Origin of the sequence: Blautia sp. MSJ-36 (assembly GCF_018917985.1) — a bacterium.
Taxonomy (GTDB): Bacteria; Bacillota; Clostridia; order Lachnospirales; family Lachnospiraceae; genus Blautia_A.
In genome coordinates, this window is the sequence record NZ_JAHLPQ010000013.1 from 1 (window position 1) to 55289 (window position 55289).

Consider the following 55289-nt stretch of genomic DNA (forward strand, 5'->3'; position numbering starts at 1 on the left):
CCTGTGATTTAATATTTGTGGTTTGCAGACCTACATTTATTTTAACACAGGAGATTACTTATATCTAAAGATCTTCCCTCCCCCTGCATAGCAGGGGGTTTATTTTTACTGTCACACAAAAATTAGTCACTATGCAGCTTTTATGCTAACATAGTGACTGTATTCTTGTTAATTGAATATTATACATTCCGAAAAAAATGTCGTTTTTTTTCAGTTATCTGCTTCCAGCTGTTTTGTCAGATATCGTCCTACGATCTTGGAAAAATTTCCGATATCCCGGATATAGGCAAAATCCTTTCCAAAGATCTTCTTTTCCGCTGCAAGATCCTTCTCTTCTCCCGCAAATACTCCCAGAACACTGACCCCCTGGCTGCGGAGGCGGCGCACTTCTGTTGCAGTGTCTGCGATGGCATATTTTCCCTGATAAGGTGCCGGATTTTTTGCATTGGGACGGTTTATGATCACATCATAAGGACGGCCGTCACTTAAGATGATCAGGATCTTTTTCTCCTCTTCTCTCTGTAAAAGGCCGTATCCCACTGCTTTTATGGCAAGCCCGTCGCGGTTGTTAGATGAAGTCACATAATTGAAAATATCATCATCTGCCGCGACCGGATCCTCATACTCCCGAAACCTGTGCAGGATGGTATGATCCCAGAATGTACAGTAACTCATAACCCGGTGGGGGATGTCCACATTACTTAAGGCAGAACTGATCATATAGGCCTGCAACGCCACATCTCCCTGTCGGCTCATCTGGGAACCGCTGGCATCGATCAGCACATCTACCACAAAATCTGTATTATCCCCACGGAGGATCCGTTTAAAAAGATTCGCCTCGCTGCTTCTTCCTACACGCCACAGCCTGGAAGGAACGATGGTTCCCCGGTCTGAGAGGACTTCCTGGTTTTCACTTCGGATCACCAGTGCTTTTTTCAGAAGTTCCGTCAGCATGGAAATATTCCGTTTCGCAATCCTGTGCTTGTCATGATAGACCCATATGTTCTTATTACGCAGACGCTTTGCATACTGATACTGATAATTATCACGAACCGGATCTTTCAGGATCCCTTCTGTAAAATACAGGCTGCAGTCTCCGTGTATTCCCCGGCACATAAGATGGTTCATTCTTTTTTCTTCCGCAGGTGTGAGATAGGTTTTTCCAAAATTCAGTTCCACATAGGTATGGGCTTTCTGAAGAGCTTCCTCTGAAACCACCGTGATCTTGTTTTTCACCTTACGTTTTTCTTCCATATCCTGTGTCAGCGAGGAATCTTCAATATCCGTCATCCGGTCTGTGAGCTTCTCCACATAATTTTCCAGCGCTTCCTCATACATCTCTTCATTAAGATAGTCTTCCCATCCAAATTCCGTCAGTTCTTCCAGCGTCACCGCCATCACACGGTCCAGGGAACCGTTTTTCTTCTCAAAGTCCGGATCGATCACCGTATTATAGAGGCTGTCGATGATCCGAATCAGTTCCATGGTATCTCCGCTTTCTGCACAGGCATAGATCTGATCCCGAAATGCAGACAGTTTTTTCTCCAAGGGCTGCACACTTCCTGCAAGTATATCACGGAATACCGCAATTTTCAGCCTGTCCAACAGCTTATCGTAGGAAGGCAAAGTTTCATATTCCTGATCCAGGATATCTTCCAGAGCTTTTTTTCTCATGCTGCGGACTCCCGGGCGTTCTTCGCAGATCCGCTCTCCCACCGCCGCTTCGATGCAGAGCTGTGTCAGACCGGTCAGCTCTGTCTCAGAGGCATCCAGATAGATTTTTTTTACAAGATAAAGGCCAAGAAGATTTTTGTCAAAAAATCTAGCAAAAGCCCCCTGTTTGATCCCATCGTAAAGAGCGATCTCTTTTGAGCGGAGAAACAGCGATACATCCGGCTTCACATCCAGGGTATAATCGCCGCTTACCGTCCAGAGGAGATTACGGATCCGGTTTTCCAGCTCCATCTTGTAATCTTCTATAGAAAGTTCTTCTGTCAGATCTTTATGCATAGACATCGTCCTTTGTCCACTCTTCCGGGATCCTTGTACGGACTACATCGTCCACGATCTCCTTTTCAAAAATATCGAATGTCTTGTTTACCACTCCCATCTGCACTGCAGCCAGTGGAGAAAGTCCCGCGCGGACGATCTTCATGGCAGCCAGAAGGCCGCGGAGATCCAGGGATTTTGTGGATATCTCACTGTTTACAGATTTTTTCTGAAGATCCATAAAAACACCGATAAACTGTTCCACTGCTTTTTCTTTTGCTTCCGGGAACATTTTATTAAAAATGAACCCTAAAGTTTCCTCTGTCTGGGCCGGCATATCGATCACCAGAAAACGGGATACAAGTGCTTCGTTCAGCTCTTTTGTTCCTGCATATCCATAGTTCATGGTTCCGATAAAACGTGCCGCCGGATGGAGATCAATCCTGTCATATCCGGGAACATCAATGGAACGGCGGTAGTCCAGAGTCGCGTGAAGGACGGAGACCGCATCGTTCTTTGCCATGTTGATCTCATCCAGGATACCGAAACCACCGTACTCGGCACACTGGTAGATGCTGCCCTTCCTGAGGCAGACTTCATTGTTTACAAAGGTATCCGTTCCAATAAGGTCCCCACTGTTTGTGTTGACATGAAACGATACATTATAGATCGGACGGCCAAAAGCATAAGCCAGATTTTCGGCCAGGATATTTTTTCCGGTGGCTTTCGGGCCTGCAAGGAGGAGATTTTCCCCTTCCAGAAGTCCTGCAATAGCCATTTCCAGGATTTCTTTTCCATAGAACGGAATGGAAGGTCTGGTGACTCTGGCTGCGGCCGCTTCATCAACGCCATAATTTTTTCGGAATTCCTCGACGCCATGGATCAGGTCTTCGGAAACGTTTTGTTCTTTTAAAAATTCTAATTCTTTCATATATATATTTACTCCTGAATCTGATTCAAGCGGATAAAAACCTAACAGTTTCTTTCTCCGCCAGGTAAAAAACGGGACAGATCTTACATCCGTCCCGTCATTTGCTTTCAAAGATGCCTCTGCATTCAGGGAACATCTCTTATTTCTTATATTTTATTCAGCCGATCATACCTCAAAGATCAAATCGCCGTAAGATGGCATCGGCCACATATCTTTGTCCACAATCATCTCAAGCTCATCTACCGGTTTTCTTAATGCTTTCATTGCCGGTACAACGCTCTCTCTGAAGAATACGGCACGGTCACGTCCCTCTTCATGAGCTTCCGCCTCTGCGATCAGTCCGGAAAGTTTGTCCATGGCTGCCTTGGTCTCTGCGAGAAGCGTGGAGGATTTTTCCAGAAGGCTTGTCTGCACACTGACATCAAGCGCTGCACTTACTGCTTTTACAGAATTGATGGACTCTGCAAGAACGGTTGTGTAACGGATGACTGCAGGGATGATCTGCTTGGTTGCAATATCCACCATGGTCTTGGCCTCGATGTTGATGGCTTTTGCATAACCTTCGTACTGAATCTCTGCTCTGGACTCAAGCTCTGCTCTTGTGAATACATTGAAGGATTCAAACAGCTTCACTGCCTTGTCTGTAGTCAGTGCAGGAATAGCATCTACCATGGACGGAAGGATCGGAAGTCCACGTCTCTTTGCCTCAGTCTCCCACTCCGGTGCATATCCGTTTCCGTTGAATACAATACGCTGATGCTCCGTTGCGTACTCTTTGATCAGGTCATGTACTGCGGTGTCAAAATCTTCTGCTGCTTCCAGACGGTCGCATGCCTCGCGGAATACTTCTGCCGCAATGGTGTTCAGTACAACGTTGCACTCGGAAATAGAATCACGGGAACCTACCATACGGAACTCGAATTTGTTTCCTGTGAATGCAAACGGTGAGGTTCTGTTTCGGTCTGTTGCATCTTTCATGAAATCCGGAAGTGTCTTAACACCGGTATCCAGGATCTCGCCGGTCTTGCTGTGTGTGGCAGTACCTGTGCTGATCAGCTGCTCCAGCACGTCCTGAAGCTGCTCGCCAAGGAATACGGAAATAACTGCAGGTGGTGCCTCATTTCCGCCAAGACGCTCGTCGTTTCCAACGTCTGCCGCTGATTCTCTTAAAAGATCTGCATGTTCATCAACCGCTTTCAGGATACAGGTCAGTACAAGAAGGAACTGGATATTCTCATGAGGAGTTTTACCTGGCTCAAGAAGGTTGATTCCGTCATCGGTTGTCAGGGACCAGTTGTTGTGTTTACCGGAACCGTTCACTCCTGCGAAAGGTTTCTCATGAAGCAGGCAGCGCATACCGTGGCGGCTGGCAACTTTTTTAAGGATACGCATCATGATCTGGTTGTGATCTGCAGCGATATTTACCGGTGCGTAGATCGGAGCCAGCTCATGCTGTGCAGGTGCAACCTCGTTATGCTGTGTCTTGGCTGTTACGCCCAGTTTCCAGCACTCCTCGTTGACTTCTTTCATGTATGCGGAGATTCTCTGACGGATGGTTCCGAAATAATGGTCATCCATCTCCTGTCCTTTCGGAGGCATGGCACCGAAAAGTGTTCTTCCTGTGTAGATCAGGTCTTTTCTCTGGAGCCATTTCTGTTTGTCAACCAGGAAATATTCCTGTTCGGCTCCAACGGAAGGAGTTACTTTTTTGGAAGTTGTATTTCCGAAAAGGCGGAGAAGACGAAGTGCCTGTGTGTTGATCGCTTCCATGGAACGAAGAAGCGGTGTTTTCTGGTCAAGTGCCTCTCCTGTATAGGAACAGAATGCGGTAGGGATGCATAAGATTCCGCCTGCTGCATCATGACGCACAAAAGCTGGTGAGGTACAATCCCATGTTGTATAACCTCTTGCCTCAAATGTTGCACGAAGTCCTCCGGACGGGAATGAAGATGCATCCGGCTCACCTTTAATGAGTTCCTTGCCGGAAAAGCTTAAGAGTACCTTGCCGTCCTCTCTTGGCGCTGTGACAAATGCGTCATGCTTCTCAGCAGTAACACCTGTCAGCGGCTGGAACCAGTGACAATAATGAGTGGCACCTTTCTCGATAGCCCATTCTTTCATCTCATGTGCAACCACATCAGCGATCTCCATGGACAGCTCCTTGCCCTCTTCTATTGTCTTTTTCAGTTCGCGGTATACCTTCTTCGGCAGACGGTCCTGCATAACAGAATCGTTAAATACATCGCAGCCAAAGATTTCCTTTACGTTGATATAATCTCCCATTTCTTCCTCCTTTTCGTTCCTGTATATCCAGTCTTTCTTATGAGGAAAGACGTTTTCACCTCTGTATGATCACCTTGTCCTCGGATGCCCGGATCATTCTTCGCTGTTCTGGGTGATCTCCTTGAGCTCCTGCATTTTCTGGTTCAGCCGGCTTTTTTTCTGTTTCTTACTGCTGGTGAGATAAAGGTTCATGGCCTCATGAAGATTATCGATCTCCACACGGGTCTGGTCTCCTCCGAATTCTCCGTCCAGCGTCCACGGAACAGCCTCCTCCGACTCGATCACAACATGCGCAGACTTAAAAGAATAGATCAGATCTGTATTATCCTCTGCAGTAAGAAGTGCAGTCATGATCTCCTGAAGCTCCAGTGGATTCTTCGGATTGGTGATCAGTGTCACCTCAAACAGTCCGTCATTCATATCCACGTTTTTTCCGGTAAGATTCTTAAATCCGCCTACAGATCTGGAATTGCTGATCATACCGTAGATAAAATCATTCTCCACAGTCAGCTCATCGGAGGTTACCTTCAGATGATAGGATTTCACCTCAAAAAGCTGTTTCATCCCTTCCAGCACATAGGCAACATGTCCCAGGATATTTTTCAGATCCTGGTCTGTCTCATAGGAAACATTGGTAAACAGTCCAAACGCAGCCACATAGGCAAATGTCTGGTTATTAAATTTACCGATGTCACAGTGATAGATCTGCTCCTCCATGATCATGGATGCAGCTGCAGTCATACTCTTCGGCATAAACAGACTGTTGGCAAAATCATTGGTGCTTCCTGCCGGGATATAGCCGATCGGTGTCTGGCTGCCCACTTCCACGATTCCGGTAACCACTTCATCCAGTGTACCATCACCACCACTGCAGGCGATCAGATCCACCTGATCCGCATATTCCTTCACCTGTTCATAAGCATCCTTCGGTCCCTGTGTGGCACGGATGATCACTTCGTACCCACCTTTGTTAAAGATATCCACAATGTCCAGCAGATGCGTCTTGATTCTTCCTTTTCCTGCTTTGGGGTTGAAAACAAAAAGCATTCTTTTTTTCATTATCCAATCCTCATTTCCCGAAATGATTCGTTATGTCTATTCTTTTACTATGATAAAAAAAACGATGTAAAATGTCAATCTTAAGTTTTTACATCTGGTCTTACCACAGACATTCGGAAATTTATAACAAAAAAAGTCCGAAAACCCAATAAAATTGAATCTTCAGACCTTTTGTTAAGTAGCGAGAGGGGGATTCGAACCCTCGACACCACGGGTATGAACCGTGTGCTCTAGCCAACTGAGCTATCTCGCCATATTCTTTTGTAACATGGGACCTATAGGGCTCGAACCTATGACCCTCTGCTTGTAAGGCAGATGCTCTCCCAGCTGAGCTAAGATCCCACATAAGTAGCGAGAGGGGGATTCGAACCCTCGACACCACGGGTATGAACCGTGTGCTCTAGCCAACTGAGCTATCTCGCCATATCTTTTTGTAACATGGGACCTATAGGGCTCGAACCTATGACCCTCTGCTTGTAAGGCAGATGCTCTCCCAGCTGAGCTAAGATCCCATAACAGTTGCTCGTCTTAAGAACTCTTCTGTTCCGCAACTCGCTTTGCTATTATATAATGGTTTCTGACTTGTGTCAACAGTTTTTTTCACTTTTTTTAAATTTTTTAAAAAATATATGTTTTTTTGTATTTTTACAGTGGCAGGGAGGTCTGAAATCCCCTGCCACTGCAAGCTTACGGATATTACTTGAAGTATTCTACACCAGATTCGAAAATCTTGATATCCTGCTCTCCATAGATATTTACAGCCACACCTGCGTCACGACGCTCGCTGTGCGCCATCTTTCCGAGAACACGTCCATCCGGGCTTGTGATACCTTCGATGTTCATATAAGAACCGTTTACATTGAACTCGCCCTCATAGCCTGTTTCATCTACCGGTACATACTCCGTTGCGATCTGTCCGTTTTCTTTGAGTTTCTTCAGCCACTCATCGTTTGCGACAAAACGTCCCTCTCCATGGGAAGCCGGGTTGCAGTATACACCGCCAAGCTGTGCTTTCTGAAGCCATGGTGACTTGTTGCTGACAACCTTGGTGTAAACCATCTTGGATACGTGACGGCCGATGGTGTTGTAGGTCAGTGTCGGAGAATCCTCTTTCTGACCACAGATCTCGCCGTACGGTACCAGTCCCAGTTTGATCAGGGCCTGGAATCCGTTGCAGATACCAAGTGCCAGACCATCGCGCTCATTGAGAAGCTTCATAACTGCCTCTTTGATCTTCTCATTCTGGAATGCAGTTGCAAAGAATTTCGCAGATCCATCCGGCTCATCACCTGCTGAGAATCCACCCGGGAACATGATCATCTGTGCCTGGCTGATAGCTTTCTCAAAGATCTCCACAGAATCATGGATATCTTCTGCTGTCAGGTTTTTGAATACTTTTACATCTACTTCAGCGCCTGCTCTCTCAAATGCACGGGTGCTGTCGTACTCGCAGTTTGTTCCAGGGAATACCGGAATAAATACCCGTGGTTTTGCCACTTTATGTTTGCATACATAGATGCTGTCTGCTTTGTAAAGGGAACCGTCATCTGCTTTGACATCCTCGGTTCCTGCTGCTGTCTTGAATACGTTCTCCAGAGTGCCCTCCCATGTGGAAAGTGCCTCTTTCAGAGTGATCTCAGTATCGCCGTAGGAGAATTTCGCATCGTCTGTAGCCTCACCGATTACTGTGTAAGTGATAGCAAGCTCGCCGACTTTTCCATCCGGAACTTCGCAGATGATATCTCCGAATGCCGGGGCAAAGAAATCTCTTGGATCAAGGCTATGCTCGATCTTCACGCCCATGCCGTTACCAAATGCCATCTTGCTGACTGCTGCGGCGATTCCATGACGGTCAAGTGCATATGCGGAGATCACACGGCCAGCCTGGATATCCTGATGTAATTTGTCATACTGCTCCATAAGAGCCGGATAATCCGGAAGGTCATAAGCGTCCTTCGGTGCACGGAGCCATACCAGTTTGCTTCCTGCTTTTTTGAGCTCCGGTGTGATCACGTCTTTTACTTTTGCAACATCCACTGCGAAAGATACCAGTGTCGGAGGAACATCAATGTCATTGAAGGTTCCGGACATACTGTCCTTACCGCCGATGGAAGGAAGGCCGAATCCGATCTGTGCCGCATAAGCGCCAAGCAGTGCGGAGAACGGCTGGCTCCATCTCTTCGGATCTTCGGTCATACGACGGAAGTATTCCTGGAATGTGAAGCGGATCTTCTTATAGTCACCACCGGTTGCAACGATCTTGGCAACAGACTCTGTTACTGCGTAAGATGCTCCATGATACGGGCTCCAGGAGGAAAGGTATGGATCGAAGCCGTAGCTCATCATGGTAACTGTCTCTGTTTTTCCGTTCTGTACCGGAACTTTTGCAACCATGGACTGTGTCTCTGTCAGCTGATATTTACCACCGTGAGGCATAAATACGCTGCCTGCGCCGATGGAGCCGTCAAACATCTCCACAAGACCTTTCTGTGAGCATACATTCAGGTCAGCGAGAGTATCCAGCCATTTTTTCTTTACGTCTGTGACATCCGGACGTTTTTCAAAAAGGTTTCCGTCTTTGGACGGGATCTCAACCTCAACGGAAGTCTCCTGATGTGCACCGTTGGTATCCAGGAATGCACGGGAAATATTTACGATCTCTTTTCCTCTCCAGTTGAGGACAAGGCGTGGCTCCTTAGTTACAACTGCAACAGGAACTGCCTCAAGATTCTCTTCATTTGCGTATTTCAGGAAAGTATCCACATCTTTCGGGTCAACCACAACAGCCATACGCTCCTGAGACTCGGAGATGGCGATCTCAGTTCCGTCAAGACCTGCATACTTCTTCGGAACTTTGTCAAGGTCGATCTGAAGTCCTGGTGCCAGCTCGCCGATGGCAACAGAAACACCGCCCGCACCGAAGTCATTACATTTCTTGATGATATGGCTGACTTCTTCTCTGCGGAACATTCTCTGGATCTTACGCTCTGTCGGTGCATTACCTTTCTGCACCTCTGCGCCGCAGACCTCAATGGAAGCCTCTGTGTGAACCTTGGAAGAACCGGTAGCACCACCGATACCGTCACGGCCGGTACGTCCTCCAAGAAGGATGATGATATCTCCCGGATCGGAATTCTCACGGATAACCGCACGTCTCGGAGCAGCACCCATAACCGCACCGATCTCCATACGTTTTGCAACGTAGTCCGGATGATAGATTTCTTTTACAGCACCGGTTGCAAGACCGATCTGGTTTCCGTAGGAGCTGTAACCGTGAGCTGCGCTGCGGACAAGTTTCTTCTGCGGAAGTTTACCCTTCAGAGTTTCTTTTACGGATACAGTCGGATCAGCCGCACCGGTTACACGCATTGCCTGATATACATAGGTACGTCCGGAAAGCGGGTCACGGATGGCACCGCCAAGGCAGGTAGCCGCACCACCAAAAGGCTCGATCTCGGTCGGATGGTTGTGGGTCTCATTCTTGAAGTTGATCAGCCACTCTTCTTCTTTTCCGTCCACATCCACCGGTACCACGATACTGCAGGCATTGATCTCATCGGACTCTTCCTGGTCTGCAAGTTTGCCTTCTGCTTTCAGTTTCTTCATTGCCATAAGAGCCAGATCCATCAGGCAGACAAATTTGTCATCACGGCCTTTGTACATGTTCTTATGGGCATCCAGATATTCTTCGTATGTTTTTTCGATTGGAGCTTTATAGTCGCCTTCATCAAACTTCACGCTGGTAAGCTCTGTGGAGAAAGTGGTATGTCGGCAGTGATCAGACCAGTAAGTATCCAGAACACGGATTTCTGTCATGGACGGATCACGTTTCTCTTCATTTTTAAAATATTTCTGGATATGCTGGAAATCCTTGAATGTCATGGCAAGGTTCAAAGAAGCGTACAGCTCTTTCAGATCAGCCTCTGCCATATCCTTGAATCCGTCAAAGATCTTCACATCCTCAGGGTCCGGGAATACGGTTACCAGTGTCTCCGGTTTCTCAAGTCCTGTCTCACGGGAATCCACCGGGTTAATGCAGTGATGTTTGATTGCCTCAAACTCTGCGTCTGTAACGGTTCCCTCAATTACATAAGTAGTTGCGGAGCGGATGATCGGTGCCGCATTCTCATCCAGGAACTGTACACACTGTACAGCGGAGTCTGCTCTCTGGTCAAACTGTCCAGGGAGGAATTCTACGGAAAATACACGTGCGCCCTCTGCCACATCAAATTTCTCAAGATACAGATCATCTACCGGCGGCTCTGCAAATACGGTCTTGCAGGCTTTCTCAAATACTTCATCGGAGATATTCTCCACGTCATAACGGATCAGCTCACGGACTGCTGTCACAGTGCTGATGCCAAGATAATGTTTGATCTCATGTTTCAGTTCCTTTGCTTTTACTGCAAAGGCAGGTTTCTTTTCTACATACACACGTCTTACGTTGCTCATAGAAGGCTCCTTTCTCTATATCCGATAATAAGGATGGTAAACGTGCAGAAAGCATTTCTGTCTTTCTTTTCTGCTGAAAATATAGTATCATAGGAAATATCATTAGTAAAATTAATATATCTTATATCATTTATAAGCGGAGGATTTTTACATATGGATATCAATCTTGAACTCTACAAAGTGTTTTACTACGTGGCCACAACCCTAAGTTTTTCGGAGGCTTCCAGACAGCTTTTTATCTCCCAGTCTGCAGTCAGCCAGGCGGTCAAAAACCTGGAGAAAAAACTGGGCCACACCCTGTTCGTTCGAAGCACCAAACGGGTGATCCTGACTCCTGAGGGAGAGCTTCTTCTCCAGCACGTAAAACCGGCCCTTTCCATGCTTAACGAAGGCGAGGCAGCCCTTTCCGGCGAGGGAAATCTTACCGGTCAGCTGCGGATCGGTGCCAGCGATACTCTGTGCCGCTATTTCCTCATCCCTTATCTCCGCCGGTTCCACAAGGATCACCCGGAAGTGCGGATCAAGATCATCAACAGCACTTCCATCGGATGTGCGGAGCTTCTGGAAAACGGCCAGGCAGAACTGATCGTCACCAATTACCCCAACTCCCGGCTTTCTTCCCACACAAAACTTCAGACTGTGCTGGAATTCCGTGATATCTTCGTAGCAAACCCGGATTATTTTACCATGGGAAAAACGCCTCTTTCCCTGGAAAACCTTCTGGATTATCCCATCCTGATGCTTGCTCCGAAAAGCACTACCAGTGAATACCTTCATCAGGTGTTTGCGGCCCAGGGACTGAAGCTGCTGCCTGAGGTGGAACTGAACAGCAACGATATTTTGATCGACCTTGCGGAGATCGGACTTGGTATTGCCTGTATCCCGGACTATATGCTCCGCAACCGCCCGGGCCTGGAACCGGTCCACCTGAAAACACCGCTGCCTGCAAGAAGCGCCGTGATCGCACACCATGAAGCGCTGCAGCTTTCTCAGGCCGCCCAGTGCTTCCTGAAATATTTTTCCCAGATCTAAAAAGAGACCATCGGAATCCTTATTGTATCGGATTCCGATGGTCTTTTCTGTTATTGCCTTTTTATTCCTTACGCTTCATCTTTCGGCATTACATCTGCTGCCGCAGTGATATACTCGTTCTCGATCTTGCTGAACAGGCCGCTGTCTGCAAGCTCTGCAAGTTTCACATCGATCGGCATCTTGCCAAGTACCGGAACTTTAAGTTCTGCGGCGATCTCATCGATATGGCTCTCGCCAAAGACCTTGATCTCTTTTCCGCAGTCCGGACATTTCACGTAGCTGTAGTTCTCCACGATTCCAAGTACCGGAACTTTCATCATATCAGCCATATTGTAGGCTTTCTTGACGATCATGCGAACCAGATCCTGCGGGGAAGTAACGATCACAACACCGTCAATCGGCAGGGACTGGAATACAGTTAACGGAACATCTCCGGTTCCTGGCGGCATATCTACGAAGAGATAATCCAGCTCGCCCCAGATTACATCACTCCAGAACTGTTTTACCATATTTGCAAGGACCGGGCCTCTCCAGATTACCGGTGTCTCCTCATCCGGAAGCAGAAGGTTTACAGACATAACCTCAATTCCGTTTGCAGTTGGCATCGGATAGATTCCGTTGTCACTGCCCTGTGCATTACCCTTGATGCCATACATCTTCGGGATGGACGGACCTGTGATATCCGCATCCATAATGCCCACTTTATATCCCTTGGAAGCCATCAGATTGGCCAGGGAGCCTGTTACGAAGGATTTACCAACGCCACCCTTTCCGCTGACAACTCCGATCACATGTTTTACGTCAGAAAAAACATTTGGTTCTGCCATGAGGCTCTGGGGCTGTTTCTGGCCGCAGCCTTCACAGCTTGATTTGTTGCAGGATGAATTGCTGCACTCTTTTGCCATAATAGGTTCCTCTCATTCTTTGTATTTACACAGGCAGAACTGGCTCTCTGTCCGTGCATTTTCCTCATTCACGATTTGCTCATGAACTCCTTACCTTATTTCATAAATCTGTCGATCGCTTTTTCCAGTTCCTTGATAGCATCCCGGTCTCCATGCTCCACTGCATCCACGATACAGTGCTCTATATGATCCTGCAGGATGATCTTGCCTGTATTATTGATCGCAGATTTCACGGCTGACAGCTGGATCAGCACCTCGCTGCAGTCACGTCCGTCCTCCACCATGCGCTTGATGGATTCCATATGACCGATGGCCCTGGAAAGTCTGTTGAGCACAGCCTTGGTCTGTGCGTGGCTGTGATGATGAGGATGTGTGCCATTATGAGTATGCACATGTTCCTGCTCCCCATGGGTATGTTCAAGAACAGTTCCATCCTCGAGAACGTGCACATGCGTTTCGTTTTTATCACTCATGTGTAATTCCTCCTTCAGATTTCCGTGAAAGAACAGCGCTGCCGGATCATGGATGTCTGAATGTCAAAAATGATGGTTCCGTCTTCCAGTACTGTCTTCTCGTAGGAGACATCCTTTCCCTGAAATTTCTGTTTCACATACGCTTCCGGATCTGTGATCTCCACTTCTTCCACAAATACATCACGCATCTGATTTCTCGGGCATTTGTTAAAAATTTCCCAGATTACTTCGTACTCTTTCATCCGTGTCTGTTCCTTTCTTTGTCATCTTATCTATTATAATAATTTTATGTTTTTTTGTCAAAAATAATTGCACTCACGCAAATATTGTCGTATGATACATATTAAAAATATTACTGCTCTGTCCGTGAGCAGTAAACATACATTAATGTGATAAATCAAAGGAGATAAATTTCATGCAGCTTTTAAAAGACAGAATTCTGACAGACGGCGTAGTAAAAGAAGGAAATATTTTAAAAGTGGACAGCTTCCTGAATCATCAGATGGATATTGACCTGATCAATGAGATCGGTAAAGAATTCAAGAAACGTTTTGACCACTGTCCAATCACCAAGATCCTTACCATCGAGGCTTCCGGTATCGGTATTGCCTGCATTGCGGCACAGTATTTCCACGTACCGGTTGTATTTGCAAAGAAAGCACAGAGTGTAAACCTTGACGGTGAGATGTACACAACCAAGGTAGAATCTTTTACTCATAAAAAAGTTTACGATGTGATCCTTTCCAAGAAATTCCTCGGACCGGAAGATCACGTACTCCTGATTGATGATTTTCTTGCCAACGGCTGTGCACTTCTTGGCCTGATCGACATCGTCAAGAAATCCGGTGCAACTCTGGAAGGTGCCGGAATCGTTATCGAAAAAGGCTTCCAGTCCGGCGGACAGACCATCCGTGATATGGGTATCCATCTGGAATCCCTTGCCATCATTGATTCCATTGAAGGTGGCAAGCTTACTTTCCGCGAATAAGATTTATCATAAAAAATACTCCTGGAAACTTACGTATGTCGGTTTCCAGGAGTATTTTTATTTTGCCATATTTATTTTGTTTTATGCATCTGCACCTTTGGAAGGTTTCTCTGTAGGTGTCGGAGTTGCCGTTTCATCTGCTTCCGGTGTCGGAGTCACAGAAGCACCAGCCTCTTCTGACGGTGTCGGAGTGGTTTTGTCATCTTCTCCGTCAGCTTTCTCAGACGGTGTAGGAGTTACATCTTTATCCGGTTCTTCTGTTACCGTAACTTCCGGTGTTGCTGTCGGAATCGGTGTCGGAGTTGCTTCCGGTACAATCTCATTTTCATCATAATATCCGTCATCCACAAGCATCTGGTAATTATCCGCATCGATCAGCTGGATATCGCTTGTTACAGTTCCCACGATCTTGGTTCCGTTGTCATACTGCTCGTAATCAGAAATCTCCGGTTTCTCCCCTTTCAGAAAAGTGTCCACCATAGTCACACAGTCATTTGCCAGCACGCGGTTGTCAAAGAACAGACTGTCTGCAAGTTTTCCCTCAATCACAGCAGTTACTGCTTCTGCCTCACAGCCACAGCCAGTGATCATTGGCCATCCCTCTTCACCTGACACATGACCAGCATCCTCCAGGGCATCAACGGCACCAAGAGCAAGGTCATCGGCACCTGTGCAGATAATGTCCGGTGTGCCTTCTGTATAATTCTGGGAAAGAATCTCTGCCATATCGTTCTTCGCGGTATTTCTTCCGGAACGCATCACTGCAGTATCATCAAGCGTCTGCTTTCCTGAAGTGCACACCAGTGTTCCGTCATCGAAATATTCCTGAAGTTTTTCCATCACGCCATTATAAAAGAACAGTGCATCACGGTCATCCGGAGAACCCATCAGGAACTCGATGGTCAGCGTGCGTTTTTCTTCTCTGGCTTTCTCCAGATCCATTTTTTTGATGATGGAATCTCCCACCATTTTTCCTGCTTTTCTCGTATCAAAAGTAACATAATAGTTGATCTTATCCGTATCCATGATCAGCTGATCATAGGAAATTACAGGAATGGATTTCTCATAGACCTGCTCCAGCACATCATTCAGACCGTAGGCATCTACCGGTGCAATCACAAGGGCAGATGTTTTTTCATCGTCCAGAATGGACTGGATCTGTGACACCTGTGTATCACTGTCCTCATCTGCAAAAAAGATCTCCGCATCATAGCCGTCTCCTTCCAGTGCAGTCTGAAGACTTTCTCCATCCAGGGTCCAGCGGGAATCATCCGCAGCTGAAGGCAGAAATACTCCTACTTTCTTATCGGCAGCTGCTGTTTCTTTTTCTTCCTCTTTTTCTTCTTCCTCTGCATCATCGCTGTTTTTGGCTTTTCCTTCCGGATCTTCGGACTCTACACTTTCATTGGCAGCCTCTGTTGCCTCTTTGTTTTTGCCGCAGCCGGAAAGAACTGCTGTAAGAGCCAAAGCTCCCACAAGCAGGATCGCTGTTTTTTTCTTCATGGTCAAATCCTCTCCTATAAGCCTTTATATTCCTTTGCCAGTGATTTCAGATAATCTCTGTATGCCAGTGCGGATTTCTTTGGTTTCAGGATGCGGACATCTCCGCCCATACCTGTCAGCCAGCCGTAAAACTTGGAATTTTCCGGAAGCTGAACCGTTACCATCAGATCTCCGTTTTCCTTTATTTTATACTCTGCGTCTTCGCCAAAAAAATCACGGATTTCAGCCTGTGCAACGCCTGTACAGAGAAGGCGCATTTCTTTTTTTATGGTTCCCGCAGAATTCTTAAGAAGCGCCTGGTACCCACTTATATCAACGCTCTTTGTTTCTGCCTTTTCCTGAACTCTTTCCAGAGTGGAAACATTTGCATTTTCCTCCTGAACGGATGGCTGCTCTACTCCCTGCTGTCCAGCCAGATAGTAGCCGCCTGGTCTCTCCCTTGTATAGCGGATATCCATTCCAAAAGCCCGCAGAACCTCCACATCGTCATAAATGCTCTTTCGCTCCGCACGGATCCCATGTTCCATAAGATTTGCAAGAATCGCCTGCATGGATATTGCATGATGCTCCCCTGTCTCCCGCAGCATTTTTTCAAGATACAGGATCTTCGCTTTCTGATTGTTTGATTTTGCCATACTGACCTCTTATCCTTCGTTCTTTACAAAGCGGTGGAAAATATAGGAGTTTGCCTCCTGCTCCTCGCTGTCATCCAGTTTCTCAAGTTCGATCTTTTTTCCGTATTTCTTTTCCAGCGCGCGGCTGATCAGAAGATCAGCAAGCTGTGGATTCTTCGGAAGAAGGGGACCGTGAAGATAGGTTCCGATCACATTTTTGTATACAACGCCTTCCTCGCCGGACTGTCCGTCATTGCCATATCCGGACAGAACTTTTCCCAGGGGTTTGTTGTTTCCGATGGTGGTGCGTCCGCCATGGTTCTCAAATCCTACGATGGGCATGTCAAAAAGATCGCTCTGCATCACAATATTTCCAATAAGGCGGCCTTTTCCCTGCTCTGTGCTCATATCCACCAGTTTCAGGCCCTCGATCATTCCCTGATCGGTCTTATAATAGTTTCCAAGAAGCTGATATCCACCGCAGATTGCGATCACAACCCCGTTATCTTCCACATAAGCCTTGAAATCCTTCTGAATTTCTTTCAGCTTTTCACATACCAGCATCTGCTCACGGTCAGAACCGCCTCCCAGAAGAACGATATCCAGTTTGGAAAAGTCGATCTTGTCTCCCAGTTCAAACGCAATGGTTTCTGCCTCAATGCCTCTCCAGAGACAGCGTTTCATAAGGCACTGGATATTTCCTCTGTCACCGTAAAGGTTCAGAAGATCCGGATATAAATGTCCAATCGTTATCTTCATTTTTCCCCCTCCAGTTTCTTCAGAATATTTCTGGTGCCAAACAGCGCCGTGTAGTTTACAAGTACATAAAGATTGCCACATCCGTCCTCGATCCGCTTGCGGATGGCTGTCTCCACATCATTTTCCAGCATGGACGGGATATCCACATATTTCAGTCTGAGGCGCATATCCTGACAGCGAATGCCGCTGACTGTGATGGAATTGATATTATCTCCTCCGAAAAGGTCAAAATCCACGTCCCAGAGCCAGGAGATATCTTTTCCATCCTGTGCGTTATCGTTGATCACAATGATGATATCCTTGGGAGATTCATCCTGCATCACAGCTGAAATGTTCTGGTTAAAACCAGCCGGATTCTTGGCAAGGTTCAGGACAACGCTGGTGCCTTTGATCCGGAACTGCTCATTACGTCCGTTCTCAGGATTGAATTTCTTCAGCATCTCATTGAAATGTTCTGCCTTAAATCCTGCAGTACGGATTCCAGCATAAGCAGCCAGAATGTTATATACATTGTAAAAGCCTTTATAATTGGCCACGATCCGTTTATCTTCCACAGTAAATGCGATCTGGTCATCCACCTTCACATCTGTGGCATCAAAATTGATCTCCGGACGTTTAAATCCGCATTTCGGGCATCTGTAGTCACCAAGCTGGCTGTAATGATAAAAACTGTAGACCAGTCTCTCCCCGCAGCATTTACAGAAGCGGCCCTCACGGATCTCGTTCGTCTTGTTTTTGATCACCGGTTTACTGATTCCGTAGGTTACAAAAGGATTTCCGCAGTCCATGGCAAGATATGCGGACAGTGCATCGTCACCATTGACAATAACTTTCATATCCGGAACTTTTTTCATCATCTCTTCCAGGATGTTCATGGTGATATCGATCTCACCATAACGGTCCAGCTGATCACGGAACAGATTGGTCATAACCATATAATCCGGTTTGATCTTTGTGAACACGTGCCTTGTGGAAGCCTCGTCCACCTCAATACAGGCATAATCTGCATCCAGTTTTCCGCTGAATTTTGCACCCAGCACGAAAGCTGCCACAACTCCGTTCAGCATGTTGGAACCGGTATGGTTGCAGATGACTTTTTTGCCCTCTGCCTCCAGGCCTGCACAGAGCATGTTGTTGGTGGTTGTCTTTCCGTTGGTGCCACATACTACAAATATTTTTTCTCTTACCTGGGAGGAAAGCTCTTCCAGGATATCCGGGCATATCTTCAGTGCGATCTTACCGGCCCAGGTTACACCCTGGCGTCCCATAAGCTTACAGACATGTCCTGTAATTTTTGCTGCCATCACAGCAATGGTTGTTCTTATTTTCATAATCCTCTGATTCCTTTGTTTTTATTTCTCCTACCACAGATCATCTGCTGTCAGAAAATCGGTGCAGATTCCCTCCGCCCCCTGTGCAATATACTTTCTGGCCTGATTCCGGTCATTTACCGTGTATACATACAGTCGGATTCCCTTTTTTTCAAAAATTTCTTCTGTTTCTTCAGACCAGTATTTCCAGTAAATGGTTGCCGCAGGGATTCCCTTTTCTTCACAGAAAGATGCAATATGCTCCAGATCCTCCGCAGAATATTCCTGCCACAGCGAATATACATAGGAAGGAAAAGAATAGATCATGGCAGTTCCGGGAAACATCGCCTCACTGTAGATTTCCGGAATGATCTGATCCAGTACACTCTCTGCTCCAGCTGCTCTTGCAATTTCCACGTAATCACAGTAATCCTCCAGTGTTCTCTGATAATTACGCAGAGAATACTGCTTGGAATCGATCATCACATAGGCATCCGGATGCTCTTTCAGAAGCAGGAAAAAATCTTCCAGTGTCATCGGTGTGTATGTTCCATATATCTTACTGTTCTTAAACTGTTTCTCTGTAAGAACTTTTTTCCCGCTGCCTTTCCACTGCCCCATGGACTCCTTCCAGTTGTGCCGGCATACCCACACTCCGTCTGATGTTCTGGAAAGATCCAGCTCAAAAAGCCGTACGCCTTGTTGGTACATGGCAAGAAATCCCTCTCTGGAATTCAGATAGTCTCTTCCGTCCAGCCCGCCCAATGCATGGGCTATGGTTCGGTGATCCGACCATGAAAACTTCGTTGTGCCGGCAGTGGCGGTTCCTGTCATTGCAAAACTTCCTCCTATAAGAAAGAAGGAAACAATCAGAATTTCTATTGTCAGTATAAAACGCCGCATCATCTTTTCACATCCGTGTACTCATATTTTGTACATTACCGATTGTACGCTAAAAAGGAATAATAATCAAGCCAGGATTTTCATATACATTTATTGGGAAATACAAAAAAGGACATCTGCATTTCTGCAAATGTCCTTTAAAATGGTCAGAAGTAAATTATACAAGCTCGATAAGAACTTCCATAGCTGCATCGCCTTTACGCTGACCGATCTTAACGATTCTTGTGTAACCACCGTTACGATCTGCGTATTTCGGAGCGATCTCGCTGAACATCTTGTCAACCATGTCAACTTCTTTTGTGTTTTTCTTTCTGCCAGCGCCCTTAGTAGGAACCTCTGTTACAGGATAGAAAACTTTCATCATCTCACGACGTGCATGAAGTCTGGAAGGAGCATCTTTTTTGATCTCTTTCTGAACTTCATCGTAAACTGTTTTCTTCTTGCCGTCTACGACTTCTTTTACACGTTTTCCGTCAGCATCTTTACGAGCAACTTTAGCTGTTACTGTAACAGTTTCGAAATTGTCTTTCTCACGTACAGCCATAGCGATAAGTCCCTCAGCGATCTTGCGGATCTCTTTAGCCTTAGCCTCTGTTGTCACGATTTTTCCGTGATGAAGAAGGTTTGTAACCTGATTTCTCAGGAGTGCTTTTCTCTGGTTAGATGTTCTGCTTAATTTTCTATATTTTGCCATTTTATTATCCTCCATCTGTGGGACACCAGGACATGCTTGTTCGGTCTTACTGCCCTGCTGCTGACACCCCACTCATTATTCTGTTTCCGGCGGTGTGCATGTCTTAAACGCATGCTGGTACCGGAACCTGTTATCCAGTTACGGTTCGCGACATTCACCGCGAACCGTCAACATTATTATTCCTCTGTAGGCTGGAGCTGAAGTCCCAGCTCTTTGAGTTTCGCAAGTACTTCCTCTAATGATTTGCGGCCCAGATTACGAACCTTCATCATATCGTCAGAAGTCTTGTTGCATAATTCTTCAACCGTATTGATACCGGCTCTCTTAAGGCAGTTGTAGGAACGAACAGAGAGCTCAAGCTCATCAATGCTCATCTCCAGAACCTTTTCCTTCTCATTGTCTTCTTTCTCGATCATAACCTCTGCGGTCTTAGCATTCTCGGAAAGATCAATGAACAGGCTTAAATGCTCGCTGAGAACCTTCGCTGCAAGGCTGACTGCCTCGTCCGGATCAAGTGTTCCATTGGTATATACATCCAGTGTAAGCTTGTCGAAGTCAGTTACCTGACCAACTCGTGTATTCTCGACGATCATGTTGACTCTGTCAACCGGAGTATAGATTGCATCAACTGCGATCACACCGATCGGCATGTCATCGGTTTTGCCTTTGTCTGCACTGATATAACCACGTCCCTTGGTAATAGTAAGTTCCATGGCCAGTCTGCAGTCTTTTCCGCCGTTCAGGGTTGCAATTACCTGATCCGGGTTCATGATCTCAATATCCTGATCTGCCTGGATATCAGCGGCTGTAACAACACCTTTGCCCTCACACTCGATGTATGCGGTCTTCGGCTCATTGTCACTGCTGTGATTCTTGATGGCAAGAGATTTCAGATTCATGATGATCTCGGTTACATCTTCCTTCACGCCCGGAATGGAGCTGAATTCATGAAGTACACCATCGATCTTCACCTGGCTTACTGCAGCTCCCGGAAGGGAGGACAGCATAATTCTTCTTAAAGAATTGCCAAGGGTAGTACCGTAACCTCTTTCAAGAGGCTCTACAACGAATCTTCCAAACTTCTTATCTTCGGATATTTCGGTAATTTCGATTTTTGGTTTATTGAAATCAAACACTATAAGGTTCCCTCCTTCTGGGTTAATCAACATTCGAGGGTATTACCAATTTTTATAACTGTAGACACAGTAAACAGTTACTAATTATTTAGAATACAGCTCGACGATAAGCATCTCGTTTACAGGAACATCGATCTGCTCTCTTGTAGGAAGCTCTTTAATTACACCCTTCAGGTTCTCCTGATCAGCGTCGATCCACTCCGGAACAAGTCTTCCACCTGTAACCTCAAGGATTCCTTTATATCTCTCAGAACCTTTGCTCTTCTCTCTGATCTCGATTGTATCGCCTGCTTTGCAGAGATAGGACGGAATGTTTACGCATTTTCCGTTAACAAGTACGTGCTTGTGATCTACGATCTGACGAGCCTCTCTTCTTGTTCTAGCGAATCCCATACGGAAAACGATGTTGTCAAGTCTGCTCTCAAGCATAACCATAAGGTTCTCACCTGTCTGGCCCTGCATTCTGTCGGCTTTCTTGTAGTAGTTACGGAAAGGTTTCTCAAGAACTCCGTAGATGAATTTTGCTTTCTGTTTCTCTTTTAACTGAAGTCCGTACTCAGATACTTTACGGTTTGCACGTTTTAACTGTCTTGTGGACTTTTTATCAATTCCTAAGTAGATCGGATCCAGGCCAAGGGATCTGCATCTTTTCAGAACAGGTACTCTATTTACTGCCATTTCAACTACCTCCTAATTAGACTCTTCTGCGTTTTGGTGGACGGCATCCGTTGTGAGGAACCGGAGTTACGTCACGAATGCTGGTTACTTCAAGTCCGCATGCCTGAAGCGCACGGATTGCTGCTTCACGGCCTGAGCCCGGGCCTTTTACCATAACGTCTACTGTTTTTAATCCATGAATTAAAGCAGCTTTTGTTGCAGTCTCTGCTGCCATCTGTGCTGCATAAGGGGTAGATTTCCTTGAACCTTTAAATCCAAGACCACCGGCACTTGCCCATGAAAGAGCGTTTCCTTCGTTATCTGTCAGTGTAACGATTGTATTGTTGAAGGAAGACTGAATGTGTGCCTGTCCGTGTTCAACGTTTTTCTTGACACGACGTTTTGTCGTTTTCTTTGTAACTTTTGCCATTTTAAAACTAACCTACACTTTCCTTTTTTTGAAATTTAGATTTATAGGAAGCTCGATTCACTAAATTCGAGTCATCGCCTGCGGCTCGCTCTCATTAAGTTCCTTCGAGCAAAACTCGCACTAAGTTCAAGCTGCGCCTGGCAGCTTGCTTTCACTAAGTGCTCTGTTTTTATTTCTTCTTGTTTGCAACTGTTCTCTTCGGTCCCTTGCGAGTTCTCGCATTTGTCTTAGTCTTCTGACCACGAACCGGGAGTCCTTTACGATGACGGATACCTCTGTAGCATCCGATCTCCTGCAGTCTCTTGATGTTAAGGGCGATTTCCCTTCTCAGATCACCTTCTACTGTCATTGTCTCATCAATAACAGCGCTCAGTCTCTTAACCTCGTCATCAGTCAGATCTCTGACACGTGTGTCAGGATTAACCTCTGCTTTAGCAAGAATTTTGTCTGCGCTTGGTCTACCAATTCCATAAATGTAGGTAAGACCGATTTCAATACGTTTCTCTCTTGGTAAGTCTACACCAGCTATACGAGCCATGTACTGTTTCCTCCATTTTCTGTTTCTGAAAGTCCTGCATATCGTATGTCACTTGCTCCCGCAAGGTGAAATGGGACATATCAACCTGCCGCTTTCTTTTCTAGTTTCCTAATTGGGGTGCCTCGGTAAAACACCCAGCTGTAATTGGCGAATCACAGCCTTTCCGAAATTGCGGTTCTTAACCGCTGTTGCCTCTCGGTATTAGGCAATACATGCTTATTATTCACTCAGTAGAACAACCCTTCCGGGTGTTTCATACTGCAGCCGCACGTTTCACAAACATTCCAAAGAAGTTCCGATATGGAAATCAACCCTGACGCTGTTTGTGCTTCGGGTTCTCACAGATGATTCTGATGGATCCCTTTCTTTTAATGACCTTGCACTTCTCGCAGATCGGCTTTACAGATGATCTTACTTTCACTGGAAATCCTCCTTCCGTAAATTAGTCTCATATCTGCAGTTTCACAGGCGCACTCATACACAGTATTTGCGCGCTTAAAATATATACTAACACCTGTTTTCCTGAAATGCAAGCAGAATTTTAAAAAATTTTTGATTTTTTTTGTTTTATTTCATCGGATTTGACTATTCTATTCTTTTTGCTGTCGTATTATAATGGAAGGCAGAGTTCGGACGAGTTTTTACATATTAATGAAGGAGTTTTATTTTATGAACAAAGAGAGATACCGTTTTCTGATCCACTATACCCTGTCTTTTATCGGAGGATATCTTGGTCTTTATGCTATTGTCTCCAGGGCAGATCTTTTTGGCAACGCACAGACGGCCAACCTTCTCGGTGTTGTGAGGGATCTTATAGGCAGGGATTTCCCGGATATGCTGCTGCGGGTGGGCGCACTTCTCATATATATGACTGCCGTGATCCTTACGGTGTGGATACCAGAGCATGTTTCCACGGATCTTCGTTTTATCAGTATCGGCATCGACATCTTTGCCATTCTGCTCCTTGGATTCCTTCCTTCCGGAATGTCTCCGGTTGTTGCCCTTTATCCGGTATTCTTTGCAATGCCTTTTCAGTGGTGTACTTTCAAGGCTCCAGGCGGATATAACAGTTCCACCATCTTTTCCACCAACAATCTGCGCCAGTTCACCACTGCTGTCACACAGTTCCTTATGAACAAAGATACCGCACAGAGGGATAAGGCGAAATTCTACGGAATGACACTACTGTCTTTCCATGCAGGTGCGGCTCTTTCTCTGATCCTTTATATGTACCGCGGACTGTCCGGTGTGTGGATCTGTCTGATCCCGGCTCTTTACGCTGTGTGGCTGATCAGCGCAGACCGAAATACTGCCGTGGATGCCCCAGCTGTTTCCCGAAGCACAGCTTCTTCCGGCAGCAGCCTCAGGAATCTTTCCTATAAGAAAAAAGAGGCCTGACTTTATTTTAGCTTTGATAAAATAAGAGGAAATGTGATCTGTTTTTACACTGTCACATTTCCTTTTTTGTTTACGCATAAGCCCCTCTGGCGCTTACAGCTTATATGCGTTCGAAATCCAGTATCATGATTTTGAATGGCCGCAAATTGATTTCATCTATATTTCTCATACTATCCTCATAACATATCAATATGCCCCGTAACTTGTTTAAACATTCCACGGTATTTGCATTGCGCTTACCGGGAAAATCTTTTATAATTATTCCAGAAATCATAAATCCTGCTATATATTTTTGACCGAACATGAATGGAGAATTGAAATGCCCAAAAGTATTTACGAAGATATCTATAAAGATCTGAAAATGAAAATAGAGGACAACACCTTTGCCTATCAGGAACTTCTGCCTTCCGAAAACACTCTGATCCAGACTTACGGCTGCTCCCGCAATACCCTGCGACGTGCGGTCAGTCTTCTTGTCAGTGACGGCTATGTACAGACCATGCAGGGAAAAGGTGTCCGCAATATCTACCGTCCAAACGAGAAGACTGCTTTCACCATCGGAGAGATCGAAACCTTCAAGGAATCTGCTGCAAGGAACGGTCAGAATGCCCATACGGAGGTAGCTCTTTTTACAGAACTCTCTATCAGTGAAAAACAGGCTGCTTATACCGGATTTCCTGTTGGTGCTGAAGTTTATTACATTCAGCGTATCCATTATCTGGAAGATGTCCCGCTGATCATCAACCACAATTATTTTCTGAAGGAATCTGTCCCCGGCCTTACTGCCGAAATTGCCAGGCATTCCATCTATGAATATCTGGAGCAGGAACTTCATATGACCATTGTCAACAGCAAACGTGTCATGACTGTGGAAAAAGTTACGGAGATCGATGAAAAATATCTTCATCTGAATGTGAAGGATTATAACTGCGTGGCTGTTGTATCCAGCCAGACTTACAACAGTGACGGGATTATGTTTGAATATACCCAGTCCCGGCACAGACCGGATCACTTCCGTTTTTATGACAATGCCCTTCGCCGGTGATCCATAGTTCCTTCTTTCCGGGAACTGTGTTATACTGAAATAATCAAATGGAGAGGAAATTTTATTCTTATGAAAAAGCGAGAATCTTTTAACAGCCGCTGGGGGTTCATCCTTGCCTGTATCGGGTCTGCGGTTGGAATGGGGAATATCTGGATGTTTCCTACCAGAGTTTCCCTGTATGGAGGGGGATCGTTCCTGATCCCGTATTTTATTTTTGTGGCACTGATCGGATTTACGGGGGTGATCGGTGAGATGAGTTTCGGGCGTGGGACACGTTCCGGCCCTATTGATGCCTTTGGCCTTGCCTGCGAGACAAACGGCAGACGGAAACTGGGGGAAACTCTTGGATGGATCCCGGTTGCCGGTGCCCTTGCCATGGCTATCGGTTACACGGTTGTCATGGGCTGGATCTTCCGGTACATGATCGGAACGTTTTCAGGCTCCACCCTGGCACCTGCAGATATTGAATCCTTTGGTGCTAAATTCGGAGGCATGGCTTCTGCCTGGGGAAATAATCTCTGGCAGCTGGCTGCTCTTGTGATCTGCATGTTTATTCTGATGTACGGAGTAGGAAGCGGAATCGAAAAAGCAAACAAGATCATGATGCCGATCTTTTTCGTACTGTTTGTGATCCTTTGCATCTATGTTGCTTTTCAGCCTGGCTCTGCTGCCGGATACCGCTACATCTTCCGTGTGGAGCCAGAAGTGCTGGCAAAACCTTCCACCTGGATCTTTGCACTTGGACAGGCATTTTTCTCCCTGTCTGTTGCAGGTAACGGAACTTTGATCTATGGTTCCTACCTTCCGGACAGTGAAGATATCCCGGCTTCTGCCGCCAGAGTTGCACTTTTTGATACGCTGGCCGCCATGCTTGCTGCTCTTGTGATCATCCCGGCTATGGCAACTACCGGCGCCAAGCTTGACCAGGGAGGTCCCGGACTTCTTTTCATCTACCTTCCTCACCTGATCAAAACCATGCCCGGCGGACGGATCATCGCCATTATCTTCTTCGTAGCCGTTTTCCTTGCAGGCATGACTTCCCTTATGAACCTTTATGAGGCCCCCATCGCCACGGTTCAGGAAAAAACAGGCCTTGGCCGTATCCCTTCCTGTATGGTGATCGCAGCTATCGGAGTGGTGGTTTCTCTTCTGATTCAGGGCATCGTCTCTGACTGGATGGATGTGCTTTCCATCTATATCTGTCCTCTTGGGGCAGGACTTGCAGGGATCATGTTCTTCTGGGTATTTGGCAAAAAATATGTGGAGAACCAGATCAACAAAGGCCGCGAAAAACCATTTACGAAATATTTTTACCCGGTGTGTAAATATCTTTATATTCCGGTATGCTTCCTGGTGCTGATCCTTGGTATCGTGCTTGGCGGTATCGGATGATAAAACGCTGAAATTTACAGAATGGACTACATAAAAGAATCCCGCAGAAACGGTTTTAAACGTTTCCACGGGATTCTTTTCATTTATATTTTTTGCAAAAGGGATGTTCTTTTTTAGAGGGTATCTGGTTTCTCCACTTCATAATCAGACCAGGAGGCAACGGTATCGCTGCCTGAAGTATCTGCGGTGCAGTATACTGCCGGTGATCCTACACCGTTGGATGCGTAAGTTCCGCCGTCTACTACCATGGTTCCGCCGCCACGGTCACTTCGGATGGCTGCTGCAGATTCTCCGTCTGTCTCCACATTCAGATCCCAGGCGTATAATTTACCGCCACCAGCTGCATGGATTCCACCGGAAGTATCCTGTATTGTCTTGATGGTGGTATCTGCCGCATAAACAGTTCCGTCGCCGTAGGCAAAAAGTCCTGCTCCACCGGCTGCGTCAGTGGTTACAGTTCCGCCTTTTACATAGGCATTTCCGTCTGTTGCAAGAAGTGCTGCTCCTACGCCGTAAAAACTGGAGTTGTCGCCGCCTGTGCTGTCGGACGAATTTCTTGTGATATTTACATTATCGAAAGTTACATTGGCTCCTGAGGAAACAAGTGCCGCATTCTCGTCTGTTCCTGTAGATTCCAGGGATGTATCGGATACCTCTGTATCAGAATCGTACGTATTGGCTGCATCATAGCTGTCTACTCCCTGGGACTGTCCACCAGGTGCTCCACCAGGACCTCCCTGACCGCCGCCCATGTCTGAGCTCTGTACTTTAATAGTAAGGGCGTTTCCATCATCGTCTGTGGTGATGGCTACGATGTCACCTTCCTGGATGTCGGAGAGTTCGATGTTTTCACTCTGGGAATTATTGCCGTCCGGCGCACCGCCCTGGTCACCGCCTGGGGCTCCACCATTTCCGCCCATTTCTTTCATCGTTCCAACTGCGATGGTGATCTTTCCGTCTTCCACAGATTTCACTTCACCGTAGGTCACATCTTCCTCATCAGAATCCTCTTTATCCACATCTGCACTGCTGTCACTATCATCTGTGCTTTCTGCACTCTCTACTGTTGTATCTTCTGTTTCTTTATTCTCTGAACTTTCCGCTGTATTCGTTGTTGTCTCTGTTGTCGCTGCCCCGCATGCAGTAACAGATGTAGCTGCCATCATAACTCCCAAGATCGCTGCAAGATATTTTTTCTTCATATGAACACCTCTCTTTTTTGTATGCTCATACTATATCAGCAAAATCTGTTCATTTTATGTTTAAAGCGTGAAAAAAATGTGAGTGATAAACTCCACTTCAGATTCTTTTTCTGCAGAAAAGGCCTAAAAAAGACCTGGCAGCTTAACGCCACCAGGTCATCTTTTACAATATTTCTTATTTATCTCTCCAGATGATTCTTCCCTTGGAAAGATCATACGGAGAAAGTTCGATCGTTACTTTATCTCCCGGGAGAATACGGATGAAGTTCATACGGAGCTTACCGCTGATATGGGCAAGTACCACATGTTTGTTTTCCAGTTCTACTTTAAACATCGCGTTAGGCAGTTTCTCCAGAACAGTGCCTTCTACTTCGATCACATCTGCTTTTGACATTTTTTACCTCCTATGTCATGACAACAATTGCTGCTTACAGATTCGTAAGCGTCAGAATCTCTGGTTCCCCATCGGTGATGAGGATCGTATTTTCATAATGTGCGGAAAGTGAACCATCCATGGTTACTACTGTCCACTCATCGTCCAGCCATGCCACGTCCGCACGACCAAGGTTGATCATGGGCTCGACGGCCAGGGTCATTCCCGGAAGGAGCTTGATGCCCCTGCGCTTCTGCGGGAAGTTTGGAATCTGTGGATCCTCATGAAGATGAGTTCCGATTCCATGTCCTACAAGGTCACGTACAATACCGTAACGGTATTTCGCTGCGTGGGCTCCAATGGCTTTGGAAATATCATTTAAATGATTTCCGGCTTTTGCCATTTTCAGTCCTTCAAAAAAGCACTCTCTTGTAACTTTAATGAGCTGCTGTGCTTCTTTGGATACTTCACCTACCGCATAGGTACGTGCTGCGTCAGAATGGTAGCCCTTGTAAATCAGGCCGGCGTCGATCTTAACCAGATCCCCGTCCTGGATAATCTTCTCTTCGGATGGAATTCCATGCACAACCTCGTCATTCAGGCTGATACAGAAAGAAGCCGGAAAACCTCCGTAATTCAGAAAGTTCGGAATACAGCCCATAGACCGGATCATTTCTTCACCGATCTTATCAATCTCCTTGGTGCTGACACCTGGTTTGATGTAAGGGATCAAACCATCGTGCACCTTCTCAAGAAGATGGCCGGATTCTCTCATAAGTTCTATTTCATGCTGTGTCTTAATTGTTACGGACATTCTTATTCTCCTAAGATGTCAACGATCTCCTGGAATACCTCATTCAGGTCCCTGGTTCCGTCTACCGTCTTCAAAACACCCTGTGTGGTGTAATAGTCAATCAATGGCTGTGTCTGCTCATGATAAACATTCAGACGTTTCTGGACTGTCTCCGGCTTGTCATCGTCACGGAGTACAAGCTTGTCACCACAGGTATCGCAGACACCTTCTGTCTTCGGTGCTGCAAATACAACGTGATAAGTTGCACCACATTTCACACATGCACGGCGTCCGCCCATACGTTTCACGATGTTCTCATCCGGCACATCCACATCGATTGCATAGTCAATTTTGCTTCCAAGTTTATTCAGAGCTTCTGTCAGACATTCTGCCTGCGGAATTGTTCTTGGAAAACCATCCAGAACATAACCTTCTCTTGCGTCATCCTGCTGGATTCTGTCAACAACAAGGTCACAGGTCAGTTCATCCGGAACGAGAAGTCCCTGATCCATGTAAGTTTTTGCTTTTTTTCCAAGCTCAGTACCGTTCTTGATGTTGGCACGGAAAATATCTCCTGTGGAGATATGCGGAATTCCATATTTCGCCGCAATTTTCTTAGCCTGAGTACCTTTGCCTGCCCCCGGTGCACCCAACATAATAATTCTCATAGCATACCCTCCATTTTCCTGTTTTCTGCCTGATTTTCAGACAGTCCTGTTTACAAATCAAGGCTGCGACACTTTCGCACCGCAACCTTCATTTTCAATTAGTTCAGGAAGCCTTTGTAATTACGTACAAGCAGCTGTGATTCCACCTGCTTAACGGTCTCCAGGATAACACCTACGATGATGATGATAGATGTACCGCCGAAGGAAACATTCGCACCGAACACACCGTTGAAGAAGAACGGGATTACGGCCACGATAACAAGACCTACTGCACCTATAAATATAATATAATTCAGGATTTTAGTCAAATAATCTGAAGTCGGTTTTCCCGGACGGATGCCTGGGATAAAACCGCCCTGCTTTTTGATATTATCGGCTACTTCCAACGGATTAAAGGTAATGGATGTATAGAAGTATGCGAAGAATACGCAAAGTACCACATACAGGATCAGACCCCAGCTGTACTGGATCTGACTTGGATTACACCAGTTATTGGAGGAAAGTCCTCTTAAGATCTCACTTCCAATGCCTGTTCCGTTTCCTTTGCCAGCGAACTGTGCAATAATTGACGGGAAAGACATAATGGAGGAAGCAAAAATAACCGGGATAACGCCGGCAGTATTTACTTTAAGCGGGATGTTTGTGGACTGACCGCCCATCATTTTACGTCCAACCATCTTCTTGGAATACTGAACCGGAATTCTTCTCTCTGCTCCGTTGAGGATAAGTACGAGCACTACAACAACCAGGATGATCACAGCAATGATGCAGGCTGCAAGCATTCCTTTTGCAATTGTTTTGCCCTTGACGAAGTTCTCATAAAGAAGGGATATATCGCTCGGGATTCTGGACACGATATTGATAGTCAGGACGATGGAAATACCATTTCCAATGCCCTTCTCTGTAATACGCTCGCCCAGCCACATAAGCATTGCGGAACCCGCTGTTAAACTTGCAACAACCACGATTCCCTTAAGGAAATTCATGTTCGGGATCATACCCTGACGTCCGAATCCGATTGCCATGGCAACAGACTCAAACAGAGCAAGACCGACCGTTACATAACGTGTGATTGCTGTAAGCTTTTTTCTTCCTTCTTCTCCGTCACGCTGCATCTCTTCCAATGCCGGAATAGCAATGGTAAGAAGCTGAATGATAATGGAAGAAGTAATGTAAGGTGTGATGTTCAATGCAAAAATTGACATCTGAGTAAAGGAACCGCCGGTGAACGCATCAAAGAAATTGAATGCGTCACCGGTATTAGATTCAAACCACTGCTTAAAGAAGTCACTGTCGACTCCCGGTACAGGAAGCTGGGATCCAATTCTGATCACGAATATCATCCAGATCAGATAGAGAAGTTTCCTTCTCATTTCCTTTACTTTGAAAACACTCTTAAGAGTCTCAAACATTAGATCACCTCTACTGTACCACCAGCAGCTTCAATTTTTGTTTTTGCAGTCTCGCTGACAGCGTTTACTTTAACATTGAGTTTTTTTGTAAGCTCGCCGTTTCCAAGAATCTTAACACCATCACCAGCCTTGGAGATTGCACCGCTTGCAAGTAAGCTGTCAACTGTAACCTCTGCGCCATCCTCAAAACGATTGAGAACGTCTACATTGATTGCGATAATTTCTTTAGAGTTTCTGTTAGTGAAACCTCTCTTAGGAAGACGTCTGTATAAAGGCATCTGACCTCCCTCGAATCCCGGTTTCTTGTGTCCGGAACGAGCAAGCTGTCCTTTATGTCCTTTACCAGCAGTTTTGCCGTTTCCTGAACCATGTCCACGGCCTCTTCTGAAGTTATCGCTATGCTTGGAACCCTCTGCGGGTCTTAAGTTTGATAATTCCATTCTGGCACCTCCTTAATCTTCTACTTTTACCAGGTGCTGCACCTGCTGAATCATTCCTCTAGTTGCAGCGTTGTCTGGCATCTCAACTGTTTTATGCATCTTTGTAAGACCCATAGCTTTTACAGTCTTTTTGTGCTTCGGTACTGCACCGATTGGAGATTTTACCAGTGTAACCTTGATTGTATCTGCCATTTCCATTTCCTCCTTAACCCAGAATCTCATCTACAGATTTTCCGCGGAGCTTTGCAACCTCTTCCGGAGTCTTTAACTGGCTCAGGCCTGCGATTGTTGCCAGAACTACGTTCTGTTTATTTCTGGAACCCATACATTTTGTACGGATGTTTTTGATACCAGCAAGCTCGATTACGGCACGTGCCGGGCCACCGGCGATAACTCCAGTACCTTCCGGAGCTCTCTTCAGAAGCATCTCAGCGCTTCCGAATTTTCCGATGAAGTCATGTGTAATGGAATTGTTCTCGTCTCTTGCAACAGTAACAAGTTTCTTCATAGCGTCCTCTTTACCTTTGCGGATCGCCTCCGGAATTTCTGCTGCTTTTCCTAAACCTGCACCAACGTGTCCATTGCCGTCACCTACAACAACTAAAGCTGTGAAACGGAAGTTACGACCACCTTTAACAACCTTGGTAACACGCTTGATTGATACTACTTTATCTTCTAACTCTAACTGACTAGCATCAATAAGATTACGTTTCATGTGTTCTTTTCCTCCTCTTAGAATTTCAGTCCAGCTTCTCTTGCTGCATCTGCCAGTGCTTTAACTTTTCCGTGGTAGATATATCCACCTCTGTCGAAAACAACGCTCTCGATACCAGCCTCAACAGCTTTTTTACCGATTACTGTTCCGACTTTTGCTGCAGCCTGTACATCGTCAGTGTTCTCAAGCTCTGCTTTTACGTCCTTCTGGAGAGTAGAAGCGGATACTAAAGTTTTACCAACTGTGTCATCAATAATCTGTGCATAGATGTGCTTGTTGGAACGAAATACTGCCAGACGAGGAGTAGTTGCAGTTCCGTTTAAATGATGACGTAATCTTCTATGCTTCTTTTCGCGAATTTCGCTTCTGGATGCTTTGTTAATCATATTCTCACTCTCCTTAATTATTTCTTACCGGTCTTACCGACTTTACGTCTGATAACTTCGTCAACGTACTTGATTCCCTTGCCCTTGTATGGCTCAGGTCTTCTCTTGTCTCTGATCTCAGCTGCGTACTGGCCAACTTTTTCTTTGCTGATACCAGATACGATGATCTTGTTTCCATCAACTGTGGACTCAAGACCTTCTGGATCTTCCATCTCTACCGGGTGAGAATATCCGAGGTTAAGTACAAGTTTCTTGCCCTGCTTAGCAGCTCTGTAACCAACACCGTTAACCTCAAGCTCTTTTTTGTATCCTTCGCTTACACCAACAACCATGTTGTGGATAAGGCTTCTTGTTAAGCCGTGAAGGGCTTTGATTCTCTTTAAGTCGTTCGGTCTTGTTACAACTACATGACCGTCTTCAACTTTGATCTCTAACTCTGTCGGGAGTGCTCTCTCAAGTGTTCCCTTAGGTCCTTTTACTGTTACAACGTTTCCATCTGCGACTGTAACCTCAACGCCAGCTGGAATTGCAACCGGAAGTCTTCCGATTCGTGACATAAATTTGTCCTCCTTACTTAGATTGTCGGAGAGGGCCCTCGCCCTCTCTGTTTTCAGTTTAAAAGCTATATGACTGCCCTGTATGGACTACCATACAAATGCAAGTACCTCGCCACCAACCTGAAGCTTACGAGCCTCTTTGTCAGTGATAACGCCTTTGTTTGTGGAAAGGATTGCGATACCAAGTCCGCCAAGAACCTTCGGAAGCTCATCCTTGCCTGCGTATACACGAAGACCTGGTTTGGAGATTCTCTTAAGTCCTGTGATGATCTTCTGGTTTTTGTCCTCACCGTATTTCAGTGTGATGTGAAGAGTTTTAACAACTCCATCCTCAACCAGATCATATTTTGCGATGTATCCCTCATCTACAAGGATGTTTGCGATAGCAATTTTCATCTTGGATGCCGGTACGTCTACAGTGTCATGTTTTGCAGTGTTTGCGTTACGGATTCTTGTAAGCATATCTGCGATCGGATCGCTCATTGTCATGTAAGTTTCCTCCTCTTTCTTCAGACTTTACATGTCGTGTGAATATTATTTAAATGATTAAAAAGTTGCTTTCGCCTCGGCCTACCAGGAAGCTTTCTTAACACCCGGGATCTGACCTTTGTATGCCAGCTCACGGAAGCAGATTCTGCAAATTCCGTATTTTCTCAGGTATGCATGTGGACGGCCACAGATTCTGCAGCGAGTATACTCTCTTGTGGAGAATTTAGCTTTACGCTGCTGTTTAATTTTCATTGCTGTCTTAGCCATGAATCTTTTCCTCCTATTTAGCAAATGGCATGTTGAATAATGTCAGTAATTCGCGTGCCTCTTCATCTGTTTTAGCAGTTGTAACGAAGATAACGTCCATTCCTCTTACTTTATCAACCTTATCGTACTCAACCTCTGGGAAGATCAGCTGCTCTTTGATACCAAGAGCATAGTTTCCTCTGCCATCGAATGCGTTCGGGTTAACACCACGGAAGTCACGTACACGTGGAAGAGCAAGGTTGATAAGACGATCAGCGAACTCATACATCTTCTCGCCTCTTAAGGTAACTTTACATCCGATCGGCATACCCTCTCTGATTTTGAAGTTAGCGACAGATTTTTTCGCTTTTGTAGCGATTGCTTTCTGTCCTGTAACAAGTTCCATATCTGCGATTGCAGCGTCAAGAAGTTTAGCGTTCTCTTTTGCCTCGCCAACACCCATGTTAACAACGATTTTCTCGAGTTTTGGCACTTCCATTACGTTTTTGTATCCGAATTTCTTGGTCATGGCATCCATGATCTCGTTCTTGTAAAGATCTTTTAATCTACTCACCTTTATATGCCTCCTCTCTTAATTAATCGATTGTCTTTCCTGTTGCCTTTGCAACACGAACTTTTTTGTCTCCATCCATCTTGAATCCAACTCTTGTAGCTTTTCCGTCTACAACGAGCATTACGTTGGAGATGTGAAGCGGAGCTTCTTTTGTCACGATTCCACCGTTCTGATTAGCTGCGGACGGTTTAGCGTGCTTTGTAACCATGTTTACGTTCTCAACAACTACTGTGTTGTCTTTTACGTTAACTGCAAGAACTTTTCCGTCCTTACCTTTATCTTTTCCAGCGATAACTTTTACAGTATCACCTTTTTTAATTTTCATAGCTGACATTCGGCACCCTCCTATAATACTTCCGGAGCTAAGGAAACGATCTTCATGAATTTCTTCTCACGAAGCTCTCTGGCAACTGGTCCAAAGATACGAGTTCCTCTCGGAGTTAAGTCATCCTTGATAATTACGGCAGCATTTTCATCGAAACGGATGTAAGATCCGTCTTTACGACGAGCGCCTTTTTTAGTTCTAACAACTACAGCTTTAACAACGTCACCTTTTTTAACAACGCCGCCTGGTGTTGCATCTTTAACCGTAGCAACGATTGTGTCACCGATGTTTGCATATCTTCTTGTAGAGCCGCCCATAACACGAATACAAAGGATTTCTTTTGCACCAGTGTTGTCGGCAACTTTCAGTCTAGTTTCCTGCTGAATCATACTGGTTTCCTCCTTATTTAGCTTTCTCTACGATCTCAACCAGTCTCCATCTCTTGTCTTTGGACAGCGGTCTGGTCTCCATTACCTTAACGGTATCTCCGATGTTGCACTCATTGTTCTCATCATGAGCTTTTAATTTATATGTTCTCTTCACGATTTTCTTGTAAAGAGGATGTTTTACATGGTCTTCAATTGCAACTACGATGGTCTTATCCATTTTGTCGCTGACAACCTTACCCACGCGGGTTTTTCTCAGATTTCTTTCCACAATTTATGTCCTCCTGTCCTATTTGGAAGCGTTTGCCTGCTCAGTGATTACTGTCTGGATTCTGGCAATATTTTTGCGAACCTCTTTGATTCGTCCTGTATTGTCTAACTGGTTTGTTGCATTCTGAAATCTCAGATTGAAAAGCTCTTTTTTAGCAGCTACTAATTCTTCATTCAGTTCTGCAACTGACTTTGCTTTTAAATCTTCCACGAACTTATTAATTTTCACTGTTATCACCGCCTTCTAAGTCTGCACGAGAAACGATTTTACATTTACATGGTAACTTGTGCATTGCAAGACGTAATGCTTCACGGGCAACCTCTTCGGACACGCCTGCAATCTCAAACATAACACGACCTGGTTTTACTACTGCTACCCAGTACTCCAGAGCGCCTTTTCCGGAACCCATTCGAGTCTCAGCTGGTTTAGCTGTTACCGGTTTATCCGGGAAAATCTTAATCCAAACTTTACCGCCACGTTTGATGTAACGGGTCATAGCAACACGGGCTGCCTCGATCTGATTAGATCTGATCCAGCACGGCTCAGTAGCAACAAGACCGAAATCACCATAGTTGATAGCATTGCCTCTAAGGGCTTTTCCTCTCATGGAGCCACGGAATTGTTTACGACGTTTTACTCTTTTTGGCATTAACATTATTTATCGCTCCCTTCCTTAGTTCCTTTTGTCGGAAGAATCTCACCATTGTAGATCCATGCCTTAACACCAACTTTACCGTATGTGGTGTCTGCTTCCGCAAAGCCATAATCGATATCTGCACGAAGTGTCTGAAGCGGGATTGTTCCCTCGCTGTAGAACTCTGTACGAGCCATATCAGCTCCGCCGAGACGTCCGGATACGGAAGTCTTGATTCCCTTAGCGCCAGCCTTCATTGTTCTCTGCATTGTGGACTTCATAGCACGTCTGAAAGAAATACGGTTCTCAAGCTGAAGAGCAATGTTCTCAGCAACCAGCTGTGCGTCTTTGTCCGGTCTCTTTACTTCTTTAATGTCAACGATAAGCTTCTTATCTGTGTATTTCTGAAGCTCAGATTTAACTTTCTCGATCTCTGCGCCGCCCTTACCGATTACGATACCAGGTTTTGCTGTGTAGATGATGATCTTAACTCTGTCAGATGCTCTCTCGATCTCGATCTTGGAAACACCTGCGCTGTATAATTTCTTTTTAAGGAATGTTCTGATGTTGTAGTCTTCTACCAGGTAGTCAGCAAATTTGTCTTCTGCATACCATCTGGAATCCCAATCCTTGATAACTCCGACTCTAAGGCCATGCGGATTAACTTTCTGTCCCATGCTTTTCCTCCTTACCTTTCATCAAGCACAACAGTGATATGGCTTGTTCTCTTCTCGATTCTGTAAGCTCTACCCTGTGCTCTCGGCTGAATTCTCTTCATTGTAGGTCCCTTATCTGCATAGCATGCTGCAACATAAAGGTTGTCTGCGTTCATTCCGTTGTTGTTCTCAGCGTTTGCTACTGCTGACTCAAGCAGTTTTTTGATCACGCTGGAAGCGTATCTCGGATTGTATGTCAGGATACCAAGTGCTGTCTGTACATCTTTGCCACGGATTGCATCTAATACGTAGCAGGCTTTCTGAACAGAAATTCTTGCATAAGATAACTTTGCAGACGGCCTTGTCTCTCTATTATTCTCATTTCTGGCTCTCTTTATCTGGCTTCTATGTCCTTTTGCCATCTTAAAGTGCCTCCTTTCCTAAATTCGATATCTGAGTTATCTGCCAGCTGTCTTAATCTGACAGCGGGCAGTTATAAATCTGATGACTAGCGTACTCCGGACTTCTTCTCGTCTTTTCCGTGTCCTCTGTAAGTTCTTGTTGCAACGAACTCACCAAGTTTGTGTCCTACCATATCCTCTGTGATATATACCGGCACATGTTTTCTTCCGTCATGAACAGCGATTGTGTGTCCTACGAAAGACGGGAAGATTGTGGAACGGCGAGACCAAGTTTTGATTACGGATTTATCATTTGCAGCGTTAAGAGCGTCTACTTTTTTAAGTAAGCTCTGGTCTGCAAAAGGTCCTTTTTTCAGTGAACGAGACATGCTTTCTCCTCCTTATTATTTCGATAATGCTTTTCCATCGCGTCTTCTTACGATGTACTTGTTGGACTGTTTGTTTTTCTTTCTGGTCTTCAGGCCGAGAGCAGGTTTGCCCCACGGTGTGCAAGGACCTGGGCGTCCGATACCGGTCTTACCTTCACCACCACCATGTGGATGGTCATTCGGGTTCATTACGGAACCACGAACTGTAGGTCTGATACCCATGTTACGTTTACGTCCGGCTTTACCGATGTTAATAAGGTTGTGATCTCCGTTTCCGATTACACCAACAGTTGCGCGGCATACGATCGGAACCATTCTCATCTCACCGGAAGGAAGACGAAGTGTTGCATACTTTCCTTCTTTAGCCATGAGCTGTGCGCCGTTTCCTGCAGAACGAACCATCTGTCCGCCTTTTCCAGGATGAAGCTCAATGTTGTGAACCATAGTACCAACCGGGATAAGCTCCAGCGGGAGGCAGTTTCCAACACGAACCTCAGCTTCCGGACCATTGTAAACCTTCTGGCCTACTTTAAGTCCCTCTGGAGCGAGGATGTAAGCTTTCTCGCCATCTGCGTAGCAGATAAGAGCGATGTTAGCTGTTCTGTTCGGATCGTACTCGATTGTTTTAACTGTTGCAGGGATTCCATCTTTTCTTCTCTTGAAGTCGATGATTCTGTATTTTCTTCTGCTTCCGCCACCCTGATGTCTTACAGTGATTTTACCCTGATTGTTACGTCCGGCGTTCTTCTTAAGGGAAGTAACGAGGGATTTCTCTGGTTTTGCAGCTGTAATCTCAGAGAAGTCGGAACCAGTCATATGTCTTCTTGACGGTGTATATGGGTTATAGCTTTTGATTCCCATGATGTTTCTCCTTTCGAATTTGTTCTCGTGCTTTCGTGCACATATTCGGACTTAGCTGTTAATTAAAGTCCTTCGAAGATCTCGATATCTTTGCTCTCTTCTGTAAGAGCTACGATAGCTTTTTTGGTCTTAGCAGTTTTTCCAACTACCATTCCACGGCGTTTTTTCTTTCCATCGTTGTTGATGGTGTTTACGCTTTTAACTTTTGTTCCCTCGAACATCTTCTCAACAGCCTCTTTGATCTGAGTCTTGTTTGCTTCTGGATGTACAAGGAATGTATATTTTTTCTCACCCATGGCGTTCATGGATTTCTCTGTGATAACCGGACGGATGATTACGTCATAGTACTGAATACTTGCCATTATGCGTATACCTCCTCGATAGATGCAACGGCATCCTTTGTAACAACTACGGTGTTGTGTTTCATAACATCGTATGTGTTGATTGTAGCCGGTGTTGCAGTTTCCACGTCAGCGATGTTTCTTGCAGAAAGAATTACGTTCTGATCGTTATCAGCTGTGATTACAAGAGCTTTCTCTGCTTTCAGGTTTGTAAGAACCTTCTGCATCTCTTTTGTCTTAACCTCAGCAAGTGCAAGGCTGTCAACAACAACAAGTTTATTATCCTGAACCTTGGATGTCAGAGCGGATTTAAGAGCTGCTCTTCTTTCCTTTTTGTTCATTTTTACTTCATAGTCTCTCGGAACCGGAGCGAATACAACACCGCCGCCTGTCCACTGTGGTGCACGGATGGAACCCTGTCTTGCATGACCTGTTCCTTTCTGTCTCCACGGTTTTCTTCCGCCGCCTCTTACCTCAGAACGAGTTTTCGCTTTCTGAGTTCCCTGACGGTTATTTGCAAGCTGACGAACAACTGCAAGATGAACGAGATGCTCGTTGATCTCAACGCCGAATACTGCGTCATTCAGCTCCATTGTGCCAACTTCATTGCCTTCCATATTATAAACAGTTACATTAGCCATTCTGATGCTCCTCCTTTCCTATTATAAGGACTTTACTGTCTCTTTGATTGTAACCAAAGATTTCTTAGGTCCTGGAACAGCACCTTTAACTAACAGTAAGTTATTCTCTGTATCTACACGTACGATCTCAAGATTCTGAACAGTTACCTGAACATGTCCCATGTGACCTGGCATATGTTTTCCTTTGAAAACCTTGCTCGGATCGGAGCAAGCGCCGTTGGAACCTGCATGACGATGATATTTAGAACCGTGAGCCATAGGTCCTCTGGACTGGCCATGTCTCTTGATGGCGCCCTGGAAGCCTTTACCTTTGGAGATTGCAGTAGCATCGATGTGATCTCCTGCTGCAAAGATGTCAGCCTTGATTTCCTGTCCAACCTCATACTCGCCGGCATTGTCAAATCTGAACTCTTTTACAAATCTTTTTACAGCTACACCAGCTTTATCAAAGTGGCCTTTCTCCGGTTTGTTGACCAGTTTCTCTCTGATCTCGCCGAAGCCAACCTGAACTGATGTGTATCCATCGTTCTCCTCAGTTTTAACCTGAGTTACAACGCAAGGACCTGCCTGTAAAACAGTTACCGGAATTAACATTCCATCTTCATTGAAGATCTGAGTCATTCCGACTTTAGTAGCTAAAATAGCTTTCTTCATTTCTTTCTTCCTCCTTATAGCGGATTACCATTCGGTAATCATATAGTTAATGTCAAATGACATTATTAGCGGTTTTTCATCTTGATATCGATGTGAACACCAGCCGGCATTTCCAGTCTGGAAAGTGCATCTACTGTTTTCTGAGTTGGTGTCAGGATATCGATAAGTCTCTTATGAGTTCTCTGCTCAAACTGCTCTCTGGAATCTTTGTATTTATGAACAGCTCTTAAGATTGTAACAACCTCTTTCTTAGTAGGAAGCGGAACCGGTCCACTTACCATTGCTCCGTTCTTCTTTACTGTCTCGATGATCTTTGCTGCAGATGCATCAACGAGCTGATGATCATATGCCTTTAATGTGATTCTCATTACCTGATTTGCCATAAAAAAAGTCTCCTCCTATTCGTACTTATATAGCAGTACGACAAGCGGCGACTGTACACATCTCCGTGTGTGTCATGGTATATTTGCACACACGCCCATCCCAAGATGGTTATTGAACTTTGTACAGTGACTTGTCGTCAGTTTCCTAACTTGACATTCGCTCCACGGAAAACCTACCAATGTGGTAGCAACCTCGCGCTTCATAGCTATCAATGTCACAGCAAGGATTAGTATATACGATGATCTTTAAGAATGCAAGTGTTTTTTTTAATTTTTTTTAATTTTTTTAAAAAAGAAAAAAACGGCTCATTTCTGAACCGTTTCTTTCTTATATAATAGGTAGTTATTTATTCTTCCATATCGTCTGCTTCACCGCTGATGATATCTGAGTAATCGAACAATGTCACGTTTGTGATATCATCTTTTACGATATCCGGTGCATCACCGGCCTTCTTCACACGGTTTGCCAGCTGTGCTGCGGAAAGAGACGGCATTGCAAGACTTCCGATTGTAACCGGTTTCTCTTCCTCCTCCCCTGCTTCTACAGCTCTTCTTGGCTGCGGACGGGCTGCTTTCGGTTCCGGCTGCCTTCTCTGTATTCTTTCTGCTGCCGGAGCTTCCTCCAGGTCTTCTGAGGTAGCTGCCGCAATCTCTTTCTTCAGTTCCTCATGTGCTTCACTGGCTGCTGTCTGTGCTGTACGCGCCATTGCGGAAGCTTTTCTTCCAGCAGGACGTTCCGTAACATCCTCCTCATCAATCTCATCTACAAAGCCACCGGTACGTACTTTTCGTTTCTCCGCTTTTTTGCTTTTACGTTCACGCGCTTTCTCTTCCTGAAGGATTTCTTTTTCTTCTTCCTTCATTCTTCTGGCACGTTCTTTTTCTTCCCGTTTCAGTTCTTTTTTTGATTTTACATATCCGGGTTCCGGATCATCCATGTCATCCTGCACATCCTCCGGCTCTTTTTTCCAGAGTTCCGCAATCACATAAAGAATAATCAAAAACAGAACAACCAGACCGAGAATAATCAGTCCTTCAATGCTTTCTGTAGCAACCAGCAGATATCCCACATATCCAATGGTAATGACAACCTTCGGAACATAATCTCCAACCTTGATTGTAAGTGTCTTGTCTCCAGAAACAGACTGATCTGTAACCGTTCCTGTTCCTTTGGATGCATCAATATTCGTGATGGTATATTTATATGTCTTGGAATCTTTCTCAACAAGAATCGGTGTACCTACTGTGATTTCAGAGCTTTTCTCCGGAATTGCATATGTAACGGAACCTACCGGAAGGTTCGTCGCACTGTCAGACTTATCCACGATCACAGTTCTCACTCCGAAAAACGGTGGAAGAACAAGCCCCAGCACACAGATCAGAGTACATATCACAACAAGATGTACAATAAATTTCAATACTTTTGACATAGGTAATCTTCCTCTTTCATATTAATAAGCGCCTTGAAGCGGAAAGGGATACAGCGGGAATCGGTCTTCCTTTCCGTCTGTATCCCTTTATATTCCTCATTCACAGAATTTCCCGTTCTGTGAACTGCTCTGTCTAAATTGATTACTGGTTGCTTAAATACTGTTCAATGCTCTCCATTGCCGCATTCTCATCATCACCGTTGGCAGACAGTGTGATCTCTTCACCTGCGTCAAGTCCCAGCGTCATCATCCCCATGATACTTTTTGCATTGACTCTTTTTTTGCCAATCTCAACATAAATTTCACTGTTAAACTGGCTTGCCACCTGAACAAGCTGTGCTACTGGTCTTGCCTCCAGTCCAGTGGATAAGTTGATAGTGATTGGTTTTTTAATCATAATAGCTCCTCCTTGTTCTCCCGCAGCTCATCTGCGATCTCACTCAGCTTACGAAGCCGGTGATTCACACCTGATTTGCCCACCTGCGGATTCAACATCATACCTAATTCTTTCAGTGTGGCATCTGGATACTTAAGCCTCAGCCTAGCCACCTGAGCCAGTGCATCGCTCAAACTTTCAAAGCCGACCGTTCTGCTGATCAGCTGTATGTCTTCCACCTGTCTCACTGCCGCATTTACCGTTTTATTGATATTCGCAGCCTCACAGTTTACCTTCCGGTTCACTGTATTACGCATTTCCTTAAGAATCCGGATATTCTCCAGATTCATAAGTGCTACGTTCGCTTCCATGACTGCCAGCATGTCAACGATCTGTGCGCCTTCTTTCACATAGACCACATATGATTTCTTGCGCACTACAATTTTAGCTTCTACGTGAAAACTGCGGATAATCCCCTGTAATTGTTCTGCTTTTCTCTTGTCCGGACATACAATCTCAAAATGATATCCTTTCTCAGGATCGCTGATTGAACCAGACGACAGAAAAGTACCGCGAATAAACGCACGCTTGCAGCAACTCATCTGAACTACAAGCGAATTATCCATTTCAAGTAACCCGGTTTTGTTATCCACGGAAAGTTTCGTTCCCTGCAGAACTTCCTCTGCCCTGGCCGGATCTGTAACTTCTACAAGATATACCCTGCCCCGTTTCAGATGGGACCCCTCCCTGATAACAATCGCTGTCTCTATATTAAATGTTTTTCTTAATAATGTAAAGCTTTTTCTTGCAACTGCTTCATTTTCTGTCTGAATCCACAGCTTTCTGTTTCCGTCCGGCAGATTTTCCACATGACCGCAGCCACAGAGTAACGCCGCCATTTCTGCCACCTGACAGTGTCTCGCCGGACTGAACTGCCCTGCAAGCTCTTCTTTAACTTTTCCTGAAAATGACATCCCGAACCCTCTTTTATATCTTCACTGCAGTGCTTTTCCTGCATTATTTTTTCAGAAGTCTGTCCTTCTCCGCATCTCTGTGTTCCAAACGAATTCCATAATCCTCCGCTTTTGACAACCTGGAATACAGTTCTCTGGCAATGGTAACCGAGCGGTGTTTGCCGCCTGTGCATCCGATGCCGATTACAAGGCTTGTTTTCCCCTCTTTTATATAATTGGGAATCAGAAAACGAATCATATCTTCCAGTTTATCCGCAAACGCCCTCGCAACATCGCTGTCCATCACATAATTAAATACCGCATCATCCAGACCTGTAAGAGGCCGCAGTTCATCCACATAATAAGGATTAGGCAGAAAGCGCACATCAAAAACAAGATCCGCGTCTGCCGGGATTCCATACTTAAAGCCAAAGGAAAGAACCGAGATCATAATGTTGCTGAATTCTCTGTCATCCACAAAAATTTTCTCAATTTCCTGACGGAGTTCCCTTGTAAGAAGGTGGCTGGTATCAATGATATAATCCGCCCGCTTGCGGAGGAATCCGGTTATCTCCCTTTCCAGACGGATTCCCTCATCCACCCTTCCTGTTCTTGCCAGCGGATGGCTTCTTCTCGATTCTTTATAACGCTTCACAAGGACAGAATCTTCTGCATCCATAAAAAGAATTTCATAATCATATCCTGTCTGTTTCATACGGTCAAGAACCACTTCCAGCTCATCAAGGGCACTTCCACTCCTGGCATCAATTCCCAGTGCCACATTTCTTACATTCTCACTCTGCATTTCCGGGAGAAGAGAGGCAAATTTTTCCAGAAGCTGAATCGGAAGATTATCCACACAAAAATATCCCATATCCTCCAGCATTTTAAGTGCTGCGGTTTTTCCTGCTCCTGAAACTCCTGTAACAATTACAAAACGCATAGTCTCTCTTCCTTTCCCACTTTTCTCTTCCTGTATTCCTATTCGAAATCACCCAGGAATTTCACTTCCGGTTCCAGAGTAACTCCGTATTTCTTATATACAATATCCCTTACATTATCCATCAGTGTGCGGACATCCTTTGCAGTTGCGCCCCCTGCATTAATCACGAATCCGCAGTGTTTTTCGGAAACCTGGGCACCGCCCACCTGATAACCGGCAAGCCCGCTGTCCATAATCAATTTCCCCGCAAAATAACCTTCCGGTCTCTTAAATGTACTTCCCGCACTTGGATACTCCAGAGGCTGCTTGGTTGTACGCCTGATAGTCAGATCCTTCATGGTTTCACGGATGGCTTCCTGGTCTCCTTCTTTCAGCTGAATCTTTGCTTCCAGAACTATATAACCTGCTTTTTTTATGACGCTGGTACGGTATCCCAGTTCCAGTTTTTCTGCAGGGAGGGAAAAAATCTCTCCCTCTTTGTCCATCACAGTTACCTCACAGAGAACATCTTTCATCTCCCCGCCATATGCACCTGCATTCATCACTGCCGCACCGCCGATCGTTCCCGGGATCCCTCCTGCAAACTCAAAGCCTGTAAGAGATGCATTCTTCGCAGCTGCTGCCACTGCAGAAAGCAATGCCCCTGCCTGTGCGGTAATTGTCGTGCCCTCAGTCTTTACGGCAGACATGTTTTTGTAGATCTGAATCACTACTCCACGATAACCGCCGTCTCCAACAAGAAGATTGCTTCCGTTTCCAAGAATAAAATATGGAATTCCTTCTTTTTTGCAGAGTCTGACGATTGCTCCTACATCCTCACTTTTCTCAGGAACCAGAAAATAATCGGCTGGTCCTCCAATCTTAAAAGTAGTATGCTGGCTCATAAGTTCTTCTGTAAAAACACGGTCTTCTCCAAGAAGATCGCAGAACATTTTTCTGATTTCTTGATTCACTTTTTCTGTTCCTCAGTCTTTCTGTTTTATTTCCTGTATCATCTATATTCTCTTTCAGCTGCGTAAAGTCGTTCCTGCTGCCAGAATGTCCCGTGCCACTTCCCCGGCAAGAAGATTTCCTGCCGTTCCCAGGACAAACGAAATATTTCCTTCCATCGGCTGCTTCACGGCCGTTCTGTTCCGTCTGAACAGCTTCTCCTTTGTAGGCCTTTCTCTGGAATACAGCACCTTCAGTTTCCTGATTCCACGTTTACGCAATTCCATTTTCATCACTTTAGCTACCGGGCATACCGTCGTTCTGCTGATATCCGCAATTTCAAGTCTGGACGGATCCAGTTTATTTCCCATATCCATACAGGAAATAACCGGTACACGCGCCTCTGCTGCCCTGCTGATCAGAAGCAGTTTGGAGGACAAAGTCCCCAGCGCATCCACAATATAGTCAAAGGAGCGCAGCTCAAACATTCCTGCCGTCTCCTCATTATAAAAGGTTTCGTAGGTATGCACCAGAATATTCTCATCAATATCACGGATTCTTTTCTTCGCCGCTTCCACCTTGCTCATACCAATTGTAGAATGAAGTGCAAGAATCTGGCTGCTGATACTGGTCAGTGAAATTTTTTCATGGTCAATCAGTGTCAGACTTCCCACACCGCAGCGTGCAAGTGCCTCTGCTGCCTGAGCTCCGGCTCCGCCAAGACCGAATACTGCAATCTTCGCCCTGCTGAGTTTTTTTACACCTGTATTTCCAACGAGCATTTCCATTCGTGAAAAAGCATCCTGCATATCCGTCCTCCTGACACTGTTTTTTCTTCTGGTTAAGAAAGACAGCGTCTGTACGCCGCTGTCTATAGCCTTTTTTATTATACTATCTAAGTCAGAAAATGTACAGATATTCTTGTTTTTTAAGATTTCCGCATAAAAATTTTATATTCACTCATACTACTTCCATAGAAATCCACAAAGGAGGTTCCGTCCATGTTCCAACAGGCATTTTTATGCTTCACTGGTTTCTGCGCCGGTATCATCGTGGCAGGAGGGGTTTCCGGGCTTCTGATCGGCCTTTCCATTGTTCCCCGCTATGCAGGCATCACTCACACCGCTGATTGCATTTTTTTATATGAAGACAGTTCACTTCTGGGAACCGTTGCCGGAACTATCGTCACCCTCTTTCCGGTCAGGATCCCGCTGGGGCCTTTTTTCCTGGCTGTCTGTGGAGTCTTTTTCGGAATCTTTCTGGGCGGCTGGATTCTGGCACTGGCGGAAATCGCAAAAGTCTTTCCCGTCTTTGCCAGGCGGCTGAAATTCACCCAGGGACTTTCCCTTGTGATCGTTTCCATTGCTGCCGGAAAAACTCTTGGCTCCCTGTTTTATTACGCCAAAGGCTGGATGTGACCCTTACCGCCTCTCTATCATCTTACGAAAGGATCTTTCATATGCGTAATATTGATGAAAAAAAATACGAACAATATGTCAAACAGCTTACCCCCACCCACAGTCTGCCCCTGAATATGGCAAAAGCGTTTCTCACGGGCGGACTGATCTGCCTTCTTGGCCAGGTCATTATCAACATCTCACAGTCTCTCGGTGCAGACACTTCCGATGCCAGAACCTGGTGTTCTGTACTTCTCATCCTCTTAAGTGTTATTCTCACAGGATTGGGGATCTACCCGAAGATCGGAAAATTCGGCGGTGCCGGAAGCCTTGTTCCCATTACCGGTTTTGCTAACTCCGTGGCTGCATCTGCCATTGAGTTCCGGGCAGAAGGACAGGTCTTTGGCATTGGATGCAAGATTTTTACCATTGCAGGACCTGTAATCCTCTACGGTATCTTAAGCGCCTGGGCCTTAGGTGTGATCTATTATATCTTAAAAATCCTGGAGGTGATATCATGAGCAGAAATCTTCGTCTGGGTGCATCCAGCATTGCCTTTTCAAAGCCCCTTTATATCGAAAGCGCCGCATCCATCGTCAGCCAGAAAGAGGCCGATGGACCTCTTGGAGATTTTTTTGACCTGGTCTGCGAAGATCCCATGTTTGGCTGTGACACCTGGGAATCCGCGGAAAGTACGTTGCAGAAAGAAACTGCCACACTTGCCATGAATAAAGCCGGATTAAACTCCGAAGATATCCATCTGATGTTTGCCGGAGATCTTCTTGCCCAGACTGCAGCTACCTGCTTTGGTTCCGCCGGGCTTGGAATTCCTTTCTACGGACTTTACGGCGCCTGCTCCACCATGGGGGAATCCTTGTCTCTCGGCTGCCTTGCTCTCACCGCCGGTTTCGGCACCCGGGTCTTATGTGCCACCTCCAGCCATTTTGCAAGTGCGGAAAAAGAATTTCGTTTTCCTCTGGGATACGGTAATCAGCGGCCCTTTTCTGCCACCTGGACTGTAACAGGAAGCGGCGCCTGTATTCTGAACACAGCCCCTCCCGGGGAAAAATCTCCTCTGCGCTCCGGCAACGGCTGCGCTGCCATCACTGGACTTACGGCCGGCCGGGTCATGGATTACGGACTCAAAGATTCCATGAACATGGGCGGCTGCATGGCTCCTGCTGCCTGCGACACCATTGCCCGGAACTTTTCAGATTTCGGGCGGAAGCCTTCGGATTACGATGCCGTCTTTACCGGGGATCTGGGGAGCATCGGGCAAAAAATTCTCCTGGATCTTCTGTCCGAACAGAACATCCAGCTCTCACCCATTCATAAAGACTGCGGAATCCTGATCTATGACAATCCATCTCAGGATACTCACGCAGGAGGAAGCGGCTGTGGCTGTTCTGCCGTAGTCCTTGCCTCCTATATCCTTCCAAAAGTTGTATCCGGGGAATGGAAGCGGATTCTTTTTGTGCCCACAGGCGCCCTTCTTTCCAAGGTAAGTTTCAACGAAGGTGACAGTATTCCAGGTATCGCCCACGGAGTTGTCATTGAGCATATGGAGGTGTAAGTATGGATTATTTCAACGCATTCTGGTTCGGCGGTCTCATCTGCGCCCTGATCCAGATCCTTCTGGACAAAACAAAGCTGATGCCTGGCCGCGTGATGGTACTTCTGGTATGCAGCGGTGCCGTATTAAGTGCCGTTGGTATCTACAAGCCGCTGGTGGATTTTGCAGGTGCCGGAGCTTCCGTTCCCCTGATCGGTTTCGGCCATGTGTTGTGGGAAGGAATGAAAAAAGCCATTGAAGAAGACGGTATCCTGGGACTTTTTACAGGTGGCTTTACTGCCTGTGCCGCCGGAGTTTCCTCTGCTTTGATCTTCTCCTATCTGGCCAGTTTCTTCTTCCGTCCGAAGATGAAAAAATAAGGTTTCAGGAAAGGAGTTTTTCTCATGAGTGATACTCTTTATCTTCAGCTGGACCAGAACATCGAAGTCACAAATCCCCATGTATACCTTCAGGACATTGCCGCCCTTTCCATGAGCAATCCCAAAATCCTCAACCGGCTCCGGGTCATGCCGGTAATAGTTCTGGACGGAACAAAGCCCGGACGCTATGTCATGTCCGTGTCAGATCTTCTGAAAAAGATCCAGAAGCTGGAACCCTCTGTTGATATTTCTCCCATCGGAGAAACGGATTTCATCATCACCTACCGCATCAGTTCCGCCACCGGAAAGCTTCTCCGGTATGTAAAAATCTTCTTTGTATGCCTGGTTTCCTTTTTCGGCGCCGCTTTTTCTATTATGACTTTTAACAATGACGTGGATCTTGGGAGCCTTTTTGACCAGTTTTACACCCTTGTCATGGGAAAAAGCTCCGACGGTTTTACCATTCTGGAGCTCTCCTACTCTGTCGGGATCGGCCTTGGTGTACTGCTCTTTTTTAATCATTTCGGACATCTGAAACTGAGCGATGATCCCACACCCATGCAGGTACAGATGCGTACCTATGAAGATGATGTAAACCAGACACTGATCGAACAGGCAGAACGGACCGAAAATCCGGAAAAAGAAGCATGAGCCTTAATCCAGGATTCAACGACCTATCCGTACAGATCAGCCGCTTGTCGCACAAAAAAGCTCCTTACAGATTTCTCTGCAAAGAGCTTTTTTATATAATATGGGTTTACTGTTTTTCTGAAATAATGATTACAGAAGTCCTCCGATGGATAAGAACAGAGGAGCAAATACCAGTGACACGATGGTCATAAGTTTGATCAGGATGTTGATGGACGGACCTGATGTATCTTTGAACGGGTCGCCGACTGTATCGCCGACAACGGCTGCTTTGTGCGCCTCGCTGCCTTTTCCGCCATGATGTCCTGTCTCGATGTATTTCTTAGCGTTATCCCATGCACCACCTGCGTTGGACATGAAGATTGCCATCAGTACACCTGTTACAAGAGCACCGGAAAGAAGTCCACCAAGAGCCTCAACACCTAGAACAACACCTACGATAACCGGAACAACGACTGCCATGATTCCAGGAAGCATCATCTCGTGAAGAGCTGCTGTTGTGGAGATTGCAACGCATGATTTGTAATCCGGTTTCTCGGTACCTTTCATGATACCTGGTTTCTCACGGAACTGACGTCTTACTTCCTCGATCATCTTGTAAGCAGCCTTGGAAACAGATTCCATAGTGAAAGCTGAGAAGAGGAATGTAAGCATACCACCGATGAAGATACCGATTGTAACACGAGGAGCAAGGATATTGATCGCATCCATACCTACTGCATTTGCGTAAGATACGAACAGTGCAAGTGCTGTAAGAGCTGCGGAACCGATTGCGAAACCTTTACCCATAGCTGCTGTTGTGTTACCTACAGAGTCAAGCTTATCTGTGATCTCACGAACAGACTCGTCAAGTCCGGACATCTCTGCAATACCACCGGCATTGTCAGCGATCGGGCCATATGCGTCAACGGCAACTGTGATTCCTGTTGTAGAAAGCATACCAACAGCTGCAAGAGCGATTCCGTATAATCCGTTTACTCCGTATGCAACAAAGATACCAACACAGATCAGAAGGATCGGGAATGCTGTGGATTTCATACCAACAGCGATACCGCTGATGATAGTTGTAGCTGCACCAGTCTCAGACTGCTCGCCGATTCCCTGAACCGGTTTGTAATCTGCAGATGTGTAGTACTCAGTAATGTTTCCGATGATAACACCAACAACAAGACCTGCGATAACAGCGATGGCTGCCTGCATTCCTCCGAAGAGTGTCTGGCTGAGGATCAGGGAAACGATGATAACAAGTGCAGCAGATACATAGCTTCCTCTTGTGAGGGCTTTCTGCGGGTTAGAGTTTTCATCACCTTTTACAAAGAATGTTGCAATGATAGATGCGATCAGTCCGCAGCCTGCGATAGCCAGCGGATAGAGCACACCGGAAACTGCTCCGGCTGCCGCACCAAGTGTAATGGCAGATACCAGAGATCCTACATAGGACTCGAAAAGGTCTGCACCCATACCTGCAACATCACCTACGTTATCACCTACGTTATCAGCGATAACAGCCGGGTTACGAGGGTCATCCTCCGGGATTCCTGCCTCAACCTTACCTACAAGGTCAGCTCCTACGTCAGCTGCCTTTGTATAGATTCCACCGCCAACACGGGCGAACAGTGCGATGGAAGAAGCACCAAGGCTGAATCCGGAAAGTACGTCAACGTTCTTTGTGATGATATACACAACGCTGACACCAAGTGCACCAAGACCTGCAACACACATACCCATAACAGCACCGCCGGAGAATGCAACAGAAAGAGCTTTGTTCATTCCTCCCTCTTTTGCTGCGTTTGCTGTTCTTACGTTAGCCTTAGTTGCAACGGTCATACCGCAGTATCCTGCGATTGTTGAAAACAGAGCACCTACTACGAAGCAGATCGCTGTTACCCAGCTTCCAACTCCGATTCCGATCAGTACAAAAAGCACGGCCACGAAAATAACCAGAATCTTGTACTCTGCTGTTAAGAAGGCACGGGCACCTTCCGCGATCGCACCTGCGATCTCTTTCATTCTGTCTGTTCCTGCATCCTGCTTGCTGACTTTGGATGCAAGGTATGCTGCGAACAGAAGCGCCAGTACTGCTGCCACCGGCACCAAATACATGTAGTTTTCCACTCTTTTTACCTCCAGTTTCATGTATTGTTAATACTTTATCACATAATTTTACATATTTCAAATAAAATTTTCACTTAGTTTTTTGTGAGTATTGTGATATAATAAAATTTTATATAAATGAAATAAAAAATTTTTATATTATTGCTCGCATTTTTCCAGTTTCAGACAGCTTATATAATAGGAAGTTTTTTTATATCTCTATTTGGACAAAATTTCCATTTTTCTTTCCAGAAGATTTTTTTCCAATAATTGTTTTTCTGCATTTTCGAATCCGATCCGTTCTATAGTCTCAGCAAAACGTTCTCCCTTTAATCCCTGGTCCTTAAAAAGCAGGATTGCCTTCTCAATTACATCAAGCGCCTCTTCCTCTGACGTAAAGATCCGGTTCAGGGCCTTTCCATGAGAAATTTTCTTTCCCCAGCGTCCACCGATATAGATCTTGAATCCGTAGGTACCGTCCGGAATGGAATGGAACGGGCATTTGCCTACACAGCGACCACAGTGTCTGCAAAGTTCCTCATCGATGTGCAGCTTCCCGTCAACGACTTTCGCCACTTTATTTGGACATGCGGCTTCGATGGCACATTTCTTGCAGCCCTTGCAGGCCTCGCTGTCAAAGTGTGGAATTCTCTGTCCGATGATTCCCACATCGTTCAGATTTGGCTTCACACAGTTGTTTGGGCATCCACCTACTGCGATCTTAAATTTATGAGGCAGTGCAACCTGGCGATAACCCTTATAGAATCTTTCAAAAATCTTCTCGGAGATCCCATAGGAATCCAGAAGTCCGTACTGGCAGGTAGTTCCCTTACAGGATACTACCGGACGTACCTTTGCTCCGGTTCCTCCTGTCTCCAGACCTTCTTTTGCGATAAATTCCTGAAACTTTTCGATCTTTTCGTAAGGGATTCCCTGGATCTCCACGGAAAGTCTTGTTGTGTAGGTAAGATTTCCGTTACCGAATTTCTCTGCTGCTTCCGCCATGCATCTGTGCTGTGCTGCTGTTACCTTTCCGTTTACGGTGATCACCCGTGCGGAAAATTCATCCGTCCCCCTGTTATTTAAAAATCCCTGACCTTTCAGTCTTTTTTCTTCGTCTTTGCTTACCGTTAATGCTGACATATTTCCTCCTCCTGATCCTGCTGGCATTTCGTTACTCTTCCCCCGGTACCTATGCCATGTATCCTGTGATTGTGATTCTGAAATTACTGTTCACTCCGTGACCGGCAACGTTCTGAAATCGTTTTCACGCACTTCCTACTATACCACTTGAAGATATATTTGAAAAATGATATTATTTTATAAAAACGATAGGTTTTACCTATATGTATCAAATCGTAAATAAAAGGAGACTCCCACATGACTATCCGCCATCTCACCGTTTTTGTCGCCGTTGCAGAACAAGGCTCCATGAGTGCCGCTGCCAAACATCTCTACATTTCCCAGCCGACAGTCAGCCAGGCCATCCGGGAACTGGAAAACCATTACAATGGTCTTCTCTTTGAACGCCTCGGAAAAAAACTTTATCTCACAGACCGTGGAAAACTGCTTCTTCCACATGCCCGGGAAATGATCCGGCAGTTTCAGCAGCTGGAGGAACTGATGCAAAACCAGGGCCAGTCCTCTACCCTGAAACTTGGTTCCACCCTCACGGTTGGGACCTGCCTGACCCCGTCCATTGTCCTGGATCTGCAGAAAAAATTTCCAGATCTGGATGTTTACTCTTTTGTCACCAACACCAAGAATATCGAACAGAAACTTCTCCGCTCAGAACTGGACGCTGCTGTGGTAGAAGGTGAGATCCACTCTCCGGATCTTATCGTTCTTCCCATCATCGACGACTGTCTGGTCCTTGCCGCCGGAAAGAAGCATCCCTTTTACCGCAGAGGCCGCATCCATGTCCAGGAACTGAATGACCAGAAATTTGCAGTCCGTGAGTATGGCAGCGGTACCAGGCAGCTTTTTGAGGATTATACCCTTCGCCATGACCTGAAAATCCGGACTGCCTGGGAAGCCAACAGTCCCCAGGCGCTGATGAACGCGGTGCTGTATAACCAGATGCTCTCCGTCATGTCCATCCGCCTGATGCATCAGGAGATCCGCCACCGCTCTGTCCGGATTTTCTACAACGAAGCCGGGGAATGGAACCGGAAATTCAAACTGGTCTATCACAAGAACAAATTTCTCACCTCTGCCATTTTTGAGTTGGAAAAGATTCTCCATACCTACCAGCATCTGGAACTGCCGTCGGTTATGGGCGTTCTGGAGCAGGAATAGTTTCGATAAAAAACGGCCGTACATACCACTCTGATGTGATATGTACAGCCGTCTTTTATTTTTTATATTGCCCGATCGGATTTCTTCCCAAACCGGATATTTAGTTTGATTCGTTGAACACTTTTCTGTCCAGTGCTTTGTTCTGATGTGCAACGATGGTTGTGCAGACTGCATCACCGGTAATGTTAACCGCTGTTCTGGTCATATCCAGGATACGGTCAATACCCATGATCAGACCAATGGCCTCAACCGGAAGTCCTACAGAGTTAAATACCATAGTCAGGGTAACAAGACCAACACTTGGTACACCTGCAGTTCCTACGGAAGCAAGTGTTGCAGTTCCGATAACTGTCACATAATCCATCGGACTTAAGTGGATACCAAAAGCCTGTGCCGCAAATACTACGGCAACACCCTGCATGATAGAGGTACCGTCCATGTTGATGGTAGCTCCAAGAGGAATGGTGAACGAAGAAATCTTCTTGGAAACACCTATTTTCTTGGACAGGGTATCAATGGACATCGGGATCGTGGCATTGGATGTAGCTGTTGAGAACGCAAATGCCATAACCGGGAAAAATTTCTTGATGAATTTTATCGGATTCAGTCCTGTGAAGACCTTCAGCAGGATCTGGTATACGCCGAAGCACTGGATCGCCAGTGCAAGGAGAACACCGATCATATATTTTGCCAACGGGATAAATGCACTGAAACCGATGTTTGCAAAGGTTCTGCTGATAAGGCAGAATACACCGATCGGTGCCAGTGCCATGATCATCATGGTCATCTCCATCATGATATCATTGAACTGGCTGAAAAAGTTCGCTACTGTCTCTGCGCGCTCTCCCATTTTCGCAAGGATCACACCCACGATCAGGGCAAATACGATAACCTGAAGCATGGTTCCGCTTGCCAGAGAATTGATGGGATTGTCCGGGATGATGTTCAGGATAGTATCCGTAAGAGATGTAGCCTCCATAGTCTCCACAGAGGAAGCGGAGGACTGAATAGAGCTCATATCCAGTCCCACACCCGGATTGATCAGATTACCTACAGTCAGGGCAACAGAAACAGCCAGAGCTGTAGTTGCCAGATAAAATACCAGTGTTCTCACACCTACGGTTCCAAGCTTCTTGGTATCGCCGATGGACATACTTCCGCAGACAAGGGAACAGAATACCAGCGGTACAACCAGCATTTTCATCAGACGGATAAATCCCTGTCCGATCACATAAAGGATTCCCTCCACGATCACATCCTTCTTGAAGCTGCTGTCAGGAACCAGGTAACAGAGAATGATTCCCAGTATCGCACCTGCGATCAGCGCCACAAAGATCTTCGTGGTAAGACCCATTTTCTTTTTCTGCTGTGTTTTCTCTTTTATATTTTTTTCTTTCATCCTAATCCTCCGTTCTTTCATCCATATATTCTTTCAGTGATGCTTTCCAGTCCGGCATATCATACACTTCAATGATACGGAGGATAAAATTATCAAGGACGGCATAAGGCGGTCTGACAGAAGAAAGATCTGACTGCTCTGTCGGCACGGATCTCAGTTCGATCTCCTTTCCTGCAAGGCGAAGGATCTCTGTCGCAAACTCATAACGGTTGCATACACCGCTGCAGGTTACGTGATAAGTTCCATATTCGTTGGTATCGATAAGATACAGGATCATTCTTGCCAGATCCTTGGCACTGGTCGGTGATCCGAACTGATCAGAAGCAACGGAAAGTGCCTGACCCTTTTCTGCTGTCTCCAGCACTCGGTTTACAAAATTGTGCCCGCCTTTTCCATATACCCAGTTACTTCGGATAATGAAATGTTTGTGCGTGAACTCTTTTACATAGTTTTCCCCGGCTCTCTTGGAACGGCCGTAAACAGTCAGCGGATTGGTATCGTCAAACTCTGTATACGGTTTTTTGCTCTTTCCGTCAAAAACATCATCTGTGGAAAGCTGTACGATCTTTGCTCCGCATTTTCTTGCAACGATACTTAAGTT

General features: G+C 45.7%; 66 protein-coding genes and 4 tRNA genes (1 of these 70 running past the window's edge). 11 read left to right on the forward strand and 59 right to left on the reverse strand.

Going from position 1 to position 55289, the window contains the following annotated elements:
- Positions 1–210 precede the first annotated feature (210 nt).
- The 9 genes from KQI39_RS10275 to KQI39_RS10315 all read right to left on the reverse strand — a co-directional run bounded on the left by KQI39_RS10275 (position 211) and on the right by KQI39_RS10315 (position 10714).
- A complete protein-coding gene (locus KQI39_RS10275) occupies positions 211–2010 on the reverse strand; it encodes a nitric oxide reductase activation protein (protein ID WP_216418222.1) in 1800 nt (599 codons plus the stop codon).
- A complete protein-coding gene (locus KQI39_RS10280; RefSeq protein ID WP_216418224.1) occupies positions 2003–2920 on the reverse strand; it encodes an AAA family ATPase in 918 nt (305 codons plus the stop codon). The genes KQI39_RS10275 and KQI39_RS10280 overlap by 8 nt, the downstream gene beginning before the upstream one ends.
- Before the next feature lie 165 nt (positions 2921–3085).
- On the reverse strand, positions 3086–5203 hold the full coding sequence (locus tag KQI39_RS10285) for a glutamine synthetase III family protein (protein WP_216418226.1): 2118 nt from the start codon (positions 5201–5203) through the stop codon (positions 3086–3088).
- Positions 5204–5296: 93 nt separating this feature from the next.
- Positions 5297–6262, reverse strand: coding sequence for a diacylglycerol/lipid kinase family protein (locus tag KQI39_RS10290; RefSeq protein WP_118062111.1), 966 nt, complete (start codon positions 6260–6262; stop codon positions 5297–5299).
- A 179-nt stretch (positions 6263–6441) separates the two neighbouring features.
- Positions 6442–6515 (reverse strand) — tRNA-Met (locus KQI39_RS10295).
- Between the two features lie 16 nt (positions 6516–6531).
- A tRNA-Val gene (locus KQI39_RS10300) sits at positions 6532–6604 on the reverse strand.
- A gap of 7 nt (positions 6605–6611) precedes the next feature.
- Positions 6612–6685: transfer RNA gene (locus KQI39_RS10305), tRNA-Met, on the reverse strand.
- 16 nt (positions 6686–6701) lie between these two features.
- Positions 6702–6774, reverse strand: a tRNA-Val gene (locus KQI39_RS10310).
- A gap of 184 nt (positions 6775–6958) precedes the next feature.
- The gene (locus KQI39_RS10315; protein WP_174088861.1) at positions 6959–10714 is read right to left on the reverse strand and encodes a phosphoribosylformylglycinamidine synthase; all 3756 of its coding nucleotides are present in this window, start codon (positions 10712–10714) and stop codon (positions 6959–6961) included.
- A 153-nt stretch (positions 10715–10867) separates the two neighbouring features.
- Between KQI39_RS10315 and KQI39_RS10320 the strand changes: the two genes are divergently transcribed.
- The gene (locus KQI39_RS10320) at positions 10868–11746 is read left to right on the forward strand and encodes a LysR family transcriptional regulator (protein WP_216418227.1); all 879 of its coding nucleotides are present in this window, start codon (positions 10868–10870) and stop codon (positions 11744–11746) included.
- Between the two features lie 68 nt (positions 11747–11814).
- Here KQI39_RS10320 and KQI39_RS10325 read toward each other — a convergent pair whose 3' ends face one another.
- The 3 genes from KQI39_RS10325 to KQI39_RS10335 form a co-directional block, all read right to left on the reverse strand.
- The gene (locus tag KQI39_RS10325) at positions 11815–12651 is read right to left on the reverse strand and encodes an Mrp/NBP35 family ATP-binding protein (protein WP_021976075.1); all 837 of its coding nucleotides are present in this window, start codon (positions 12649–12651) and stop codon (positions 11815–11817) included.
- Between the two features lie 95 nt (positions 12652–12746).
- A complete protein-coding gene (locus KQI39_RS10330; RefSeq protein WP_021976076.1) occupies positions 12747–13124 on the reverse strand; it encodes a metal-sensing transcriptional repressor in 378 nt (125 codons plus the stop codon).
- A gap of 14 nt (positions 13125–13138) precedes the next feature.
- Entirely contained in the window at positions 13139–13366 is a 228-nt protein-coding gene (locus tag KQI39_RS10335; protein WP_216418229.1) for a hypothetical protein, read from the reverse strand.
- A gap of 173 nt (positions 13367–13539) precedes the next feature.
- Here KQI39_RS10335 and KQI39_RS10340 point away from each other — a divergent pair, with 173 nt between their 5' ends.
- On the forward strand, positions 13540–14112 hold the full coding sequence (locus KQI39_RS10340) for a xanthine phosphoribosyltransferase (RefSeq protein ID WP_021976077.1): 573 nt from the start codon (positions 13540–13542) through the stop codon (positions 14110–14112).
- Between the two features lie 81 nt (positions 14113–14193).
- On the opposite strand, the gene KQI39_RS10345 is transcribed toward KQI39_RS10340, so the two are convergent.
- From KQI39_RS10345 to rpmJ, 11 genes are all read right to left on the reverse strand, one after another.
- Positions 14194–15615, reverse strand: a complete 1422-nt coding sequence (locus KQI39_RS10345; RefSeq protein WP_216418231.1) for a substrate-binding domain-containing protein — start codon at positions 15613–15615, stop codon at positions 14194–14196.
- Positions 15616–15629: 14 nt separating this feature from the next.
- Entirely contained in the window at positions 15630–16250 is a 621-nt protein-coding gene (locus tag KQI39_RS10350) for a WYL domain-containing protein (RefSeq protein WP_216418233.1), read from the reverse strand.
- Positions 16251–16259: 9 nt separating this feature from the next.
- Positions 16260–16988: a type 1 glutamine amidotransferase gene (locus tag KQI39_RS10355; protein ID WP_021976080.1), complete on the reverse strand. Its 729-nt coding sequence runs from the start codon at positions 16986–16988 to the stop codon at positions 16260–16262.
- Positions 16985–18319: a MurT ligase domain-containing protein gene (locus KQI39_RS10360; RefSeq protein WP_216418235.1), complete on the reverse strand. Its 1335-nt coding sequence runs from the start codon at positions 18317–18319 to the stop codon at positions 16985–16987. Before KQI39_RS10360 ends, KQI39_RS10355 begins: the two co-directional genes overlap by 4 nt.
- Positions 18320–18349: 30 nt before the next feature.
- Positions 18350–19132, reverse strand: a complete 783-nt coding sequence (locus tag KQI39_RS10365; protein ID WP_252196689.1) for a phosphatidylinositol-specific phospholipase C/glycerophosphodiester phosphodiesterase family protein — start codon at positions 19130–19132, stop codon at positions 18350–18352.
- Between the two features lie 226 nt (positions 19133–19358).
- Entirely contained in the window at positions 19359–19895 is a 537-nt protein-coding gene (locus KQI39_RS10370) for a bL17 family ribosomal protein (protein ID WP_119240258.1), read from the reverse strand.
- A gap of 176 nt (positions 19896–20071) precedes the next feature.
- Positions 20072–21031 carry a DNA-directed RNA polymerase subunit alpha gene (locus tag KQI39_RS10375; RefSeq protein ID WP_021976085.1) on the reverse strand — a complete coding sequence of 320 codons (960 nt, stop codon included), beginning with the start codon at positions 21029–21031 and terminating at the stop codon, positions 20072–20074.
- A gap of 84 nt (positions 21032–21115) precedes the next feature.
- A complete protein-coding gene (gene rpsD / locus KQI39_RS10380) occupies positions 21116–21709 on the reverse strand; it encodes a 30S ribosomal protein S4 (protein ID WP_021976086.1) in 594 nt (197 codons plus the stop codon).
- Between the two features lie 16 nt (positions 21710–21725).
- Positions 21726–22118: a 30S ribosomal protein S11 gene (gene rpsK / locus KQI39_RS10385; RefSeq protein ID WP_015526942.1), complete on the reverse strand. Its 393-nt coding sequence runs from the start codon at positions 22116–22118 to the stop codon at positions 21726–21728.
- Between the two features lie 169 nt (positions 22119–22287).
- Positions 22288–22656 carry a 30S ribosomal protein S13 gene (gene rpsM / locus KQI39_RS10390; protein ID WP_008707282.1) on the reverse strand — a complete coding sequence of 123 codons (369 nt, stop codon included), beginning with the start codon at positions 22654–22656 and terminating at the stop codon, positions 22288–22290.
- 307 nt (positions 22657–22963) lie between these two features.
- Positions 22964–23077, reverse strand: a complete 114-nt coding sequence (gene rpmJ / locus KQI39_RS10395) for a 50S ribosomal protein L36 (protein ID WP_003022746.1) — start codon at positions 23075–23077, stop codon at positions 22964–22966.
- A 248-nt stretch (positions 23078–23325) separates the two neighbouring features.
- Here rpmJ and KQI39_RS10400 point away from each other — a divergent pair, with 248 nt between their 5' ends.
- From KQI39_RS10400 to KQI39_RS10410, 3 genes are all read left to right on the forward strand, one after another.
- A complete protein-coding gene (locus tag KQI39_RS10400; protein WP_216418239.1) occupies positions 23326–24054 on the forward strand; it encodes a YoaK family protein in 729 nt (242 codons plus the stop codon).
- 319 nt (positions 24055–24373) lie between these two features.
- Positions 24374–25099, forward strand: coding sequence for a UTRA domain-containing protein (locus tag KQI39_RS10405; protein WP_216418241.1), 726 nt, complete (start codon positions 24374–24376; stop codon positions 25097–25099).
- Between the two features lie 69 nt (positions 25100–25168).
- A complete protein-coding gene (locus KQI39_RS10410; protein ID WP_216418243.1) occupies positions 25169–26491 on the forward strand; it encodes a sodium-dependent transporter in 1323 nt (440 codons plus the stop codon).
- Between the two features lie 113 nt (positions 26492–26604).
- On the opposite strand, the gene KQI39_RS10415 is transcribed toward KQI39_RS10410, so the two are convergent.
- The 32 genes from KQI39_RS10415 to KQI39_RS10570 form a co-directional block, all read right to left on the reverse strand.
- The gene (locus KQI39_RS10415) at positions 26605–27693 is read right to left on the reverse strand and encodes a hypothetical protein (protein WP_216418245.1); all 1089 of its coding nucleotides are present in this window, start codon (positions 27691–27693) and stop codon (positions 26605–26607) included.
- A 175-nt stretch (positions 27694–27868) separates the two neighbouring features.
- A complete protein-coding gene (gene infA / locus KQI39_RS10420) occupies positions 27869–28087 on the reverse strand; it encodes a translation initiation factor IF-1 (protein WP_005428560.1) in 219 nt (72 codons plus the stop codon).
- A 34-nt stretch (positions 28088–28121) separates the two neighbouring features.
- Positions 28122–28880 carry a type I methionyl aminopeptidase gene (gene map, locus KQI39_RS10425; protein WP_021975812.1) on the reverse strand — a complete coding sequence of 253 codons (759 nt, stop codon included), beginning with the start codon at positions 28878–28880 and terminating at the stop codon, positions 28122–28124.
- Positions 28881–28882: 2 nt separating this feature from the next.
- Entirely contained in the window at positions 28883–29527 is a 645-nt protein-coding gene (locus KQI39_RS10430) for an adenylate kinase (protein WP_195567335.1), read from the reverse strand.
- Positions 29528–29625: 98 nt separating this feature from the next.
- Positions 29626–30939 carry a preprotein translocase subunit SecY gene (gene secY, locus KQI39_RS10435; RefSeq protein ID WP_178004416.1) on the reverse strand — a complete coding sequence of 438 codons (1314 nt, stop codon included), beginning with the start codon at positions 30937–30939 and terminating at the stop codon, positions 29626–29628.
- Positions 30939–31379, reverse strand: a complete 441-nt coding sequence (gene rplO / locus KQI39_RS10440) for a 50S ribosomal protein L15 (protein ID WP_118608610.1) — start codon at positions 31377–31379, stop codon at positions 30939–30941. Before rplO ends, secY begins: the two co-directional genes overlap by 1 nt.
- A gap of 12 nt (positions 31380–31391) precedes the next feature.
- Positions 31392–31571 carry a 50S ribosomal protein L30 gene (gene rpmD, locus KQI39_RS10445; RefSeq protein WP_015526932.1) on the reverse strand — a complete coding sequence of 60 codons (180 nt, stop codon included), beginning with the start codon at positions 31569–31571 and terminating at the stop codon, positions 31392–31394.
- A gap of 13 nt (positions 31572–31584) precedes the next feature.
- Positions 31585–32094, reverse strand: a complete 510-nt coding sequence (gene rpsE / locus KQI39_RS10450) for a 30S ribosomal protein S5 (protein ID WP_015526931.1) — start codon at positions 32092–32094, stop codon at positions 31585–31587.
- A 17-nt stretch (positions 32095–32111) separates the two neighbouring features.
- Entirely contained in the window at positions 32112–32480 is a 369-nt protein-coding gene (rplR, locus tag KQI39_RS10455) for a 50S ribosomal protein L18 (protein WP_015526930.1), read from the reverse strand.
- A gap of 17 nt (positions 32481–32497) precedes the next feature.
- On the reverse strand, positions 32498–33037 hold the full coding sequence (rplF, locus tag KQI39_RS10460) for a 50S ribosomal protein L6 (RefSeq protein ID WP_015526929.1): 540 nt from the start codon (positions 33035–33037) through the stop codon (positions 32498–32500).
- Between the two features lie 87 nt (positions 33038–33124).
- Positions 33125–33526, reverse strand: coding sequence for a 30S ribosomal protein S8 (rpsH, locus tag KQI39_RS10465; RefSeq protein ID WP_015526928.1), 402 nt, complete (start codon positions 33524–33526; stop codon positions 33125–33127).
- A gap of 81 nt (positions 33527–33607) precedes the next feature.
- Positions 33608–33793 carry a type Z 30S ribosomal protein S14 gene (locus KQI39_RS10470; protein ID WP_015526927.1) on the reverse strand — a complete coding sequence of 62 codons (186 nt, stop codon included), beginning with the start codon at positions 33791–33793 and terminating at the stop codon, positions 33608–33610.
- Between the two features lie 13 nt (positions 33794–33806).
- Positions 33807–34346 carry a 50S ribosomal protein L5 gene (gene rplE, locus KQI39_RS10475; RefSeq protein ID WP_021650765.1) on the reverse strand — a complete coding sequence of 180 codons (540 nt, stop codon included), beginning with the start codon at positions 34344–34346 and terminating at the stop codon, positions 33807–33809.
- A 22-nt stretch (positions 34347–34368) separates the two neighbouring features.
- Positions 34369–34680 carry a 50S ribosomal protein L24 gene (gene rplX, locus KQI39_RS10480; RefSeq protein ID WP_021650764.1) on the reverse strand — a complete coding sequence of 104 codons (312 nt, stop codon included), beginning with the start codon at positions 34678–34680 and terminating at the stop codon, positions 34369–34371.
- Positions 34681–34691: 11 nt separating this feature from the next.
- Positions 34692–35060 carry a 50S ribosomal protein L14 gene (gene rplN / locus KQI39_RS10485; protein ID WP_019162495.1) on the reverse strand — a complete coding sequence of 123 codons (369 nt, stop codon included), beginning with the start codon at positions 35058–35060 and terminating at the stop codon, positions 34692–34694.
- 13 nt (positions 35061–35073) lie between these two features.
- On the reverse strand, positions 35074–35328 hold the full coding sequence (gene rpsQ / locus KQI39_RS10490) for a 30S ribosomal protein S17 (protein WP_118513007.1): 255 nt from the start codon (positions 35326–35328) through the stop codon (positions 35074–35076).
- An 18-nt stretch (positions 35329–35346) separates the two neighbouring features.
- Positions 35347–35556 carry a 50S ribosomal protein L29 gene (gene rpmC / locus KQI39_RS10495; RefSeq protein WP_021650762.1) on the reverse strand — a complete coding sequence of 70 codons (210 nt, stop codon included), beginning with the start codon at positions 35554–35556 and terminating at the stop codon, positions 35347–35349.
- On the reverse strand, positions 35546–35983 hold the full coding sequence (rplP, locus tag KQI39_RS10500) for a 50S ribosomal protein L16 (RefSeq protein ID WP_118062095.1): 438 nt from the start codon (positions 35981–35983) through the stop codon (positions 35546–35548). Before rplP ends, rpmC begins: the two co-directional genes overlap by 11 nt.
- Complete coding sequence (rpsC, locus tag KQI39_RS10505) at positions 35983–36639, reverse strand: 30S ribosomal protein S3 (RefSeq protein ID WP_216418247.1); 657 nt, start codon at positions 36637–36639, stop codon at positions 35983–35985. Before rpsC ends, rplP begins: the two co-directional genes overlap by 1 nt.
- 11 nt (positions 36640–36650) lie before the next feature.
- Positions 36651–37040: a 50S ribosomal protein L22 gene (rplV, locus tag KQI39_RS10510; RefSeq protein WP_015526922.1), complete on the reverse strand. Its 390-nt coding sequence runs from the start codon at positions 37038–37040 to the stop codon at positions 36651–36653.
- An 86-nt stretch (positions 37041–37126) separates the two neighbouring features.
- Positions 37127–37408 carry a 30S ribosomal protein S19 gene (gene rpsS, locus KQI39_RS10515; protein WP_015526921.1) on the reverse strand — a complete coding sequence of 94 codons (282 nt, stop codon included), beginning with the start codon at positions 37406–37408 and terminating at the stop codon, positions 37127–37129.
- Between the two features lie 15 nt (positions 37409–37423).
- Positions 37424–38269 (reverse strand): 50S ribosomal protein L2, encoded by an 846-nt coding sequence (rplB, locus tag KQI39_RS10520; protein ID WP_015526920.1) that lies wholly within the window; start codon positions 38267–38269, stop codon positions 37424–37426.
- Between the two features lie 62 nt (positions 38270–38331).
- Entirely contained in the window at positions 38332–38631 is a 300-nt protein-coding gene (gene rplW, locus KQI39_RS10525; RefSeq protein WP_021976670.1) for a 50S ribosomal protein L23, read from the reverse strand.
- Positions 38631–39251 (reverse strand): 50S ribosomal protein L4, encoded by a 621-nt coding sequence (gene rplD / locus KQI39_RS10530; RefSeq protein WP_021976669.1) that lies wholly within the window; start codon positions 39249–39251, stop codon positions 38631–38633. Before rplD ends, rplW begins: the two co-directional genes overlap by 1 nt.
- A 21-nt stretch (positions 39252–39272) precedes the next feature.
- Complete coding sequence (gene rplC, locus KQI39_RS10535) at positions 39273–39905, reverse strand: 50S ribosomal protein L3 (RefSeq protein ID WP_118608611.1); 633 nt, start codon at positions 39903–39905, stop codon at positions 39273–39275.
- 65 nt (positions 39906–39970) lie between these two features.
- Complete coding sequence (gene rpsJ, locus KQI39_RS10540; RefSeq protein ID WP_015526916.1) at positions 39971–40288, reverse strand: 30S ribosomal protein S10; 318 nt, start codon at positions 40286–40288, stop codon at positions 39971–39973.
- Between the two features lie 347 nt (positions 40289–40635).
- Positions 40636–41718, reverse strand: a complete 1083-nt coding sequence (locus KQI39_RS10545; RefSeq protein ID WP_216418249.1) for a hypothetical protein — start codon at positions 41716–41718, stop codon at positions 40636–40638.
- Positions 41719–41860: 142 nt separating this feature from the next.
- Positions 41861–42115 carry an HPr family phosphocarrier protein gene (locus KQI39_RS10550; protein ID WP_015526913.1) on the reverse strand — a complete coding sequence of 85 codons (255 nt, stop codon included), beginning with the start codon at positions 42113–42115 and terminating at the stop codon, positions 41861–41863.
- Positions 42112–43068 (reverse strand): DNA-binding protein WhiA, encoded by a 957-nt coding sequence (gene whiA / locus KQI39_RS10555; RefSeq protein ID WP_148447495.1) that lies wholly within the window; start codon positions 43066–43068, stop codon positions 42112–42114. Before whiA ends, KQI39_RS10550 begins: the two co-directional genes overlap by 4 nt.
- Before the next feature lie 43 nt (positions 43069–43111).
- Positions 43112–43990 (reverse strand): RNase adapter RapZ, encoded by an 879-nt coding sequence (gene rapZ / locus KQI39_RS10560; RefSeq protein WP_148447496.1) that lies wholly within the window; start codon positions 43988–43990, stop codon positions 43112–43114.
- Between the two features lie 38 nt (positions 43991–44028).
- Complete coding sequence (gene murB, locus KQI39_RS10565; protein ID WP_330596956.1) at positions 44029–44943, reverse strand: UDP-N-acetylmuramate dehydrogenase; 915 nt, start codon at positions 44941–44943, stop codon at positions 44029–44031.
- A 54-nt stretch (positions 44944–44997) separates the two neighbouring features.
- Positions 44998–45729: a tRNA threonylcarbamoyladenosine dehydratase gene (locus KQI39_RS10570; RefSeq protein WP_216418250.1), complete on the reverse strand. Its 732-nt coding sequence runs from the start codon at positions 45727–45729 to the stop codon at positions 44998–45000.
- A gap of 192 nt (positions 45730–45921) precedes the next feature.
- On the opposite strand from KQI39_RS10570, the gene KQI39_RS10575 reads away from it, so the two are divergent.
- The 5 genes from KQI39_RS10575 to KQI39_RS10595 are packed head-to-tail and all read left to right on the forward strand — an operon-like array spanning position 45922 to position 48900.
- Positions 45922–46338: a stage V sporulation protein AB gene (locus KQI39_RS10575; RefSeq protein WP_173762666.1), complete on the forward strand. Its 417-nt coding sequence runs from the start codon at positions 45922–45924 to the stop codon at positions 46336–46338.
- Positions 46339–46379: 41 nt separating this feature from the next.
- A complete protein-coding gene (locus tag KQI39_RS10580; protein WP_148447502.1) occupies positions 46380–46838 on the forward strand; it encodes a SpoVA/SpoVAEb family sporulation membrane protein in 459 nt (152 codons plus the stop codon).
- Entirely contained in the window at positions 46835–47890 is a 1056-nt protein-coding gene (locus KQI39_RS10585; protein ID WP_148447504.1) for a stage V sporulation protein AD, read from the forward strand. Before KQI39_RS10580 ends, KQI39_RS10585 begins: the two co-directional genes overlap by 4 nt.
- 2 nt (positions 47891–47892) lie before the next feature.
- Positions 47893–48249 (forward strand): SpoVA/SpoVAEb family sporulation membrane protein, encoded by a 357-nt coding sequence (locus KQI39_RS10590; RefSeq protein ID WP_021977054.1) that lies wholly within the window; start codon positions 47893–47895, stop codon positions 48247–48249.
- A gap of 24 nt (positions 48250–48273) precedes the next feature.
- On the forward strand, positions 48274–48900 hold the full coding sequence (locus KQI39_RS10595) for a stage V sporulation protein AA (protein ID WP_173762667.1): 627 nt from the start codon (positions 48274–48276) through the stop codon (positions 48898–48900).
- 129 nt (positions 48901–49029) lie between these two features.
- On the opposite strand, the gene KQI39_RS10600 is transcribed toward KQI39_RS10595, so the two are convergent.
- The gene (locus tag KQI39_RS10600; protein ID WP_216418252.1) at positions 49030–51012 is read right to left on the reverse strand and encodes a sodium-translocating pyrophosphatase; all 1983 of its coding nucleotides are present in this window, start codon (positions 51010–51012) and stop codon (positions 49030–49032) included.
- Between the two features lie 198 nt (positions 51013–51210).
- The gene (locus KQI39_RS10605) at positions 51211–52134 is read right to left on the reverse strand and encodes a 4Fe-4S binding protein (RefSeq protein WP_216418254.1); all 924 of its coding nucleotides are present in this window, start codon (positions 52132–52134) and stop codon (positions 51211–51213) included.
- Positions 52135–52371: 237 nt separating this feature from the next.
- Between KQI39_RS10605 and KQI39_RS10610 the strand changes: the two genes are divergently transcribed.
- The gene (locus tag KQI39_RS10610; RefSeq protein ID WP_216418256.1) at positions 52372–53289 is read left to right on the forward strand and encodes a LysR family transcriptional regulator; all 918 of its coding nucleotides are present in this window, start codon (positions 52372–52374) and stop codon (positions 53287–53289) included.
- Positions 53290–53389: 100 nt separating this feature from the next.
- On the opposite strand, the gene KQI39_RS10615 is transcribed toward KQI39_RS10610, so the two are convergent.
- Both KQI39_RS10615 and rfbD read right to left on the reverse strand, forming a co-directional pair.
- Positions 53390–54688 carry a dicarboxylate/amino acid:cation symporter gene (locus KQI39_RS10615; protein ID WP_216418258.1) on the reverse strand — a complete coding sequence of 433 codons (1299 nt, stop codon included), beginning with the start codon at positions 54686–54688 and terminating at the stop codon, positions 53390–53392.
- A gap of 1 nt (position 54689) precedes the next feature.
- Positions 54690–55289, reverse strand: partial view of a dTDP-4-dehydrorhamnose reductase gene (rfbD, locus tag KQI39_RS10620; protein ID WP_442860760.1) — the 3' portion only. 291 nt of this gene lie beyond the right edge of the window; only the last 600 of its 891 coding nucleotides appear in the window; its start codon lies off the right edge, out of view; it ends in the stop codon at positions 54690–54692.

Excerpts from the sequence above, each read along its gene's own strand:
- KQI39_RS10470 (WP_015526927.1), bottom strand. The coding sequence starts at position 33,793 with ATGGCTAAGACAGCAATGAAAATTAAACAGCAGCGTAAAGCTAAATTC.
- KQI39_RS10610 (WP_216418256.1), top strand. The coding sequence starts at position 52,372 with ATGACTATCCGCCATCTCACCGTTTTTGTCGCCGTTGCAGAACAAGGC.
- KQI39_RS10430 (WP_195567335.1), bottom strand. The coding sequence starts at position 29,527 with ATGAGAATTATTATGTTGGGTGCACCGGGGGCAGGCAAAGGTACTCAG.
- KQI39_RS10350 (WP_216418233.1), bottom strand. The coding sequence starts at position 16,250 with ATGGCAAAATCAAACAATCAGAAAGCGAAGATCCTGTATCTTGAAAAA.
- rplN (WP_019162495.1), bottom strand. The coding sequence starts at position 35,060 with ATGATTCAGCAGGAAACTAGACTGAAAGTTGCCGACAACACTGGTGCA.
- whiA (WP_148447495.1), bottom strand. The coding sequence starts at position 43,068 with ATGTCATTTTCAGGAAAAGTTAAAGAAGAGCTTGCAGGGCAGTTCAGT.
- KQI39_RS10290 (WP_118062111.1), bottom strand. The coding sequence starts at position 6,262 with ATGAAAAAAAGAATGCTTTTTGTTTTCAACCCCAAAGCAGGAAAAGGA.
- KQI39_RS10415 (WP_216418245.1), bottom strand. The coding sequence starts at position 27,693 with ATGAAGAAAAAATATCTTGCAGCGATCTTGGGAGTTATGATGGCAGCT.
- rplP (WP_118062095.1), bottom strand. The coding sequence starts at position 35,983 with ATGTTAATGCCAAAAAGAGTAAAACGTCGTAAACAATTCCGTGGCTCC.
- KQI39_RS10285 (WP_216418226.1), bottom strand. The coding sequence starts at position 5,203 with ATGGGAGATTATATCAACGTAAAGGAAATCTTTGGCTGCGATGTATTT.
- KQI39_RS10595 (WP_173762667.1), top strand. The coding sequence starts at position 48,274 with ATGAGTGATACTCTTTATCTTCAGCTGGACCAGAACATCGAAGTCACA.
- rpsK (WP_015526942.1), bottom strand. The coding sequence starts at position 22,118 with ATGGCAAAAGTTACAAAGAAAACGACAAAACGTCGTGTCAAGAAAAAC.
- rpsC (WP_216418247.1), bottom strand. The coding sequence starts at position 36,639 with ATGGGACAGAAAGTTAATCCGCATGGCCTTAGAGTCGGAGTTATCAAG.
- rplC (WP_118608611.1), bottom strand. The coding sequence starts at position 39,905 with ATGAAGAAAGCTATTTTAGCTACTAAAGTCGGAATGACTCAGATCTTC.
- KQI39_RS10400 (WP_216418239.1), top strand. The coding sequence starts at position 23,326 with ATGAACAAAGAGAGATACCGTTTTCTGATCCACTATACCCTGTCTTTT.
- KQI39_RS10370 (WP_119240258.1), bottom strand. The coding sequence starts at position 19,895 with ATGGCAAAATATAGAAAATTAAGCAGAACATCTAACCAGAGAAAAGCA.
- KQI39_RS10545 (WP_216418249.1), bottom strand. The coding sequence starts at position 41,718 with ATGTCAAAAGTATTGAAATTTATTGTACATCTTGTTGTGATATGTACT.
- map (WP_021975812.1), bottom strand. The coding sequence starts at position 28,880 with ATGTCCGTAACAATTAAGACACAGCATGAAATAGAACTTATGAGAGAA.
- KQI39_RS10585 (WP_148447504.1), top strand. The coding sequence starts at position 46,835 with ATGAGCAGAAATCTTCGTCTGGGTGCATCCAGCATTGCCTTTTCAAAG.
- KQI39_RS10615 (WP_216418258.1), bottom strand. The coding sequence starts at position 54,688 with ATGAAAGAAAAAAATATAAAAGAGAAAACACAGCAGAAAAAGAAAATG.
- KQI39_RS10360 (WP_216418235.1), bottom strand. The coding sequence starts at position 18,319 with ATGAAAATAAGAACAACCATTGCTGTGATGGCAGCAAAAATTACAGGA.
- KQI39_RS10550 (WP_015526913.1), bottom strand. The coding sequence starts at position 42,115 with ATGATTAAAAAACCAATCACTATCAACTTATCCACTGGACTGGAGGCA.
- rpsE (WP_015526931.1), bottom strand. The coding sequence starts at position 32,094 with ATGAAACGTAATCTTATTGATGCTAGTCAGTTAGAGTTAGAAGATAAA.
- rpsD (WP_021976086.1), bottom strand. The coding sequence starts at position 21,709 with ATGGCAGTAAATAGAGTACCTGTTCTGAAAAGATGCAGATCCCTTGGC.
- rplD (WP_021976669.1), bottom strand. The coding sequence starts at position 39,251 with ATGGCTAATGTAACTGTTTATAATATGGAAGGCAATGAAGTTGGCACA.
- rplR (WP_015526930.1), bottom strand. The coding sequence starts at position 32,480 with ATGATTAACAAAGCATCCAGAAGCGAAATTCGCGAAAAGAAGCATAGA.
- KQI39_RS10355 (WP_021976080.1), bottom strand. The coding sequence starts at position 16,988 with ATGAAGATAACGATTGGACATTTATATCCGGATCTTCTGAACCTTTAC.
- rplV (WP_015526922.1), bottom strand. The coding sequence starts at position 37,040 with ATGGCAAAAGGACATAGAAGCCAGATAAAGAGAGCCAGAAATGAGAAT.
- KQI39_RS10570 (WP_216418250.1), bottom strand. The coding sequence starts at position 45,729 with ATGCAGGATGCTTTTTCACGAATGGAAATGCTCGTTGGAAATACAGGT.
- rplB (WP_015526920.1), bottom strand. The coding sequence starts at position 38,269 with ATGGGAATCAAAAGCTATAACCCATATACACCGTCAAGAAGACATATG.
- rpmD (WP_015526932.1), bottom strand. The coding sequence starts at position 31,571 with ATGGCAGATACAATCAAGGTTACACTGGTAAAATCTCCAATCGGTGCA.
- infA (WP_005428560.1), bottom strand. The coding sequence starts at position 28,087 with ATGTCAAAAGCAGATGTGATCGAAGTAGAAGGCACTGTTCTGGAGAAA.
- KQI39_RS10590 (WP_021977054.1), top strand. The coding sequence starts at position 47,893 with ATGGATTATTTCAACGCATTCTGGTTCGGCGGTCTCATCTGCGCCCTG.
- rplX (WP_021650764.1), bottom strand. The coding sequence starts at position 34,680 with ATGTCAGCTATGAAAATTAAAAAAGGTGATACTGTAAAAGTTATCGCT.
- KQI39_RS10410 (WP_216418243.1), top strand. The coding sequence starts at position 25,169 with ATGAAAAAGCGAGAATCTTTTAACAGCCGCTGGGGGTTCATCCTTGCC.
- KQI39_RS10275 (WP_216418222.1), bottom strand. The coding sequence starts at position 2,010 with ATGCATAAAGATCTGACAGAAGAACTTTCTATAGAAGATTACAAGATG.
- KQI39_RS10315 (WP_174088861.1), bottom strand. The coding sequence starts at position 10,714 with ATGAGCAACGTAAGACGTGTGTATGTAGAAAAGAAACCTGCCTTTGCA.
- rpsM (WP_008707282.1), bottom strand. The coding sequence starts at position 22,656 with ATGGCTCGTATAGCTGGTGTAGACTTACCAAGAGAGAAACGTATTGAA.
- rplF (WP_015526929.1), bottom strand. The coding sequence starts at position 33,037 with ATGTCACGAATCGGAAGACTTCCGGTTGCAATTCCAGCTGGCGTTGAG.
- KQI39_RS10320 (WP_216418227.1), top strand. The coding sequence starts at position 10,868 with ATGGATATCAATCTTGAACTCTACAAAGTGTTTTACTACGTGGCCACA.
- KQI39_RS10325 (WP_021976075.1), bottom strand. The coding sequence starts at position 12,651 with ATGGCAAAAGAGTGCAGCAATTCATCCTGCAACAAATCAAGCTGTGAA.
- KQI39_RS10345 (WP_216418231.1), bottom strand. The coding sequence starts at position 15,615 with ATGAAGAAAAAAACAGCGATCCTGCTTGTGGGAGCTTTGGCTCTTACA.
- KQI39_RS10575 (WP_173762666.1), top strand. The coding sequence starts at position 45,922 with ATGTTCCAACAGGCATTTTTATGCTTCACTGGTTTCTGCGCCGGTATC.
- rpsS (WP_015526921.1), bottom strand. The coding sequence starts at position 37,408 with ATGTCTCGTTCACTGAAAAAAGGACCTTTTGCAGACCAGAGCTTACTT.
- rpsJ (WP_015526916.1), bottom strand. The coding sequence starts at position 40,288 with ATGGCAAATCAGGTAATGAGAATCACATTAAAGGCATATGATCATCAG.
- KQI39_RS10330 (WP_021976076.1), bottom strand. The coding sequence starts at position 13,124 with ATGAGTGATAAAAACGAAACGCATGTGCACGTTCTCGAGGATGGAACT.
- rplO (WP_118608610.1), bottom strand. The coding sequence starts at position 31,379 with ATGGAATTATCAAACTTAAGACCCGCAGAGGGTTCCAAGCATAGCGAT.
- KQI39_RS10365 (WP_252196689.1), bottom strand. The coding sequence starts at position 19,132 with ATGACAGGAACCGCCACTGCCGGCACAACGAAGTTTTCATGGTCGGAT.
- rplW (WP_021976670.1), bottom strand. The coding sequence starts at position 38,631 with ATGGCAAGTATTCAGTACTATGACGTAATCATCCGTCCGGTTATCACA.
- KQI39_RS10335 (WP_216418229.1), bottom strand. The coding sequence starts at position 13,366 with ATGAAAGAGTACGAAGTAATCTGGGAAATTTTTAACAAATGCCCGAGA.
- secY (WP_178004416.1), bottom strand. The coding sequence starts at position 30,939 with ATGTTTGAGACTCTTAAGAGTGTTTTCAAAGTAAAGGAAATGAGAAGG.
- rpsH (WP_015526928.1), bottom strand. The coding sequence starts at position 33,526 with ATGACAATGAGCGATCCGATCGCAGATATGCTTACAAGAATCCGTAAC.
- KQI39_RS10340 (WP_021976077.1), top strand. The coding sequence starts at position 13,540 with ATGCAGCTTTTAAAAGACAGAATTCTGACAGACGGCGTAGTAAAAGAA.
- KQI39_RS10405 (WP_216418241.1), top strand. The coding sequence starts at position 24,374 with ATGCCCAAAAGTATTTACGAAGATATCTATAAAGATCTGAAAATGAAA.
- KQI39_RS10605 (WP_216418254.1), bottom strand. The coding sequence starts at position 52,134 with ATGTCAGCATTAACGGTAAGCAAAGACGAAGAAAAAAGACTGAAAGGT.
- KQI39_RS10280 (WP_216418224.1), bottom strand. The coding sequence starts at position 2,920 with ATGAAAGAATTAGAATTTTTAAAAGAACAAAACGTTTCCGAAGACCTG.
- KQI39_RS10580 (WP_148447502.1), top strand. The coding sequence starts at position 46,380 with ATGCGTAATATTGATGAAAAAAAATACGAACAATATGTCAAACAGCTT.
- rapZ (WP_148447496.1), bottom strand. The coding sequence starts at position 43,990 with ATGCGTTTTGTAATTGTTACAGGAGTTTCAGGAGCAGGAAAAACCGCA.